Source organism: Bacteroides difficilis, assembly GCF_048319815.1.
GTDB lineage: Bacteria > Bacteroidota > Bacteroidia > Bacteroidales > Bacteroidaceae > Bacteroides > Bacteroides zhangwenhongii.
This window is the reverse complement of sequence record NZ_CP182814.1, coordinates 3,229,599-3,287,269: the sequence shown is the minus strand read 5'-3', so window position 1 is coordinate 3,287,269 and position 57,671 is coordinate 3,229,599. Positions and strand designations below refer to the sequence as shown.

Here is a 57,671-nt window from a genome sequence, read left to right as displayed (position 1 = left end):
AACTCTTTCCAAAACATATTAGATAAGAAAGAAGCGTTATGCGCATCAAGTATTTGGAAACGTAGGAAATTTTCAAATTGCATACTCAGATGGCATAGTGGTTCTCACGCTATAGCGTGGGCTGCTATTACTACATCTGTATGCAAGGTTTCCTACGACCTCCAAATAAAGACGTGGCTGTGCAGTTCACGCTTTATATATTTATAAGTAAGAATTATGGATTCAGAAAAAAAATGGGGTTGTATTGGATATGCCCTACTAGCACTTATAATTTGGGGACTTACTCAAGGTTTTAAAGTCGTATGCATAATTATAGGAATTTTAATAGCCATTCTTATAGCTTTTATATTTATATCAAATTTATCAACCAAGCGTTTAATAAAGAAATTTAAGCATCAAAAAGATATATATCCTAATGCATACTCTTTCTTTCGAAAAGAATTACGAATATTCCAGTCTGAAAACAATCTTACAAAACAAGATATAAACAAATTCCTCTCATTCCCTAAAGTTGAATGGGAAAAGAGAGAAAAGCTCGAATTGGAAAGAATACAACGAGAAAAGCAGGTATCAACTGAATATAATATGATTAAAGCCAACTATTCAGATGGACTTACTTGTTGGCAAAAAGAACATCCTTCTGCAAACAAATCAATAATAATAAGTAATATTACGGAAATAATAGATTTCGATAGGCGGCAAAAAGAGTTTTTAAGTACCGAAGAATGGGAAAAGGCACAAATAGCTTTTAGTAAGTTATGTCGTAGCAAAAAATCTACAACGCCACATTCTGGTTGCTATTTTTATAACATGAATTTTCAAAAAACCGACTATAAAGGAAATATCATACAAGGAGAATATCGCATATGGCAATTCTTTTTTTCAAGTTTTTGCACTGCAACCGATTTAGATTACACTCATTTTAAACAGACGCAAGAGAATAACATTAATATAGATAAATATAAGGAGGGAAAAATAAATACCCCTTCTTATATCAACATAGAGATTAGTAACTTTATAAAATCATTGGGTGTCCCTGTGCAAGTAATCGCATATGGGGCTGAATTCGATGAAAATCTTCAAGTTCAGTTTTTAACTCTTGATTTGGCTGTACTTGGATTTCAATCATGTGCTCTCCATCATATAGATGAATTATCTTCAAACTATGTTGTTATTATTGATGGAGTAACAACACAAGACTTGTTTGTAAAAAGATGCGAATCTGTAATACAGAAATTTAAGCATCAAAAGCCCTGTATTGTTTATATTTCTTTAATGAAAGAGTTTTCTCGGGAAGAGATGCAAAAACTCATTGATAAAAAGAACATAGAAGTGCAGCAACAAAAACAAATAAAAGATGAAATCAATTCTATTTCTAATGCATTAAAGTCTGCTGATATTGAGACGGCAAAAGAAAAAGTCAAGAAGGTTAAAGATTTTGCTTTGTCTAAAAGCGTAGATAAAGAATTGATAGATGTCATTTGCAAAACAGAGAAAAAAATAGAAAGTGATTATGCTGTTGGAGTGGTTGATGATTTTGATATTCAATATGTTGATTATTTGATGCCATCAGTTGTCCAAGATAAGAGTAACTGGAAATATCCAGTAACTAAATATCCTGAAAATGGCTGTATTGTTTTTCCATACAGAAGAAAAGCTATAGCAAGAAGAGGGTTCAGTGAAGCTAAATTCCAAAAGTATCTACAAGATACTTTCAGGGGATGTGATTTACTTATACTCGGTGATTGCAATATACTTCCTGTAGAAGATAACAGGCCTTTTGAACCAGATATAGCGATTATATGCAAAAAGCACCCATCTATAAGAATAGACATTGAAATAGACGAACCATATGCTGCATTTACACGAAAACCTATACATTATATAGGATGTGGAGATGATTTTCGTGATGCACTTCTGAATAATATCGGATGGATTGTTATTCGTTTTACTGAATATCAAGTTTTTTTCAATCCTAAGGGATGTGCGGCTTTTATAGCACAAGTTCTTCATTATATACAACCCTCTATGGTTTTACCAATCGATTTTCTCTCATGTTCTACTCCAAAGGAAATTGAACGATGGACAGAAATCGAAGCCAAAGTTATGGCAAGTGAAAATACTCGCGAGAAATACTTGAACCATGAATTTGGTATTGTTGACAATGAGAAACTTGAAATTGCAGACATAACACAAACGGAAAAAGAAAGGGTTTGTGCCAAGAGAATGAAACCATTGGTGTTTTCTTCAAATAGAAAAGTAAACTATAAAATAGGAGAACCTGTTTTTTGCGAAAAAGACGTTCATATTCAATTCTATCCACAAGAACATATTTATCTATATGATGGACAGGAACAATTTATTCCTGTCAGCAGTGTGATATCTTGTTTCTTTAAGCCATTTGATTCATACTATTGGTCAGAATATAAAGCTAATCAACGAAATATATCACAAGGACAGATTCTTGAAGAATGGGATTCAAAAGGTGCGTGTTCACGTGATGTCGGAACTTTTATGCACCAACAAATAGAAAACTATTATAAGGGACTTCCATATCAACAAGAATTCTCTTTCAAATATGACGGAAAATATGTTCACATAGAAGAACAAATTTCTCTTGAACTTGAATATATGCAATTCATAGAGTTTCTCGAAAACCACAAATTTAAACCGTTTAGAACAGAATGGGCTATATATGATGACGAACTAAAAATTGCTGGTACAATAGATATGATACATAAACGTGGAGATGTTTTTGACATATATGATTGGAAACGTAGTCATCGCATTGTCGATTTTTGGGGTAAACCGATTGCTGTAAACAACTATGGCGAGAAAGGGTTAGGTGAACTCAATCAAATTGAGGATACGCCATATTGGCATTATTGTATTCAACAGAACCTATATCGCTATATTCTCGAAAGAAATTATGACATAATTATCGAAAAGATGTATCTTGTGGTTTTCTGTGATGATACAAATGAATACAGAAAATTGGAAGTGCCACGTATGGATGAAGTCATAATTTCTATAGTAAAATCCTGTAAGAACGAGACTGTTAAGAAGCGGTTGATAACATTACAGGGAGAAAATCTATCATAACATTGATAATTAAGTTTTTTGTATGGAAGATAATTATTACATCAAAACTCTCCTTGAGAAAATTGAGTCTGCTGACCCAAAATCGTTCAGTCAATTTGCACATGAACATCCCATTTGTTTTCAAGAGAAAAAGGGCAATTGGCTCTTTCCTATGATGTTTGATTTTTATGTGAATAAAATACACAATGAGTATATCATATCTTTACTTAAAGAGTTGGGACTGTATCTACACAATAAATGTAAGAATTATGAAATGTCTGAAATTACTATGATTGATAGAAGTTTGTGCATAGATGATTCGTTTGTGGATAATTATGTCCTCAAAGTTCAAAATGCACAAAATGACAAGCCTAAATTCAGAGATTTAAATTCTCCTTGGCGTACAAGGGGAATTTCATTAGCATTATATGAAATTCCTACTTTTGTATTAAATTCTATCATATTTGAATTTAAAGATACAGAGCATCCATATATACTTGCTGATATAGCAGGTATGTATATGTATGGGCAAAAGTTCGAAGAAGGGCTAAATTATCTTTATCGAAGTATAAATCAACTTGCAATGTTCCCGAATCGATATTGGAATAGTGATTATGGATTAGCTGGGGCAGCAAATACTTTTAGATTATTACTATTGATGTGCCCTAAAAACCATATGGAACTATATAGAAAGATTTATTCATATGATTATCTATATTTGACGAAATTAGCCTGTACAACAAATGATGAAATCTTTCAACAGGAAGCTTATGTAAATAGGGCATCTATTGCTATGGATTCTATGGCAAGGTATATAATTCCAATAAATATCAATCCTGACTTGTTGTACATTTCTGATATGTACTATGCGCATTATTGTAATGAATTAGCAACCCAAATATCAATATCTTCGGGATGGAAGTATAATATGAAATCACTTACCTATTATCAACACGCATCTATTAGACCTAATGATACGGGAGGATATGTTGATATTGAAGAAAAAACATATAATGAAATTGTATCAGCAAAACACGAGCAGGCAAAATCAATAGCTTTGTTGTTTTATACAGTAATCTGTGCGGAGGATGGCAAATTAACAAGTCGTAATATTGAATCTTTATTTAAGATATTGCAATATGAATGTAGGTACAATTACAAAGAAACAAGAAAAAGAGTGTTAAACTTTAAATCATACAAATAATATGGATTTTTTTGATTTTTTATTCGGTAAAAAGGAAGATAAAAATGTGAGTTCACAATCATCTTCAAGTGTAAACAATTGTAAGTCTGAATCTACGATAAAGTCAGTTCTGCAATCAGAAGCTCCATCTATGGACCCTATAGAACAATATGTAAAGGAAAGTGTAACAGACCTGAAAAAACACATGCCTCTTAATACAAAAGACCTTGAAGCAGAAGCTATTTATCTTGCAGCATATCTTTATCTGAAAGGTTCTTATCAGATTGACTTTGAATTAGATTACTTCTCGGAAGGTCTTATTGATAAGATCCCATCAAGAAACTTCAATGTTGCTGATAAGGTGTTTTCATACATGGTAAAATATGGAGAAGGACACTATGGAGTAGAAGAACGGGATTATGGTATTAATGGTTATAAAATGAATATTCAAATGTGTTCTGATTATGGTAGTTATGTGAAGAGCTATTTTATAAGAGCACATAAAATCGGTTCAGGGCAAGATTATAATCACTTTAGTTCACCAAGAAACTGTTTATGGAGAAATGGAGAAAAAACTATAGATAGTCCAACCCAACGAGACATCTACTACAAATTTAGCAAGGGCACGTTTGAATTTATGATACCACCATACAATCCTCTTGTTGTAGGACGTGTAACAAAACAAGATGAATCAACTCTACGTTGTGAATCAAATGATGGAAGAAGAACATTTGTTTTCCACTTTAATGGCGCATTAAAGCCAAGTTGTTTGGATTATATAGAGATGTATCGAAATGATAAGGGAGATATGGTTTCTTATCACAAAGAATAGCCTTTAAAACATTTTTTCTATATCAAAAGAAATTAGACAAATATTCAAGTGCTGTACTATCTAAGGGACATAATAAATAGTACAGTGCTTTTTATATATAAGTAAAATTCGTATCTTTGCAACAAAATAAGAGTTCCTTGTAAGCAATTCAAGGTAGAACGCAGCAGATTGCACAGTTGCCAAGTCATTACCTCAAAATCGGGTAATTCTCCCAAAGTCTTTTGTATAAGGCAATAACAGAAGTTTTCCAGAATTACTGAAATATTCTATCCCCCTTTTATAAAATATCGTTTTTAATATCCAGCCATCTCTTTTATTTTGGTTTTTCCAATATAAGTAGATTTCTCTCATTGATATCAGAAAACGAAACATAAACAAAAAACCTCCTGTGAAACGAATCTCACAGGAGGTTTTTTTATTATTTATTCGAAAAGATTATTCCGCTTTTTCTTCTGCAGGAGTTTCAACAGGTGCAGGAGCAGCTTCAACCGGTTTTTCAACCTTTACATCTTCTCTAGATACGTTTACCGTAACGTTGACAGCAGAAGGTTGTCCCTGGTAAGGCATACGGTTCTTCGGGTCAGCACCATATTGGTTAGGACCTACAGTACCGTCAGCAAACAACATATAAAGTCCGAAAATAGCATTCACGATAGGAATGAACATCAACAGAATCAACCAGCCGGATTTATTCAAGTCGTGCAGACGCTTCACACCCTGTGCCAGAGAGAACCACACAGAAGCAACCAAAGCGGCAAGACCGATCAGCAAGCCGAATACGGAGCCACCGGCAGAACCGCTGGAAGCACCAAAAATAAAAGTACCTACACCCAACAGCATAGCGATCCAAGTTACTATACCACCAACAATACCAGACAGGAAATATTCGATTCTACGAATACGACCGTCAAAAGAAAAAGGAGCTTTGAACATAATTTATAAAATTTATATTAATAAATAAGTGAGTTGTTCATCGTGCATTTATTATATGGAAGCAAAGTTATAAAAAAAATAAAATAAAAAAAGTTCTTTAAGGAAAAGAATAAAAAAATAACCGAATCCCGTGCAGTATTTCCTATTTTCCTGCATTTAACCTATAAAACAAAGAAAAAGTAGCAAATCAAACCATGTATCATTAACCTACAACCTGAGCTTGAACAGAAGGGGAAAATTAAAAGAGAAAGAGAGAGTTTTTTAATTAACGTCCCCAAATGAAAGGGGAAGGTTTGAAACCTTCCCTTTTCCCCTTTCATCAAAATCGAGGGTTCACCTCAAATGAACTGCACCCCAAAAGTTAGACACAAAACTTTTGGGGTGCAGTTCATTTTGACACATTCCTTTTATTTGCAGTATTTTTGAATCAGCTCATCCACATTCGGATCTCCCAGTTCCTTAGCTTTCTTAAAGTTCCCGCAAGCCTCGTCCTTCTTCTGCAACTGTATCTGACAAAGCCCCAACAAGCGATAGGCTTCGGCATATTTCGGATCTGTTTTCAGCATATCATTCAGAATACGAACCGCCTCTTCATAACGGCCTACGCGCAAATTCACCACCGCGTGTTCCGCCTGATAAGTCAAGTCGGCAGGATTCAGCTCGATAGCCTTAGCGATATCATCCAACGCACGCTGATACTGGCGGGCTTTCAGTGCCGCCTGCTCACGATAATAATAAAATACATCATTCACTTGTCCTTTCACTGCGGTATGGTAGGCGTCATAATCAAGCATGGCATTCCGTGCCTGACCGGCCGCCATATTCATTTGCGCACGTTCCAGCAGATAAGGAGCCAACTCAGCGGTTATCGGCTGCGGACAACGGGCAATGCAACTATCCATCAAGGCCAAGACCTCTTTCGGGTCGCTTTTCATCAATTCCTTTGTCTTGGCGGCACTGAAGAAGGTAGCGGGAGAAGCAAGATTGCTGGCGTTTACTTTCTCATAAGCAGCCAAAGCACCTGCATAGTCTTGCTTGGCAAACAGGATATCGCCTTCCATCTGAATGTAAACAGGCAACGGATCAATAGCTATCGCCTGACGGACATTCTCCAAAGCGGTATCATACGTCCAATCCTTATACGTCTTTTCCGGCTTGGACAGCTGGTAAGAATACATCATCTTACCTATATTATAATATGCATCGTCTTTCTTCTGAGCCACCTTCAACGCGCGGTTAAAGTCGTCAACGGCTTTATCATACCAAGACTGGTCATCCTTGCCTTTGGCTATATAGTAATTCGCACGGCGGAGATACCCGTCCGCGTTGTTCGGGAACTGAGCGATAAAATCATCCAAGAGTTTGCCATAGTCGTCTCCCGACATCTGAGAGGAAGCCATAAACAAATAGACCAATGCCTGGTCTTCCGTTTCGGGCAATCCCTTCCGGATACCAATGCTTCTCAACGTCGCATCCCCCAGAGAAAGGGCATTGATCTTCTGCGCCATCGCAAAAGCCGCCCCTGCCGCATAACAAGTGGTTATCGTGTCCAGCCCCGACGACTTCTGCGCAATGCCGAACACCTGTCCTTCCGCGTTCATCACCGGACAGCTCACCATCTTGTCTTTCATCCGCATACTCAATGTATAATAATGGTACTCTCCCGCCACTTTGGACACCTCCTTCACCTTGCCGGAAACGCAGGCGATACTCTTCTGCGTGGAATAAGGAAGCATCCACGCATCACTTCCCACTGCCGGAGCAGCAGTCGCCACCACCAGCGCAGGCACTTTCTTTTCAGTAATTCCTACACGGAACTTTATGACATCATACATATCATTCGCTCCCAATATCCGGCTGACCGGCATTTGCTTACCGTCCGCCGTCACGACCACCGCACGCTCCGCTCCCTTGAAAAGAGAAAAATCGGATAATGCCAGTCCGTCTTCGGAGACAAAAAATCCGTTACCGGTATTCAGCATTTTATCATTCTTATCGTAGGTCACGACCGAGAAGACCGCACGTTTCGCCTTCTCTACCCATTTAGGGGTCTGCGCCATGCTTCCCTGCACCAGAAAGAAAAGCGCCAAAGGTAGAATTAAAATCTTCTTCATAATATTACTCATTATTTCTTTGTTTCACCGCCTCGTAAATCAAGATACCCGCAGCTACGGAGACATTCAATGACTCGATAGTGCCCAGCATCGGTATCTTCACCCATTCGTCGCAGAGCGCCAGGTTATCGTATGACACCCCTGTATCCTCCGCTCCCATAATGATGCACAACGGTCCCGTATAATCAGCTTTCGTATAATCGTAATCTCCCTTTTCGGTAGCCGCCACAATACGGAAGCCGCTGTCTTTCAGATACTGAAGCGTCGAACGCAAGCTCTGTTCGCGACATACGGGAAGCGTATGCAACGCTCCCGCCGATGTTTTCACCGCATCGGCATTTACCGACGCGCTGCCACGCGCGGGAATAATCACCGCATCTACGGCGGCACATTCGCAAGTACGGGCAATCGCGCCGAAATTGCGGACATCAGTCACTCCGTCCAACATTACAAAAAACGGATTCTTGCCTTGCTCAAACAGGAAAGGAACAAGATCCTCCGTCTTCTGATAAGTCACGGAAGAAATGAAAGCGATCACACCCTGATGATTCTTCCGGGTGATACGGTTGATACGCTCCACCGGAACACGCTGAACGGGTATCAGCGTACCTTTCAAAGCTGCAAAAAGCTCTTTGGAAAGATCACTCTGAATATCTTTCTTCACGAGGATTTTATCTATTTCTTTTCCAGCCTGAATGGCCTCTATCACGGCACGAACGCCGAAAATCATTTCACTTTTGTCAAGCATCTTATTTATTTACTATTGTACTATATTTACGAATTACTATTTATACATTACCGTAACGGCAATGACACACCGCTAATCACTGTTCAACAGCGCCTTGGCGTTGCTAAGCGCGGCTTCGGTCAAAGTGGCGCCACTCAACATATGGGCTATCTCCTCCACCCGCTCCTCATCAGTAAGACGGCGGATATGGCTGTTGGTTTCCGTATCGCTATCTTTCTTGTACACCTTATAATGCGCCCGTCCACGAGCGGCAATCTGCGGCAGGTGGGTAATGCTGATCACCTGACGGTTCTGCTCGCCCATCTCCTGCATCATATCCGCCATGCGGTCGGCTATCTCACCGGAAACTCCGGTATCTATCTCATCAAACACGATGGTCGGTAACTTCACGGCTCCCGCGATCATGGCTTTGATGGAAAGCATGACACGGGCTATCTCACCCCCCGAAGCCACAGAAGAAATATTCTGCAATGTACCGTTCTTGTTGGCGGAAAACAAGAAGCTGACCGTATCTTCTCCCTGCAATCCGGGTTCTTTCTTCAATCCCATCTCCACCTGGAAACGGACATTCGGCATTCCCAACGGAATCAGACGGGTGGCCAACTGCTTTTCCACCTCACGGGCAGCCTTGACGCGGGCTTTGGTCAGCAAGGCAGCCTGCTGCTTCACCTGTTTGAACTGTTCCTCCTTGCGGACGGTCCATTCGGCAATCCGTTCATCGTATGAAGTGATGTCGGACAGTTTGACACGGTATTCTTCCGCCAAAGCCAGCAACTCATCAAGCGTCTGTACCCGATGTTTCTGCTGCAAGGAATAAATCAAGTTCAGACGCTCGTTCACTTCCTCCAGCCGTGCCGGGTTGAACTCCACCGATTCACCCTGCGAAGAGATTTCATGCGCGATATCTTTCAGTTCGATATAAGCGCTCTCCATACGTTCCGCCAGTTCTTTGGCAGGCTGGTAGACTTTTTGCAGATTGTTCAGCGTGTTCAGATTGTCCTTCAGATAAGAAAGCAGTCCTCCTTCGTCTGAGGCGAACACCTGCTCCACCCGGTAAAGCCCTGCCTTGATTTCCTCCGCATGGCTCAGTATTTCGGCTTCCTGTTCCAACTCCTCCTGCTCTCCTTCCACAAGACGGGCTTCTTCGAGTTGCTCCAATTGGAAACGGATGTAATCTTCGTCCGAATGGCTTTTCTCGGCAAGCGAGACTAACTCCGCCAATTCGCGTTCCGTCTGTTTCCATCCGGCATAACAGGTGTGGTATTTCTCCAACGCAGTGTCGTTATGCGCCAGAATATCAAGTACATTCAACTGAAAGCCTTCCTTGTTGAGCAACAGATTCTGATGTTGTGAATGCACGTCAATCAACTGCTCTCCCAACTCCTTCACCTGCGCCAACGAAGCGGGCGTATCATTGATAAACGCCCGACTCTTACCGGACGCCTGCACTTCACGACGCAAAATGCACTCTTCATCATATTCCAGCTCATTGTCTTCAAAAAACGGGCGCATCCCATAAGCTGATATATCAAAACGAGCTTCTATGATACATTTAGAAGCTCCGCGACGAATTGACTTTACATCGGCACGCTGTCCGAGCAGCAGCCCGATGGCTCCCAGAATAATTGATTTCCCGGCTCCCGTCTCACCTGTAATAACGGAAAAGCCGGTGTCGAAACTAATATCCAGTTTCTCTATCAATGCGTAATTCTGAATGTATAGTGAACGTAACATTTGAATAAGTTGAGAGTTGAGAGTTAAGAGTTGAGAGTTAAGTGTTTTAATTCATTAGACAGGCGGTCTATAATATCGACGGCCACTTTTATCTTCGACTTGAGCGGATAGTCGGTACGGCCTTTCCGGTCGATGATACTGATTTTGTTGGTATCATGACGGAAACCGGCTCCCGCGTCGTTCAGAGAGTTGAGCACGATAAAATCGAAGTTCTTCCGTTCGAGTTTTCCTTCGGCATTCTGCTGCTCGTTGTTCGTTTCGAGGGCAAAGCCTACCAACAACTGGTCTTTTCTTTTGACAGCCCCCAGACTGGCGGCAATATCTTTGGTTGCCCGAAGATGCAGCGTCAGCTCTTCTTCTTTCTCGCGCTTGATCTTCTTGCCGGCCACCATTTCCGGACGGAAATCGGCTACCGCGGCACACAGTATGGCTGCGTCGGAATCGAAGAAACACGCTTGCGAAGCCGCATACATTTCCTCCGCCGATTCCACATCGATCCGGCGAATACGGGAGTGCCGTGTTTCCAGTTGCACGGGACCCGCAATCAACGTCACCTCCGCACCACGACGGGCGCATTCTTCCGCCAAAGCAAATCCCATCTTCCCGGAAGAATAGTTGCCGATGAAACGGACGGGATCAATCTTCTCGTACGTCGGTCCGGCTGTAATCATGATCTTCTTTCCTTTCAGCTCACCGTTTGCGGCAAAAAACTCGTCCAATACCCGGATGATATTTTCCGGTTCTTCCATCCGCCCCTTCCCCACCAAGTGGCTGGCAAGCTCTCCCGTACCCGGCTCGATGATATGATTGCCGAACGAACGGAGAATATCCAGATTCTTTTGGGTAGAAGGATGCGCATACATATCGAGATCCATTGCCGGAGCGACAAACACCGGAGCTTTGGCCGAAAGATAGGTTGTAATCAGCATATTGTCGGCTATCCCGTTTGCCATCTTGCCGATGGTAGAGGCGGTGGCGGGAGCAATCAACATGGCATCCGCCCACAGCCCCAAGTCCACGTGGCTGTTCCACGTTCCGTCGCGCTGTGCGAAAAACTCGCTAATGACCGGCTTGCTGGTCAACGCCGAAAGAGTGATGGGAGTAATAAATTCTTTTCCCGCCGGAGTAATCACGACCTGCACTTCCGCTCCCTGCCTGATAAGCCCACGAATGATGTAGCAAGCCTTATACGCGGCAATACTGCCGGTAATTCCAAGAATTATCTTTTTTCCTTTTAGCATTATTTCGTTATCAGATTGCTCATTTCACGCAGACGGATTTTTGTCAATACCGCTTTCGTATTCAGCGTGAAATCACTGTTCAAAATCCAACTGTAATATCCGGGATCTTTCTTCAAGACCTCAGCTACAGACATTCCTTTGTACTTTCCGAAGTTGAATACTTCCACTCCATTATCATCATAGACCATGCGACCGGCAAAGTCTACATTCTTGGAATAGCTGGAGTAGTCCGCCAGAAACGCGATATCGTTCTGCAACTCGTCATAGCGGTCGAGCTGCGCTTTCAGCACCTCGTAAGTGGCACGTGTGTCCGCCTCCGCCGTATGCGCGTCCTCCAGATTCTTTTCGCAGTAGAATTTGTAGGCGGCCGAAAGGGTGCGTTGCTCCATTTTGTGGAAAATCACCTGCACGTCCACAAATTTGCGCTTCGTCATGTCGATATCCACTCCCGCACGCAGAAATTCTTCCGCCAGCACAGGAATGTCGAAACGGTTGGAGTTGAATCCTGCCAAATCGCATCCTTCAATGTCGCGGGCAATGCTCTTTGCCACTTCCTTGAAAGTAGGGCAATCCGCTACGTCCGCATCGTAAATGCCATGCACGGCGGAAGAGGCTTCGGGAATATGCATCTCCGGATTGATACGCAAAGTCTTGGCTTCCTCATTCCCGTTCGGATAAACTTTCAAATAACAGATTTCAACAATACGGTCTGTGTTGATATTGGTTCCGGTCGTCTCAAGATCGAAAAAGACGATGGGATTTTTCAAATTTAATTTCATTTCTGGTTATTTTATTGAGTCACCACAGATTAACACAGATTCACACAGATATTTTTCTTTAGGAGAAGTAAAATCTGTGTGAATCTGTGTTAATCTGTGGTGAAACGTATTAATCATTCAGCATCATCGGCATCAGCAACATCAGCAAGTCTTCGTTCTCTTCCTGCTCTACGGGAATGATTACTCCGGCTCGTGAGGGATCGGCCAATTCGATAATAACTTCGTCTGCGGAAATGTTGTTCAGGATGTCGATCAGGAACGTAGATTTGAATCCGATACTCATGGCAGCTCCCGCATATTGGCATACTTGTGTTTCTTCGGCAGAGGTGGAGAAGTCGATGTCCTGCGCGGAAATGACAATCTGGTTTTCCTGCATACGGAGCTTGATCAAGCTGCTTGCCTGCGAGGAGAAGATAGACACACGGCGCAAAGCTCCCATCAGCTGCTGGCGGTCTACGGTCAACTTATGAGGGTTGTTTTGAGGAATTACCGAGTTGTAGTTCGGATAACGCCCTTCGATCAGACGGCAAACCATGCGATAGCTTTCGAGCATGAACACGGCGTTGCGTTCGTCGAATTCGATTGTCACCATGCCCTGTTCTTTCGGCAGAAGATTCTTGAGCAGCGTAGCCGGTTTCTTCGGCAGGATGAACGCCGCACGCTCGTTGCCTTTAGCCGCCAATGTCTTGCAACGCACCAGCTTATGACCGTCCGATGCGACCATCGTGATGTCTTCTGTCGTAATATCAAAATAAATACCGTTCATCACCGGACGGAGTTCGTCGTCGGCAGTCGCGAATACCGAGCGGTTGATACCTCCCAGAAGCACTTCCGCTTCCATCTCCACGCGAACTGCATTGTCTCCCAATGTAGCCGACTGAGGGAATTCGTCCGCATTCTGTCCCATCAGACTATATTTTCCGTTCTGATACTGCACCGTAATTTCATAATTGTCCGGGTTGACGTCAAACGTCAATGGCTGTTCCGGAATCTCTTTCAGTGCATCCAGCAACGTTTTCGCCACTACGGCAAAACGTCCGTTCGTATCGCTTTCATTCACTTCTACGGTAGTAACCATCGTTGTCTCGCTGTCGGATACGGTGACAGACAATGTTCCATCTTCCAGTTCGAAGAGAAAACAATCGAGGATAGGCAATGCGTTTTTCGAATTGATCACGCGGCTTATAGCCTGTAAATGGCTAGAAAGAGCAGTACTTGAAACGATAAATTTCATATATTTTCGTGTATTTAAGTTTTAAATATTCTAACGCACAAAGTTACGAAAAAAGATTCGGGCAACCCAATAAAACAAAAGAAAAAACAGTCTTTGTGTGAGGGATATTCCTAAAAAGTCGTAACTTCGCCGCAGAATTTAAATTAATCGCAATGGAATTTACAGGAAAAATCATCGCTATTCTCCCTCCGAGAGGTGGAGTATCAAGAACAAGCGGCAACGAGTGGAAATCACAAGAGTTCGTTATCGAAAATCACGACCAATATCCGCGTAAAATGTGTTTCGACGTATTCGGCGCAGACAAAATCGAGCAGTTCAATATTCAAATGGGCGAAGAACTGACCGTATCATTTGATGTTGACGCCCGTCAATGGCAGGATCGCTGGTTCAACAGTATCCGTGCATGGAAAGTCGAACGTGTAGGCGCAGGCGCTCCAATGGCTCCGGGTGCTCCCGTTCCTCCTCCGGCTCCGTCCGCTACTCCGGAATTTACTCCGGGCGACGCGAAAGACGATCTGCCTTTCTAAACAAAAAAATCAAGGCGTAACGATACGCACTGAAAAACTCCCGGTGAATTTGATTTTTGCCGGGAGTTTTTTTATGCCCGCACTTTGTAAAGATTCCGCCCACAGGTAAACACCTCTCAGCCCACAGATGAACAACACCCGGACACGGGCTCAGGGAAATAAGCCCACAGGTGAAAAAAGGTCAGCAATAACGTCGGCAACCAAAACCCAGAAATACTATCGCTGATAGTATTTCTATTCTCTTCTAATCTCTTCTTTTCTCTTCTCTTGGGTTATGGTTGGGTTATGGTTGGGTTTTTGCGCCCTGCCAGAAGGCGTTTCAGCGCTTTTAGTTTTTGCAAAAGCAGCGTTTTTTCGCAGGTAGTTTTTTCACCTGTTTTTCCTCTTTTCAAATCCGGTTTTTCTCAGTTCGGAAATCTTTTTCCAATCAACCCGAAATGATTTTTCCAGCTTGTCTTTAGTCAGCTTTATACTTCAAAACGATGGTGGGATATGCCACTTCATCAGCACAAGTGAACTGAGCAAAAAGTATGAAATTGCGAAAAAATTCCGCATTGCGCACAAAGAAATCGGGCACGAAACAGACCTGTTTTTCCACTTGCCGGAAGAGGTGTTCGAAATCCGCCATCAGCATAAAGTGATAGGAATCGGACAGGTTACTCATCCCCGCTTTATAGGTAACAGCACCGTCAAGCACTTCGCCTTTATCCAACCGGAGTATATAGTCCGACAGACTGTCTTCGTCCGGTGCTAATAATAAACGACCGGCATAAAAGGCAGCGTACAGTTCCGAAGTCGGCTCCACGAAACTGGAAAGTTGCGTAAACAACGTTGTCTGAGGCAGTCGGTAGACAGGATAGGCTTTATCCGCAGTATAACAAAAAGTTATACGGGGATTCTTATGCCTTTCTACAGCGGATGCCGTATTTGTCAGGGAGCGCATCATCCTCTCAGCCTCCGTCACATCGGGTACAGAAAGACTCAGCACAGCCGCCGCATCCCGCAATGTATCTTCCCGCTGGAAAAGACAGGTCACCAAATCATGCCCGGTGTTTTCCATCAGATAGCGCGAGATTTCACGGTTTCTTTCCTGCATTCCGCTATCATCGTCCACCCCTGCCGGTATATATTCACGACTGTCGCCATAGGCAAGCAGAGAGGTCCAGTCCGTAACGCTTTGCTTGCTAAAATAGAAAGTGGTGGAAGGCAACACTTCGCCCGGAAATCCTTTGACAGATTCTTGTTGCCGAAGCTGGTTGACAAAGGCGAAACAGGTATCCGGATCATGGCTGACACCTGTAAAATAGACATAATCGTCCTTCATCTTCATGTCAAACTCCGTCCACCCTATCATGCCGTTCACACGGGTATAAATGGTAGCGACCGCTCTGCTTTTTTTCGGTGCGTTTATCTGCATGAAAGCAGGATCATCCGCCAGAGAATCTCCCTTCTTGTAGGTGTCGACTACTTCTTCTATCAGTTTTTTCTGGAAGCTCAACGCCATGAAATCGGACGTGAGATAGCAAGCGAGGAAATCACCGTCCGCCATCGGGTAGATTGTTATCTTTTCTCCTTTGTAATCGAAGGTTTTCGGCGGATAGAGTGATGAAATATATTTTTGCACGAATCTGTCTATCAACTCCTTATCTCCTTCTCCCAATCTGCAATAGAGCACTTGGTCGCGTTCGCTGTCCGGAGCATGGAAACTTATCAGCATTTGATTCATTTGCCGACTCAATCCGTGGGGACTATCTTCGGAAAGTTCGTACAGGGAATGTTTTAAGTAGGAAAACAGCTTGGATACATACAGGTATTGCCGTTCTTTGCTGCAAGTCAGATTGTCGGTTTCAGTCACAAACTCAAGTACATCATCAGTAGCAAACACTGCCGAAGTAGTGGCGGGAACCAGCTCGTAAAGATTGAAATTTCTCTGTCCGTCAGCCGCCGACAGCCTGAAAAAAGAGTACATGACGAAACCTGCGCACAGAAGTACAACAGAAGAAGTGACCGCTATTTTCACTATCGTACGAAGTTTCATAATATTCGCTGTTTATCGGCTCGGTGCAAAAATAATAATTTCTACAAAGAAAACAAAACTTTTGCTAAAAAATTCACCGACAATTAAAGAAGGATTTCCAATCCGTCAAATGCCAGGTGAATATTCTCCGGAAGTCTCCGTTCAGCTTCGGCATGCAAGCCCATATCATGACTCATGTGTATAAAGTATGTCTTCTTTGCCTGAATGCGCCGCGCAACCGCCAAAGCCGCCTCCAGATTCTGATGTGTAGGATGCGGGGCTATGCGGAGTGCATTCACAATCAGAACATCCACGCCTGCCAATTGTTCATAGGATTCTTCGGGCATGGTCAGCATATCGGTGATATAACCGAGTTTTCCGATCCGGTATCCGAGAATCGGCAATCGCCCGTGCATCACACGCAAGGGAAGCACTTCGGTATGGTTTATGTAAAAGGGTTGTCCCGCCACAATCTCTTGCAAAGGGATATTAGGGACACCGGGATACGAATGTTCCACAAAACAATAGGGCATACGCGAACGCAATCCGCGTGCCACGTATTCTTCCGCATAGATAGGAACTGAACCAAACTGGCAGAACGGGCGAAGATCGTCCAGCCCGCCCACATGGTCGTAATGTTCATGCGTAATGAGCACTCCGTCTATCTTCTCGAAAGGGAGATGCAGTACTTGCTCCCGGAAGTCGGGACCGCAATCTATCAATATGCGCGCATCTTCCGTCTCTACAATGGCAGAGGCACGCAACCTGTTATCTTTCGGATCGGCAGAAGTACAAACTGCACACGTGCAACCAATCTGGGGCACTCCTGTCGATGTTCCACTTCCAATGATTCTTACCTTCATACTTCATTAAATTACGTTTACTTCCGGGTGGATATCGATACCGAATTTATCGCGTACCGAAGCCCGCACCGCATCTGAGAGTGCGATAACGTCACTGCCTTTCGCTCCACCCCGATTCACCAACACCAATGCTTGTTTATCGTGGACGGCGGCGGGTCCTAAGGATTTTCCTTTCCATCCGCATTGGTCGATCATCCATCCGGCAGGGATTTTCACACGCCCGTCAGGAAGCTCATAGTAAGGTATGCGGGGATAATCCCGCTGCAAGGCTTCCAGCTTTTCTTTCGCCACAATGGGGTTCATAAAGAAACTGCCTGCATTTCCCGTCACTTTCGGGTCGGGCAGTTTGCTTTCGCGAATCTCAATGATCACTTTACGGACAATGGGCAATGTCGGTGCAGGATACTTTGCAAGTTCCTGGCGGATCGTTCCATAGTCCAGCGTGTACCGTTCTTCTTTACTAAGGCGGAAACGGACATAGGTGACAAAAACGGATTTGTTCTCAGGACGCTTGAAAATGCTGTTGCGATAGGCATATTCGCATTCTTCGACAGAGTAAACACGCTCGTATCCTTGAATGTTCACTGTCTCTACCGCCGTTATCAGGTCTTTCACCTCCACTCCGTAGGCTCCGATATTTTGCACGGCACTCGCTCCCACCTCACCGGGAATCAACGAAAGATTCTCCGCTCCATACCATCCATGCTCCACGCAACAGGCTACAAAATCATCCCACACAACTCCCGCGCCGACACGCAGGGATACGGTCTGAGAGTCTTCGGCCGTCACTTCGATACCTCCGATGCGGGAATGCAGTATCAGCCCGTCGTAGTCTTTGGTAAACAGCAGATTGCTGCCGCCGCCAATATGCAAAAAAGGTGTCGTAACGGCACCTTGCGCAATACACTCCTTCAGTTCCGCTACTGAGGCGTATTCCAGAAAACGGGAGGCACTGACATCAATGCCGAAGGTATTGTAGGGCAAAAGAGAATACATAATCTATCTGTTTAAAAAGGTTATATACTGGTGTCTTCAAACTTATACAGCTCCCATCCTCCGGCTTTCCGACGGAAGTACAGGATGTTGGAGAAACCGTTGCCGATACCTTTCAACGCAAGAATCTTCGTTGTCGAGTTATCGTCGTTTCTCTGTCCGTAGTTGATATTGGAGAGGCGTTCAGAAGGAAGTTCCGGCTTGAAGGCAAACCATTGGTCCCGGTCGAGCGTTGTCTCCAAAATGGAGAAGTCGTCATCCGGATCGCTGGTAACAAAAATCAACGGTTCGCGTATGCGCCGGCTCTGAAAAAGGCTGTCGACGGCAAAACGGCCGAAGAACTCCACAAAGTCCTCATCGTCGTCCTGCTCGATAGGACGCAAATTGATGGCTTCCAGCATCCACGCTCCTTTGATGCGTTCAAAGTAATACTTTTTCATCATCCGTGTCTTCACGAATATCCACTCCACTTGCACAGAGGTAAGCGCAGTATCTCCTACTAAATCCATATCTTCTTCTTTATCAAACAGGAGCGTATAGTAATGCTGCTTGGTAAATAAGTCGTCATGCTTCCAATGGTGTTCGTCGATGTTCAGCTTCTTGTCTCCATTGTAGTAGGGCAACGGAAACTTCACACGCTGACGCTGCAACACGTCGTCGGAGGCAAAATTATAGATAAAATCGTCGAAAGACTCGTCGGCCTGTATAGGCTGCGGCTCTTCCGGCAATTCTTCCTGGTGGATTGAATCGGTTTTGTACCGGATGGAATCCACCTCTTTTGTAATAGATGCGAAGGGGTCAATCTTAGCTTTCTTGTTTCCACAGGAACTCAGTATACCGAGCAATATGACCCCTGCAATTAGTTTTTTCATTATTTTAATTTCTCTCGTAACTTTTCAAGCATATCCACCGTCATGCTTTCCAAATCGTAGGCGGGCTTCCACCCCCACTCTTCGCGGGCACAAGTGTCGTCCAGACTGTCGGGCCAGCTATCGGCTATGCGCTGCTTCAAGGGGTCTATTTCATAAACCATCTCAAACTGCGGCACGTGCTTCTTGATTGCCTGATATATCGTTTCCGGGTCGAAACTCATGGAAGCGATATTGAAAGCATTGCGGTGTATCAGTCTTGCCGGATCGGCTTCCATCAGTGTGATCGCCGCGTTCAGCGCATCCGGCATATACATCATATCCATCAAAGTGCCTTGCTTAATGGGGCACACAAACTTCTCTCCTTTCACTGCCGAATAGTAAATATCGACAGCATAGTCGGTCGTACCTCCTCCCGGAGGGGTCACATTCGAAATAATGCCCGGAAAACGGACAGCACGGGTATCGACACCGTATTTATTAAAATAGTAGTCGCTCAGCAACTCTGTCGTTACTTTCGTGACTCCATACATGGTACGCGGACGCTGGATCGTGTCTTGCGGCGTCTTGGTGTGAGGCGTACTTGCACCAAACGAGCCGATAGAACTGGGAGTGAACACCGCGCATCCTTGTTCACGTGCCACTTCCAGCACATTCCATAATCCATCAATACCTATCTTCCAAGCCAATTTGGGTTTCGACTCGGCAACTACGGACAACAGTGCAGCCAAATTATAAATCGTATCAATGTGATACTCTTTTACCACAGATGCCACCGCCTGCGCATCCGTCACATCGGCAATCGCCGAAGGACCGGACTCTTTCAATTCTCCTTTAGGCTCTGCACCCGGTATATAACCTGCTACAACATTTGTATTTCCATAGCGTTTGCGTAACTCCATTGTAAGTTCGGACCCGATCTGTCCGGTAGCTCCAATAATCAAAATGTGTTCCATTTTTTCTTCTGACTTAGAATAATAAGCTTAAATAGTGCGCAAAGTAAGCACTTTTTTTTCAGATTTTAATCAAAAAGACATTGTTATTCCAAGAAAAATTGTGTCCTTTGCAATATAACTTAATCACATAAACACCATGTACGGTAAAATGCAAGAATTCCTCAGCCAGACATTGGCTGAAATCAAGGAGGCCGGACTTTACAAAGAAGAACGCCTGATTGAGAGTGCGCAGCAAGCTGCCATTACAGTAAAAGGTAAAGAGGTACTGAACTTCTGTGCCAACAATTACTTGGGACTGTCCAATCACCCCCGATTGATCAAGGCTTCCCAAGAGATGATGAATCGCCGAGGATACGGTATGTCATCCGTCCGTTTTATCTGTGGGACACAGGATATTCATAAAGAACTGGAAGCGGCTATTTCCGACTATTTCCAGACAGAAGACACGATTCTATATGCTGCCTGCTTCGATGCGAACGGCGGGGTGTTCGAACCGCTCTTCACCGAAGAGGATGCGATTATCTCGGACTCGCTGAACCACGCTTCCATCATCGACGGTGTGCGTCTGTGTAAAGCGAAACGCTATCGTTATGCCAATGCCGATATGAAGGATTTGGAAAGATGTCTGCAAGAAGCGCAGGCGCAACGTTTCCGTATTGTCGTGACGGACGGTGTGTTCTCTATGGATGGCAATGTAGCTCCGATGGATCAGATTTGCGATCTGGCCGAGAAATATGATGCACTGGTGATGGTAGACGAGTCTCACTCGGCAGGAGTGGTAGGCGCCACCGGTCACGGGGTCAGCGAATTGTATAAGACACACGGCCGCGTGGATATTTACACCGGAACGCTGGGCAAAGCTTTTGGTGGTGCGCTGGGAGGATTTACGACAGGCCGCAAAGAGATTATCGACCTGTTGCGTCAACGCAGCCGTCCGTATCTGTTTTCTAATTCATTGGCTCCGGGCATTATCGGTGCCAGCCTTGAGGTGTTCAAAATGCTGAAAGAAAGCAATGCGCTGCACGACAAGCTCGTAGAGAACGTGAATTACTTCCGCGACAAGATGACCGCTGCCGGATTTGATATCAAACCGACGCAGAGTGCGATATGCGCTGTTATGCTGTATGATGCGAAGTTGTCTCAGGTTTATGCTGCACGTATGCAGGAAGAGGGTATTTACGTGACCGGATTCTATTATCCGGTGGTTCCGAAGGAACAGGCGCGTATCCGTGTGCAAATCTCTGCAGGACACGAGAAGGCTCATCTCGACAAATGTATCGCTGCCTTTATCAAAGTGGGTAAAGAACTCGGCGTATTGAAATAAAACTTTTTCATGTCTTCCATTGTTATTGTTGGGGTGCATTAGAAGTGCCGACAAGATAACAATGGAAGATTTTTTTATTTATATATGGAAGAACTGACTCTCACGACTCCTGCCCTTCTTTTCTCGGCAGTCTCACTGATTTTATTGGCTTACACCAATCGTTTCTTATCGTACGCACAGCTTGTGCGGCAGTTACGCGACCGCTATATGGAGAATCCTACGGATATCACGGTAGCACAAATAGAGAACTTACGAAAACGTTTGAATCTGACCCGCACCATGCAAGGACTGGGAATTGCGAGCCTGTTTCTCTGTGTGGTCAGTATGTTTTTCATTTATATCGGACTGCAACTGCTGTCCGCCTATGTATTCGGAGTGGCTCTGCTGTTGCTTATCGCTTCATTGGGCGTGTCTTTCCGCGAAATACAGATTTCCACCCGTTCGCTGGAGATTTATCTGGGAACGATGGAGAAGGGAAAGAGCAGAGCTAATCATTAAGCCACCACCCAACAGGGAAGGATCACAGCAAAACGACTTCCTTTACCGACCTCGGATTGAAGGGTAACCGTTCCACCCAATTTCTCTATAATCACTTTACAGATGGAAAGTCCTAATCCCGCACCCTGCGAAAACTCATTCTGCTTATAGAAACGACCGAATATCATCCGTTGTTCTTCCAATGGTATGCCACGACCAGTATCTTCAACATAGATTTCAACTTTACTTTCGTCGGAGAAATAATGATATCCTACTCTGATAGTACCGCTTTCCGTAAACTTTTCCGCATTATTCAAGAAATTGGTAAGTACTTGTATCAAGCGGTCTCTATCCACATTTATTTCTAAAGCTATTTCTTCCGTCTCTTTCAGAAATTCCAAACGTGGAGAAATAAGTACTTGATGTGTGGAATAGACATCATCAATCAAATCTTTTACCTGATACCGCCGATAGACAAAAGACATATAGTCGGATTCGATACGGGAAAGTTCCAAAATATCATTCACCAGTTTAAGCAATAGTTCGCTATTTTTATTTATGGTATCTACATATTCTTCCCGTTCTTCGGGAGTTAAATCCTCTTCTACCGCCAGAATATTGGAGAAGCCGACAATTGAGTTTAGTGGAGTGCGTATTTCATGGCTCATATTCGCCAGAAAAGATTGTTTGAGTTCGGCTTTCTCAGCTAGCAAACGTGCCGCTTCCAACTCCTCCTCCCTATCCTTTACTTTTTGCACGTTCTGTAATAATCCCGCAGTTTTGTACTGCCCTCCTCCAATCGGGTTGGTACTATAACGAAATTCCCACCATTGATAACCCTTTCCGTCAAAGTTACAAGGAAGTTGCGCTATTTTCTTCCGTGCATTTTGCAGGTTCTTCCAACTAATTTGCACACTCTCCCAATAGTCGGGATGAATTAAATGTTTGAGTTCTTCGAATGTCAGTTTCCGAGGGGATATTCCTTGCGAATGCCAAAATGCATCTTCAAAAACAAATGTTTTCGTCTCCAGTTGCCAAGCGTATGTTGCTCCCCCTGCAATGGCCAATGCTAATGTTTCTTTTTCATGGGCTAACGCACAAAGTGCCTGTTTTTTCCTTCTCTGCTCACGGAGATAAAGCCACCACAAACAAGCAAAAAGAAAGAGAAGTAGTATGATTGAAGTAATTAGTATACTCCCCCATAACAAAGGATATCTCTTATTAAAAGGTATATTTATAATTGTAAAGTCGGAAGGAATTCTTTCGCTCCTTAATCCCATCCGCAGCATAGCATTCCAGTCTGCCACATACTCTTTACGACTTTCGGCTATAGGAATATCCAAAGGAGACGTTCCATGCAAAATACAAACTGCGGCATTGACTTCTTCTTCCACTTGAACAGGCAATGTGGTCAGGTAACCTCCAATTAGCTTCTCTCCATATCCAAACCCCTCATTGATAGCGGTCAAACAGGGATTCATACATACATTACCAAAATTCTCTGTAGTGAAATCACGCTTTAGCTGAATGTAACACCGCTCACGATAACTTCTGTTCAGTATCCACATCAAACTAACATCATTCTTCCCGGAAACACGTGCGGAAACTGCAAGAAAGTGCGTATATCCTTCTTTCAATTTTATTTGCAATTCTTGTTTGGGAGTACGCACAGTCTTTATCGAGTCAATAAAACCAATCACCTTAGATCCTCTCAGCTGTTCACGAGCGTCTTGCTTAATCTGATTGTCTAGAAAAGTGGAGTCAAGGACTGTAAATAACGATACTGCATTACCGAAGATTTTTTTAGCTATGGCTATATTCCTCTTGAAATCTATTTTATCATGAAATCCCGTCACGTTAGGATATTGACTTATTAACTTCCAATTCGGATAGTTAACCCCTCCGAATATAACAGGAACTTCCTTTACTAACGGTGCACCGCATTTCAACAAAGAGTAAGTGGCTTGATCTTCATTTACTATAATCACCTCCGGCTTCCAGTCTACAGACACAGAATCCAACAGATGAAACATTCTTTCCAATTCTTGCTTTTCGAGATAATTCTCACAATCCAGATAGAGTGTGCGAATATCCGCTTTTATATTCTTTTTCTCAAACTGTCTGGAAATCATTTTGTTATAATCAGGATAACCGCTATAAGCTTCTTCGTAAGAATGTATGACCAATATGCGATGCTCTTCTTTCGGGGAACAGCTACTCAACCCTATTAGTAATAATAGAAGTGTAACAAAAATATTACTCCATTGTCCGTGTTTGTCCATATCCATATTATTGTTTGTTTGGATAAAAGCAGCCATTCGCCTTCTATACTCCATACGATAGGTACAAAGATAACTGATTTTTAAATAAGGGCAAACAAAGTCAAAAAAAGAAGTTGCCCGAATATGAAATTCAGACAACTTCTTGCATATAAATCTTTTAGGCTACTATAAATTAACGCTGTCCCAATTGTGAGTCTACAAAGAAAATTCCAGTATCACCGGCTTTCTTGACTTTGTCAACAATGCCTTGTGCTGTAGCTTCTTCTTCTACTTGTTCGCGAACGAATCCCCACAAGAAATCTTGTGTTGCTTTGTCCTTCTCAGCAGCAGCTACGTCAACCAGTTTGTCTACCAATTGAGAAACATGGCATTCATGTTTGTAAACGTGCTCGAATACTTCCAACGGACTACCCCAACCGTTAGGAACAACATCTATTTTATCAACTTTAGCGGTTCCTCCACGTTTGATAATATAATCTGCCATAGCATAAGCATGCTCCATCTCTTCCTGAGACTGCTTCTTCATCCAATGGGCAAAACCACTGAAACCTTCTTTCTCGAAATAGAAAGACATTGCCAAATACAGGTTAGCAGACCACATCTCAGCAGTAATCTGTTCGTTAATTGCATTCTGTAATTTTTCTGAAATCATAATCGTATCTTTTATTAAGTTGTTAATGTAGTTTCTTTTTGAACTCATTACAAAAATAACAAGATTTCAGTCCACATTGTTCCATGCACCCCGCATTTTTAAACTACATTCACACTTTGATTGTGGCGGTTCATTTTTTACTTACACCAGCTCGTCGGAAGTATATCCTTTCGGAAGCTCGCGACAGTTATAGCCGGAAGCCATTATTTCACCGTATGCACCGGCAGAACGAAGGGCTATCAGGTCTCCACGCTTGACTTTGTTCAGATCAATCGCTTTTCCGAAAACATCGGACGACTCACATATCGGACCTACTACATCGTACGCTTCCATCGGTTCTTCGGAAGTCAGGTTTTCCATCTTATGGTATGCCTGATATAAAGCCGGACGGATCAAGTCGGTCATACCTGCATCGAGGATGGCAAATTTCTTCTTGGCTCCTTGCTTCACATACAGCACTTTGGATATCAACGTACCGCACTGCCCCACGACGGCACGCCCCAATTCAAAATGAAGTGTTTGATAAGGACGCAGTTTCAGTTGTCCGGCATAGGTGGCAAAATAATCTTTGAAGTTCGGGATAGCCTGACGGTTGGGATGGCCGTAATCTATCCCCAGACCACCACCGACATTTATATGTTCTACCAGAATCCGACGTGCTTCCAACTTGTCCTGCAATTCATTGACACGATTGCACAAGGCGACGAAATCGCCCATATCGAGAATCTGCGAGCCGATGTGGAAATGAAGGCCGATAAACTTGATATTCTTCATTTCCAAAGCCACGTCTATCACTTTATCCATATCCTGCATACTGATACCGAATTTATTTTCGGCAAGACCGGTAGTGATATTGGCGTGAGTATGCGCGCCTACATCCGGATTGATGCGGAAAGCGACATTGGCTATTTTGTTTTGAGCGGCTGCCAGCTCGTTGATTACTTCAAGCTCGGGAATAGATTCTACGTTAAAACAGAAGATTCCATATTCTAATCCGAGATTGATTTCCCAGTCTGCTTTACCCACTCCCGCAAAAACGACTTTATTGGCCGGGAATCCTGCACGGATAGCGGCACGGATCTCTCCACCGCTCACACAGTCGGCTCCCATTCCGCTTTCACGGATGATGGCAAGTACCTTCGGATTGGCATTCGCTTTGACAGCATAGTGTACTGAATAATTAGGATATTTGGCAACCTCATGGTTAATAGCCGACAATGTATCACGCAGCACTTTGGTATCGTAATAATAGAAAGGTGTCTGCAAAGTGCGGAATTTATCGATTGGAAATATTCCCTTCATAACTCAAAAACTTGTTTAGTTGGTTAAAAAAAGCGCTTTTATCAGTTCGGTAAAAGCGCTCATATTATTGATGGAATTATTTGCCGTTGAAAAGCATATCGCTCAACGACTGTAAAGCCGCCTTCTTGTCACACTCCCGAATGAGGAAGGAGATGTTGTAGTTGCTCCCTCCGAATGAGATCATTCGCACCGGTATGTCGCGCATCGCATCAAGCGCTTTGGCTTCAAAACCGACATTTTCCCATTCCAGGTCACCTACAACGCAGATGATACACATTTCTTTATCAACGGTTACCGTTCCGTATTTCTTCAGGTCATCCAGAATCTCATTAAGATGTTTCGTGTTATCTATCGTTACAGAAACACCGACTTCTGACGTACAGATCATATCGATGGATGTCTGATAGCTTTCGAAGATTTCGAACACCTTACGCAAGAAACCGTGAGCCAATAACATACGGCTAGATTTGATCTTGATAGCAGTGATGTTATCTTTGGCGGCTACTGCTTTGATTTTTCCTTTCTCTGTATCATTGGAAATCAATGTGCCGGGAGCGGTCGGATCCATCGTATTCAGCAAACGTACAGGAATATTGGCATATTTAGCCGGCTGGATGCAGGTAGGATGCAGAATCTTCGCACCGAAATAAGCCAATTCGGCTGCTTCTTCGAAATGTAGCTGACGTACCGGAGCTGTCTTGTCAACGATACGCGGATCGTTATTGTGCATACCGTCAATGTCTGTCCAGATCTGAATTTCGGAAGCATTCACCGCTGCTCCGATCAGAGAAGCCGTATAATCGCTACCGCCACGTTGCAGATTGTCTATCTCACCATAAGCATTGCGGCAGATGAAACCTTGCGTGATGTAGATATCCATATCCGGATAAAGTTCGAGCTGTGCCTGCAACTTCTCCTTAATATATACGGGGTCCGGCTCCGCGTTCTTATCAGTACGCATGAATTCCAAAGCCGGAAGCAGTACGGACTTCGCACCGCATTCCTGCAGGTAGAAGTTCACCATTGCCGTAGAGATCAGTTCTCCTTGCGCCAAAACCACTTTCTCTTCAAACAAAGTGAAAAGGTCTTTCGTATAGGAGCGGATGTAGTCGAAATGAGACTTGATGACTTCGAGACCTTTCTGTTTATATTCCTGAGTTGCGAATAGCTCATCAACGTGCTGTTTATATTTAGCTTCCAGCTTATTGATAATCTCGTTGGCACCCTCCGGATTCTTCTTATACAGATAGTCCGAAATTTCCACCAATGTGTTCGTTGTTCCCGACATAGCAGAAAGAACAACAATCTTCTGTTCACCATCGGTAATCAATTTGGCTACTTCCTTCATGCGCTGAGCAGAACCTACGGAAGTTCCTCCAAACTTTAAAACTTTCATTTTCGTTACTGTTTTAGTTATCTATATTTAAATCTATTTCTATTGTTCTCTGCCGGGGCATATATTCATCGGTCACATCGACAATCTGATGGTCGGCACAACGATACACCCGACCCGGATATTCTTTCAACAATTGCAGATTGTGCGTGGTCATCACAACGGATGAACCGGAACTGCAAATATTATGTAACAATTCAACAATCGATTTCCCCGTTTCCGTATCCAGGTTGCCGGTCGGTTCATCCGCCAGGATGATGGCCGGAGAATTGAGTACGGCACGTGCAATCACAATGCGCTGCTGTTCGCCACCGGAAAGTTCGTTCGGCAGTTTGTATCCTTTATTGGACATTCCTACCAAATTGAGCACTTCTTCAATACGTTCCCTGATTTCCTGTTTGTTCTTCCAGCCTGTGGCACGAAGTACAAATTCCAGGTTATTGTAAACGGTACGGTCTGTCAGCAACTGAAAATCCTGGAATACAATGCCTAACTTGCGGCGCAGTTGCGGGATATGCTTACGTTTGATAGACCGCATATTATAATCCAGTACTTTAGCTTCACCGTCAATTACATCCAGTTCGCCATAAAGGGTTTTGAGCAGACTCGTCTTTCCCGAGCCTACTTTTCCGATCAGATAGACAAACTCTCCTTTGTGCAATTCCAGATTTACATCACTCAGCACACAGAGTTCCTGTTGATGGATTTCTACGTTCTTATATCGTATCAACGCCTCGTCATCCATGCCGACTCCCGCTTTAATTTTTAATTTTTAATCTTTACTTATTAATGCTTCTTCCATGTACTGCTATGTCTTTCCTGCAGTTCACGCGCAAGATCTTCAATGCGATAGCCTTTTGAAGTCAGCAATACAATCATGTGATAAATAAGGTCGGCTCCTTCGTAGATCAGGCGTTCGTCAGTGCCGTTGGTTGCTTCGATCACTGTCTCGACTGCTTCTTCACCTACTTTCTGCGCCATCTTATTGACACCGGACTCAAACAGGCTGGTTGTATAAGAGCCTGCGGGCATTTCTTCGTGACGTTTGTCGATAAAGTCTTGCAATGCTTTCAGGAACATCACAGGTTCTTCATTCTTCTCACCCCAACAGGTATCTGTACCTGTATGGCACACAGGACCTGCCGGATTAACCTGAATGAGCAACGTATCATTGTCGCAATCGGCCTTGATAGAAACAACATGAAGGAAATTACCGCTTTCTTCGCCTTTTGTCCACAGACGATTCTTTGTACGGCTAAAGAATGTCACTTTTCCGGTTTCTACCGTTTTATCATAGGCTTCCTTATTCATGAAGCCCAACATCAAGACTTTGCGCGTCTCATTATCTTGTATGATAGCCGGAACAAGTCCGTTCATTTTCTCGAAATCCAATTCCATTTTATTCAATATCTTAATTTACTATTTACGCATTATAATATCTTCGCCGCAAAGATACGATTTTAAATCGGGAATTTTAATTTCTCCGAAATGAAAAACGCTGGCTGCCAATGCCGCATCTGCTTTTCCTTGCAAAAAGACGTCACGGAAGTGTTCTTTACTGCCTGCTCCACCCGATGCAATGATAGGAATAGAAAGCTGTCCAGCCAAAGCGGCAAGTGCTTCGTTCGCATAGCCGGTCTTCACTCCATCATGATTCATACTCGTGAAGAGTATCTCTCCCGCTCCGCGTTCCTGCGCTTCCTTAGTCCACTCGAACAGGTCTTTATCCGTTTCGATGCGTCCTCCGTTCAAGTAACATCTCCAACCGTTCTCGGTCTGTTTCGCATCTACCGCCAATACACAGACCTGTGAGCCGAAATTCTTTGCAATCTCATCAACCAATCGGGGATTACGGATAGCGGAAGAATTGATGGAAATCTTATCCGCTCCCGCATTCAGCAGACGGTCTACATCACTCAATTCATTGATTCCTCCCCCTACGGTAAACGGGATATTGATATTAGCAGCAATCCGTTTTACCAATTCCGTAAAAGTCTTACGTCCCTCGTGGCTTGCAGTAATGTCCAGGAAAACAAGTTCATCTGCTCCCTGTTCACTGTAAGCACGGCCCAGCTCCACCGGATCACCGGCTTGGCGCAAGTTGACAAAATTCGTTCCTTTCACGGTTTGTCCGTCTTTTATATCCAGACAAGGTACTATTCTTTTTGCTAACACAATCTTATTTTATTTACTGTTCAACAATTTACAATCTATATGCCTAAGCTTGCTTCTTAAATTTTTCTTATTATATCAAATCCTCTTATATAACTTCTCCTTATTATATAAGGTATATTCTGATATGCGAATTATAAAAAGATTCTCAAATCTTGTAAGGTGATATGGGCTTCATACAATGCCTTGCCGAAAATAACTCCGGGAACACCGGCCTCATCCAAAGCGACAATATCATCCACCTTGCTTACCCCGCCACTGGCCATCAGATAGAGATCGGGGAATTTTGTCAACATCTCTTTATACAAATCGATAGAAGGGCCACTCAGCATTCCATCACAGCTAATATCCGTACAGATTACTTTTCGTATGCCTTTATCCATATAATTTTCCAGAAACGGAAAAAGCTCACAGGTGCTTTCGTCTTTCCAACCATTGACGGCTATCTTATGATCTTTTACATCTGCTCCCAAAATGATCTTCTCACTACCGTATATTTCCAGCCAATGACAGAATAGTTCCGGATCTTTCACCGCAATGCTTCCCCCAGTTACCATCTGCGCACCGCTCTCAAAAGCAATTTTCAAATCCTCATCGCTCTTTACTCCACCGCCAAAATCTATAACGAGAGAAGTACGTGTCGCAATCTGTTCCAACACCCGATAGTTAACGACATGATGAGAAGCAGCACCGTCCAAGTCTACCACATGAAGCCTGCGAACACCGTTCGCTTCAAACTCTTTAGCTACTTCCACCGGGTTCTCATTATATACCTTTTTACTATCGTAATCTCCCTGGGAAAGACGTACGCACTTTCCATCAATAATATCAATGGCTGGAATAATTTCTATCATCTATTTATTTACTATTTGACGATTCACTAAATATTTATTTCAAACATCGAAATGTTTTTATGACACATCATCCATACTGTTACCGGCAGAGGTTCAAGAAATTCGTCAGAATCTTCTCTCCTGTCTTGCCGCTTTTCTCCGGATGGAACTGGGTAGCATAAAAGTTATCTTTATGCAACGCAGCACTGAACGGATGAATATAGTCAGTGGTAGCAGCAGTAAAGTCGCAGGTCGGCACATAGAAGCTATGCACAAAATAGACAAACTCTTCTTCGGTGAACCCTTCAAACAATTTGCTATTCGTTTGCCCAATGGTGTTCCATCCCATGTGAGGCACTTTATCTTCATGTTTCTGCGGGACAAAACGTTTTACATCCACATCAAAGATATTCAAACAATCGACTCCTCCTTCTTCGGAATACCGGCACATCAACTGCATACCGAGACAAATTCCCAATACAGGCTGACGGAGATTCTTTATCAGTTCGTCCAGTCCCGTAGCTTTCAAGTGATTCATGGTAGTTTCCGCCTCTCCTACTCCGGGAAAAATGACTTTATCAGCCGATTGGAGTTCTTCTTTATCAGCAGTAATCACCGCTTCTACACCTAACCGCTTTAAGGCATAATCTACAGAACGAATATTGCCGGCATTGTATTTTACAACTGCTACTTTCATCAGCTAAATATTACAGTTTTATTTTTGTAGGTCAAGACTTTGCGCTCGATGTGCTTCTGCACTGCACGCGAAAGAACGATTTTCTCCAAATCCTTTCCTTTATTTACGAGGTCTTCAATGGCGTCTTTATGAGTGATGCGCACTACATCCTGTTCAATAATCGGTCCGGCATCCAGCTCGGTCGTTACATAATGACTGGTTGCACCAATAATTTTCACTCCTCTCTGGAAAGCTGCATGGTAAGGCTTCGCCCCTACAAACGCGGGAAGGAAAGAGTGATGAATATTGATAATCTTATTCGGATAAGCGTTAATCATCTGTTCGGAGATCACCTGCATATAGCGTGCCAATACAATAAATGTAATCTTATGTTTGGCAAGCAGTTCCATCTCTTTGCGTTCCTGTTCTTCTTTTGTCTCCTTGGTGATAGGGAACAGATAGAAAGGAATTCCGAAACGTTCTGCCACGTGCTGCAAATCCGGATGGTTACTTATAATAAGAGGTATCTCTACATTCCACTCTCCTGCCGTATACCGGGCCAGCATATCGAAAAGGCAGTGCGACAGCTTGGATACGAAAATAGCCATGCGTGGTTTTACATCAGAGAAATAAAGGCGAAAATCCATTTCATATTTTTGCCCGTAGAGTGTTCTGAAATAATCTTCAATTTTTTCCTGTGGAACCAGAAAATCTTTCAGTTCCCATTCAATACGCATAAAGAAGATGTTCTCTACATGGTCTACATACTGATCCAGATAGATAATATTTCCTTTGTTTACCGTAATAAAGTCTGTCACTTCCGCAAGGATTCCCGGTTTGTCGGGACAGTGCAATAACAGTTTGGCTGTTGTCATCATTCTTTTTACTAATTAACGATTCCAGGCAGAATCTTTTCTACCTTTTTAATTTTAGTCCGCAAAAATAACGATTTATTGCAAAATTACGAATTAATCAAGCAGAAAGTTGATATAAAAACGGTGATTTCTTACAGATAGAAAGATATCGGGAGCCATTTTCTATGAAAAGAATGACAAACTTTAGGATAGCGACATCATTGCCTTCGGATAGTGACGCCATTTCGTCGCAATAGTATCACTATAAAGATCGGTTCTCCTTACTATTCGATCTGAAGGAAAACGAATATTTTTTTTCATTACAAAAGCACTCAAAATGAGACACTAAGCATTTTTCTCGTTTTTTATTGAAAAAATCTTTTCTCAAAACGCTTGCAGGTTTACAAAAAACAACTACCTTTGCACCCGCAATCGAGAGAGATGCAGATTAATAAATTGAAATTCTGGTGCGTTAGTTCAGTTGGTTAGAATACATGCCTGTCACGCATGGGGTCACGGGTTCGAGTCCCGTACGCACCGCTTCTTTCATTAAGAAGCAAAGAGAATAGAAATGAGTTAATCCAATTAAGATTTGGTGCGTTAGTTCAGTTGGTTAGAATACATGCCTGTCACGCATGGGGTCACGGGTTCGAGTCCCGTACGCACCGCGAAAGCAAACAGCAAATTAAAGCAAAGCTCTGAAATTCAAGAACTTCAGAGCTTTTTCTTTTTTGTGATTATCCCCTTGGTTCTCCCAATACCTAATGGCAAGAGGCGTACAAAGTTATTAAGCCAACTATTTTATTCGGAATACTTTGGCGTTTACAGCCCGGTTCGTTATCTTTGCCATATTCTTAACGCAAACTTACAAATATCAATATTTTGAGATGAAAATAACTTTATTTATCTTAGTCTTCACATTTTCTTCCTGTGTCGGACAGGGACAGAAAAAGCATACCACAGTTGAAAACGATCATACCCTAGGTGTTACCGCCAATACAGTTATTACATCTACAGATAGTAGCAAGACTGATACCCTACAATTTGAATTAACAAAAACTGACTCCATAGAAATGATAAATAAGACTATCTCTTACGAACAAAAGTATTTGATTAAGGAAGGTGGAGTAGATATATTTTCAATCGGACAGATCATACCAACTCAGGCAAACGGCTATTCGATAACCCAAAGTACCGAAACGAGAATGGAAGAGGGAGTAGAGTTTGCCGTACCCATATATACGATATCTGAAGAGGAAAGGAGCATACTGAAGATAGAACCTTTCGATGAGTATTATACCGGACAAGGTTCTGATAAAATCGGCAATATTTATATACTGTCCGACAAGTTCAGAACTGCTGAAAACATAGGGTTAAAATCAACTATCGAAGAGTTTATGGCAGCGTATCCTGATCTCAAGATCTGGTACTCTTATGTTAGTGACATATATGTAATCGAGACTCCACGCCTAGATAAAATCCAGTTTCTTCTTGACGGCAATGACTTCATTAAAGAAGGTGGACCGGATTTCGATAACGACATGACAATATTACAACCGTCTGAATTCAAAAAAGGATCGAAAATCAAAGCAATCAGAATTTTCGGTTATGCCGAAGACTATTTCTAAAATCTAATGATTGCCCAGTCCTCATTCCTGTCATTCCTATTCTTCAAATACCCTGCCAAACTTCGATTACAAAACCGATTGCAATGAACTGATGAGAATTTAAATAGTATGCCCATATATCAGTAAATTCCAACTTTCCATACCACTACCTAATTATCTCCCTTGCCCATTCTCCGGCTTGCTTAACGCTTCCGTTCAACAACTGCCCTTCTCCCCATGTAATTTTTGGATAAAGTTTCTTGAGCTGTTTTACACTATTAGTTATCGAGCTTCCTCCGGAAGTAGCGAATGGAATAACGGTTTTACCGGAGAAATCATATTTCTCAAGGAATGTGTTGACCGGACGTGGACATAAATTCCACCATATCGGGTAACCAAGGAATATCACGTCATAATCTTTCAGATTAAGTGTTTCTCCATCCAATTCCGGACGTGAATTTTCAATCGTCATTTCAACTGAGCTACGGCTATTTTTGTTGTTCCAATTGAGGTCAGCTGAAGTGTAAGCCGTAGCGGGAGTTATCCGGTAAAGTTTGCCGCCAACCGTTTTTGCAATGGCATCGGCAACTTTTTCTGTAGTTCCAGTACAAGAGAAATAGGCAATCAGGATTTTCTTATCGGACTGTACATTAGTATCCATTGTTTGATTCTGCGCTTTTGATGAGCAGCTAAAGCAAAGGAGACTCATAAATATGAATATAATCTGTTTCATTTTATTTTAATTTTAAATATTTCTTATCACTAATTAGTTTAGACATCGTTTAGTCTATTCGAGTTTATCATACTCGTCATCTGTAACCGGTTCAAGCCACTCATTGGAAGTATTTTCGCCGGAAACTTCGAAAGCCAGATGAGCAAACCAACTGTCGGCAGCAGCTCCGTGCCAGTGTTTCACATTGGCAGGAATATGGATAACCGTACCAGGCAGAATCTCTACCGCCGGTTTACCTTCTTCCTGATACCAGCCTCGACCGGCTACACCGATAAGCATCTGTCCGCCACCTTTCGTTGCACGGTGAATATGCCAGTTATTGCGGCAACGCGGTTCAAAAGTAACGTTAGAGATATTCACCTGCTCGCACGAAACCGGAGCAAGATAACTGTTACCAATAAAATATTGCGCATAGGCTGTATTGGGTTCGCCAATAGGGAAAATCATCTCACGCTGGAAAGCTGTTTTGGCATCCTCACCAACAATATCTTCAGACCATACTCCTTTTGCCAAATTGAACGCTGCCCACGCCTTCGGCCAACCTGCATAAAAACCTATATGAGTGATAATCTCTGCGATCTCCGTGCGGGTGATGCCGTTCTTCTTCGCCGACTGAAGATGATAAACGAGCGAATTGTCCGTGATTCCCATACTGATAAGGGAGGTAATGGTTACTAAACTGCGGTCACGCAGACCGAGTTTGTCAGTGCGGCTCCAAACTTCTCCAAAGAGAACATCGTCATTGAGTTCCGCAAACTTGGGTGCAAACGTTCCTAACTGGTCGCGTCCTGCCGTCTGTACTATCTTTTCTTGTGCCATAACATTGAGTGTTAAAATACTAAATACTGAAAATAAAAAGAGTTTATTCATAATCATTTCGTTTTTTCATTGTTAAACTTCTGACTGCAAATTTACTACGATAAAACGAGTGGGCTTGTATATGATTTACTGATATTTGTACCCAAATCCTCGATTCTGCAATAAAGCCATCTATAATTCAAATAAAATGAATTATATTTGCGATAAAGAATATTAAAGAAAGGATTATGGAAGAGGTTATTAAACTTGATGAGATAGATAAATACAACAAACTTTTCGGACTTGAAACACGACACCCGTTGGTTGGTGTTGTTGATCTGTCAAAAGCAACGCAATGGCCGGAACATTGCAAAATCAACTACGGCGTATATGCTCTTTACCTGAAAGATACCTACTGCGGGAATATCATGTATGGACGTCAGAGTTACGACTATCAGGATGGTACGATTGTCAGCTTTGCTCCAGGCCAAATAGTAGAGACAAAGATGATTAAAGATGTCCAACCAAACGCTCATGGCATCCTGTTTCACCCCGATCTGATTCGTGGCACGGCACTCGGTCAGGAGATCAAGAACTATTCTTTCTTTTCCTACGAAACCCGTGAGGCATTACACCTTTCAGAGGAGGAACGGGAGACCGTGATGGATTGCCTGCATAAGATTGAAATAGAACTGAAACACAACATAGACAAGCACAGCCGCCGGTTAATTTGTGCCAATATCGGACTACTGCTCGATTATTGCATGCGTTTCTACGAACGACAGTTCACAACACGCGAAGAAGTGAACAAAGACATCATCGTCCGTTTCGAGCGGTTGCTGGATGAGTATTTCGATAACGAGACTCCGCTACGAGAGGGGTTACCTACCGTTAAATACTTTGCTGACAAAGTATTTCTATCAGCCAACTATTTCGGAGATATGATTAGAAAACAGACGGGACAGACCGCCTCGGAATATATCCAAAATAAACTGATCGAACGCACTAAAGAGGCTTTGCTGTCAACAGACAAGACTACAAGTGAAATTGCTTACAGATTGGGATTCCAATATCCGCAGCATCTAAGCCGGATGTTCAAACGGGTTACGGGTTGTACTCCCAATGAATTCCGCTCACAGAATTAGTCTTTATACGAAAATAACATCTATGAGTAACTCGCTCCCATATTATTATAGAGGGCATCAGGCAGAAGAAAAATATAAGAAATAGAATTATACCAACTAATTATTATATCTTTGCGCAAAGCACTTTTATCGATTAGAGCATGGAAAGAACTCAGCCCCATAAAAGTCATAAACAATAGATAAAGTAAACTCTGATAAGTAACAAACTTATACTAAACAATTATACAATAAATATGGAAAATGAAAAGAAACTGAACCGATCTTCCAATCGAATGATTGCAGGTGTATGTGCCGGAATAGCCGAATATTTTGGATGGGACCCAACTTTATTAAGAATCGTATACGTATTAGCCACATTCTTCACAGCTTTCGCTGGTGTAATCATCTATATAATCTTGTGGATTGTCATGCCTTACAAAATGCCTTCAGACGGATATGAAAACCGCATGAATAACAGATTACATTAAGACCAAGAGCCCATCCGATTTCTTATCAAACAATAATCAATCGAATGTGGCTCATTTTTATACCCCTCCATTAAGCACTAGTACAATTCCAATCCGAACTCGTCTTTCAACTGCATTAATGCCTGATTCTTTTGAGCCATCATCTGAAACTTTTCTACACGGCCGACGGGACGTACCGTTTCTGTTGGTTCACTAACCCGCACTGTCATCACCACTTTACTATTCTTTAACTGGACACGAAGATAATTCTGCAATTCAGGAATCAGATTTCTGAAATCCTTTGCAGCAATCTCATTGTCCACTACTACCTCAAAAGTCGTCGAGTTATTGAGCAGTACCGGATGAAGCATCTGCATACGTTTCGTAAGAGAATCTTCCTCTTTCGGCAACTGACCGGCATACTGCTGCCAATAGAAATTCAAATCACGGTCGTTAAAGATAAAATCCTCTTCTACAGCCTGTTGTACTTTACCGGACTGTGGCATCGTTTCTTTCTGAGCAACCTGATCACGCTGCGGATTCTTGATAGATACCCCCAGGCTGGACATCTTCATGACAGGAATCTTCCGTTCTCCCTGCCCTCCCTGAACAATTCCCGCACTTTGAGACGGAACGGAAGTAGTGGAATTCGAAGAAGAAGATGATGATGTAGATGATGATACCGCTTGCGTTGCCACAGATGTCTGCGGCTGACGAACAGGCGTTTGTTGATGAACAGCAGTCTGAGACGCTGAAGTAGCAGGAGTCACCTGCGGTTGCTGTGCTGCGGCAGGTTGGGTGAATACAGGTTTTATAGTCTTTTTAGGGCTACGCCCACCACTCACATCATCCCCCTCAATGGTAAGCTGCGCAACCTGTATTAAGGTCAGTTCTACCAGCAAACGCTTATTTTTGCTGACACGATAATTCAAATCACACTCATTACAGAGCTTCATCGCCCGATACAAAAAAGGCAACGGACATTTCTGTGCCTGCTCCTGATAGCGCTGACGTATGCTCGCTCCGACCTCCAACAAAGGCAATGTCACTGCATCTTTAGCTACCAGCAAATCACGGAAATGAGAAGACAAACCGGTTATAAAATGACTCCCGTCAAAACCTTTGTTCAACACATCATTGAAAAGCAACAATGCATCACTTACCTTATTTTCAAGAAAAGAATCGGTCAGACGGAAATAATATTCGTAATCAAGTACATTCAGATTATCAATTACACTCTTGTACGTGATGTTGCCTCCGGTAAAACTCACCACCTGGTCGAAAATAGACAAAGCATCGCGCATACCACCGTCCGCCTTCATGGCAATCACATTCAATGCTTCCGGCTCTGCCGTAATTCCTTCTTTTGAAGCGACATAAGAAAGGTGATTTACAGTATCTTCCACGCTAATCCGGTTGAAATCATAAATCTGGCAACGGGAAAGAATGGTCGGAAGAATCTTATGTTTCTCCGTTGTAGCCAAAATAAAGATGGCATGACGGGGAGGCTCTTCCAGCGTTTTCAGAAAAGCATTGAAAGCAGACGCGGAGAGCATATGTACCTCATCGATAATGTATACCTTATATTTACCGATCTGTGGCGGGATACGCACCTGCTCCACCAATTGGCGGATATCGTCCACCGAATTATTGGAAGCAGCATCCAGTTCATGGATATTGTACGACCGTTGTTCATTAAAAGCCACACAAGACTCACACTGATTGCAAGCCTCGCCATCAGCAGTAGGTGTCATGCAGTTAATGGTTTTGGCAAAGATACGTGCGCACGTAGTCTTTCCGACTCCACGTGGCCCGCAGAACAAATAAGCATGAGCAAGTTTCTGAGTAGCAATCGCGTTTTTCAGCGTAGTGGTCAGCGCCCGTTGTCCCACCACCGATTCAAAGGTGGACGGACGATATTTACGGGCTGATACAATATAGTTTTCCATATCCGGGATTCCTCTATTTTTCTTTATTTTTTGCTTTCAGTGCAAAAGTACATAAAAAAGTGATAAGTAATAAGGGATAGAGAAAGAAGTTTTAAAGCGGAAGAGATAAGTTTTTAAGTTATTAGTTTTATCTTTGCGGATATTTATAAAGGTAGGTTATGGGTAAACTAATCAGTATTTGGAATTTCATATGCAGACGGAAGTATCTTATTACCATTGTCGCATTCGCTGTCATCATAGGTTTTCTGGATGAGAACAGTTTGGTGCGCCGTCTCGGATATGAACGCGAAATCAGTCAGCTAAAAGAAGAAATAGAAAAGTATCGCACGGATTATGAAGAGAATACGAAACGCCTCAACGAAATAAGTACCAATCCGGATGCAATCGAACAGATAGCCCGCGAAAAGTACTTGATGAAGAAACCCAACGAAGATATTTACGTTTTTGAAGAAGAATAGAGAATGAAACAATTAATACCCGCACTGTTCGTTGTCGGTGCTATAATGGCTCTTGCCGGAGCTGCCGTATTTATCACCGGATGGACGTATGCTCCCTACATATACACCGTCGGTGCCGGTTTTATCGCACTGGCACAAGTAAACACACCCGTCAAAGGTAAAAGCAAAATTTTGAAACGTTTACGCATTCAACAAATATTCGGAGCATTAGCCCTGATTCTCACCGGAGCATTCATGTTCACAACACGTGGTAACGAATGGATTGCTTGTCTTACAATTGCCGCCATACTCGAACTTTACACAGCTTTCCGCATCCCGCAGGAAGAAGAGAAAGAAAAAGCCAACTAAAAAAAGTTTTGCGCATTTTACCCTCATACTCTCATAAACCACCTGCATTCCTTTATTCATCGGTTTTTCAGTTATGATAGCAAGCCTGAGGGTTACTTATGCTCTCAGGTGTCTCATCATTTAATATATAGTCATTCCACAGATACTTTCTTAATATTCTCTGCAAAAGCTCTCGATATTTACAAGAGCTCACTAATGTGAACAAATAAGCTAACATCAATGAACATATATATCCACTAGTGTTAGCCTTTCAGCTCACAATAGTGAGCTCATAGAAATAACTAATAGCCAACCAAAGAACAATGCTGTATTATCACAAGAATGCAGGAAGAATAAGGTAACAAATACCCTTATTGCAAGTGAAATGACCGCTCATTCAACTATAAAGCAAAGGTCATAAAAGAAATATAGACAAAACTTTTTCTCATTTCATAAATACGAAATACACCGCCGCAATCAGACACATAAATGCAGCTAAATGATTCCAATGCAACGCTTCTCCTTTAAAAAACACAGTAGTAAATAATGTGAAGATGATTAAAGTGATAACTTCCTGAATCACTTTCAATTGCATCAATGAGAAAGGACCACCATTACCTATAAATCCAATGCGATTCGCCGGAATCTGACATGAATATTCAAAAAAAGCGATTGCCCAACTGAATGTAATTACTCCTATCAAGGGTAAAGCGGCAAACCAATTATATTCCTGTCTCATTTTCAGATGTCCGTACCAAGCAAAGGTCATAAATATATTGGACACAATCAGTAACAAAATAGTATAGAATCCTTTCATAACTCAATCAATTTTATTCGGTAATAAATCTTCCTGTATATTCGCCATACTTCCCCAAAGGCTATAACGCGCTTCCGGGTTCATCGCTTCCAATTGCCGTAAAATGCCTTTCATATCACTACGGCTGGATTGCGATTCATAAGGGCAGTTCTTCACCTGCTTCCGATAATGATGCAAAGCTGCCAATTCTATTAAATCCGATTCGTGAACCAGACACATCGGACGGATAATCGTCATATCGAATTTGTCCATCACCAATCGGGGCGGCATTGTACTGAATGCCCCTTGATAAGTAATATTCATCAATAAAGTTTCCAAAATGTCATCCATGTGGTGTCCTAAAGCAATCTTATTGCAATCATGTTCTTTGGCCACCGTAAACAATGCTTTACGGCGATTCCAAGAACAAAGAAAGCAAGGAGATTTACGGGTGTCTGTGGAAGGATCAAAAAAAGTTTCATATTGCACAAAAGTCACTCCATTCGCTTCACAATGCGCTTTCAGGTATTCCGTATCACTCTGATAAGGAATATTCGTCATCACCACATGAACTGCAATGACAGAAAAGCGAGGTTTGTAGATACGTGCGCGTTTTCCCAGCAACTCTACAAGCGCCAACGAATCTTTCCCGCCCGACAGTCCGATGAGTATTCTATCCCCCTCTTCTATCAGCCCATATTGCACCACTCCTTTGTTAAACCGCCGTTCAATGCGGCGAATAGCTTTCTCTTCTTCGGTAAATTGTGTCATATCTTCAAAAATCGGCTGCAAAAGTAAGCGAAAAGAATGATTTAAAGAAGAATTAACATAATAGAATCTCTGAAAAAGGGTTTATTTCTAATAAATTTGTACTTTTGAACAATTGATTAGTTGGCAGATTTCCAAAAGCAACAATACTTTTAAATAATCCGCCACCCATAAATGCTAAAAACGATGAAAGGAAAATATATTCTATTTCTATTTTGCAGTCTCTTCTTATGCGAAGTTTCTGCGCAAACATTGGAACAGGCGCGCGCTTTGTTCACGAAAGGCGAATATGAGAAAGCCAAACCTGTCTTTAAAAGGTACGTAAAATCTCAACCGTCCAACGGAAACTACAACTATTGGTATGGCGTGTGCTGCCTGAAAACCGGAGAAGCCGAAGAAGCGGTGAAACCTCTCGAAATGGCAGTCAAGAAGCGTGTAGCTAGCGGACAGCTTTATTTAGGACAGGCTTATAACGAAACATATCGTTTCGAAGAGGCAGTAGAATGTTTTGAAGAGTATATCGCTGATTTGAAGAAGCGTAAAAGAGCAACCGAAGAAGCAGAGAAACTACTGGAAAAGAGCAAAGCTGATCTCCGTATGTTGAAAGGTGTTGAAGATGTTTGTATTATCGACAGTTTCGTTGTAGATAAAGCTACGTTTCTGAATGCTTATAAAATTAGTGAGGAATCGGGAAAACTGTTTACTTTCAACGACTTCTTCCAAACAGGAGGAGATCATGAGGGTACTGTCTACGAAACTGAAATCGGGAATAAAATCTATTACAGCGAGAAGGGTGAAAGAGGTAGTCTGGATATACTTTCCAAAAACAAGTTGCAGAATGAATGGAGCAACGGACGACCACTGCCGGGTAGTATCAATGATGCAGGAAACGCAAACTATCCTTATGTAATGGCAGATGGTGTGACTATTTATTATGCCAGTGACGGTGAAGGATTGGGAGGTTATGATATTTTTGTCACCCGTTACAATACCAATAGCGATACTTATTTAGTACCGGAAAACGTAGGTATGCCGTTCAATTCTCCATACAATGATTATATGTACGTCATTGACGAATATAACAATCTAGGCTGGTTCGCTTCCGACCGTTTCCAACCGGAAGGAAAGGTATGTATCTATGTATTCATTCCCAATAATTCAAAACAGACTTACAACTACGAAGCGATGGATCGGAAGCAGATGATTCGGCTGGCACAAATCCATTCTTTGAAAGAAACCTGGAAAGATAAACAAACGGTTGCAGAAGCCCTGCAACGTCTGGAAGCCGCTATCAGCCATAAGCCCAAAGAACGTCGAAAGATCGATTTTGAATTTGTCATTGACGATAATACAACTTATTACCTGATGACTGACTTTAAGTCCTCCAAAGCCAAACAGCTTTTCCTGCGTTACCGACAAATGGAAAAAGATTATCTGCAACAGGAAGAAAAATTGAACAACTTGCGACAACAGTATTCCACCGGCAATAAACAGGGAAAAGAGAGAATGACGCCCGCTATCCTCGACCTGGAAAAGCGGATATTACAGATGTCAGAGGAATTGGCTGCTCTCGAAATAAATGTGCGTAATGCAGAAAAAACAAAATAATTAATAACACTGAACTATGGATATACTCATTATCGCCGTTCTCATTATTACCGCAGTTATACTGTTCTTAGTAGAACTGTTCGTTATTCCCGGCATTAGTCTGGCGGGAATCTCAGCACTGGGATGCATTATCTATGCCAACTATTATGCGTTTGCAAATATTGGAATGGCAGGAGGATTTATCACTTTGGGCATATCGGCCATTGCCTGTATCGGTTCACTGATCTGGTTTATGCGCTCAAAGATGCTGGATAAGCTGGCTTTGAAAAAAGACATCGATTCGAAAGTAGACCGCAGCGCAGAACAAAGTATAAAAGTAGGTGATACAGGTATAAGTACTACCCGCCTCGCACAAATCGGTTATGCGGAAATCAATGGTAACATTGTGGAAGTAAAGTCGATGGACGGTTTTCTGGACGAAAAGACTCCGATTATCGTCAACCGTATCAGTGACGGAACAATTATGGTTGAGAAACACAGAAAATAATTATTCTTTTACAGAAATAATATTCACTTAATACAAACTATCAATGGAAACATCTTTCTATTTGCCTATCTTTCTGATAGCCGGAGGTATTATCTTCCTGATAATATTTTTCCATTATGTGCCGTTCTTCCTGTGGTTGTCGGCCAAAGTATCGGGAGTACACATCTCGCTGATACAATTATTTTTAATGCGTATCCGTAATGTTCCGCCGTATATCATCGTACCGGGCATGATCGAAGCTCACAAGGCCGGTTTAAAAAACATCACCCGTGATGAACTGGAAGCCCACTATCTAGCCGGTGGACATGTCGAAAAAGTGGTCCATGCGCTTGTATCCGCATCAAAAGCGAATATTGAGTTGCCTTTTCAGATGGCTACCGCTATTGACTTGGCAGGACGTGACGTATTTGAAGCCGTACAGATGTCCGTTAACCCGAAAGTGATTGATACTCCTCCGGTAACGGCTGTCGCAAAAGACGGTATCCAGTTGATTGCCAAAGCTCGTGTTACGGTACGTGCCAACATTCGTCAATTGGTGGGCGGTGCCGGAGAAGATACAATCCTCGCCCGTGTAGGTGAAGGTATCGTTTCATCTATCGGTTCTTCCGAGAATCATAAATCGGTACTCGAAAATCCGGATTCTATCTCCAAGCTTGTACTCCGTAAGGGACTGGACGCCGGAACTGCTTTCGAAATTCTATCTATTGATATCGCGGATATCGATATAGGCAAGAATATCGGTGCCGCTTTGCAGATTGACCAGGCTAATGCAGACAAGAATATCGCTCAGGCAAAAGCAGAAGAACGCCGTGCTATGGCTGTAGCTTCCGAACAGGAAATGAAAGCGAAAGCACAAGAGGCACGCGCGAAGGTAATCGAAGCGGAAGCGGAAGTTCCGAAAGCAATGGCAGAAGCTTTCCGTAGCGGAAATTTGGGTATCATGGATTATTACCGGATGAAGAATATCGAAGCTGACACCTCCATGCGTGAAACGATTGCCAAACCGGCAGCAGGCAATGCAGGGAATCAGCCTTTGAGCAAATAAGTTACAACAAACACCGGAATCTGATTTCATTTCAGTCTCAAGATGTACTCCCCTTTCCTAACGGGAAAGAAAGAGTCTTCTTCTGAACTTAAATCCGGTTCCGGTGTTTTTATTTTTATAGCAACAACATATTGTAAAACTAAAGCCTTTTAATAGCATGAAAAAGTACTTTCCATCCTCTGAATTAATTATCAATGAAGACGGTTCGGTATTCCACCTTCACGTAAAACCTGAATGGTTGGCAGATAAAGTAATCTTGGTAGGCGATCCGGGACGTGTAGCACTCGTAGCTTCTCACTTTGAAAACAAAGAATGCGAAGTGGAAAGCCGTGAGTTTAAGACGGTTACAGGTACGTATAAAGGAAAACGAATCACCGTAGTTTCCACCGGAATAGGTTGTGACAACATCGATATTGTCATGAACGAGTTGGATGCACTGGCTAATATTGATTTCAATACACGAGAAGAAAAGGATGAGTTCCGTCAATTGGAATTAGTACGCATCGGTACATGCGGCGGTTTGCAACCCAATACCCCGGTAGGTACATTCGTTTGTTCACAGAAGTCTATCGGCTTCGACGGTTTATTGAACTTCTACGCCGGACGCAATGAGGTATGTGATCTGCCTTTCGAGCGTGCTTTTCTTAATCATATGGGATGGACGGGAAATATGTGCGCCCCTGCTCCTTATGTAATTGATGCAAGCGAGGAACTGATTGAACGGATTGCCCAAGACGATATGGTACGTGGCGTTACAATTGCCGCCGGAGGGTTCTTCGGTCCACAAGGACGTGAGCTACGTGTTCCTTTGGCAGATCCGAAACAAAACGACAAAATCGAAGCATTTGAGTATAAAGGATTCAAGATTACCAATTTCGAAATGGAGAGTTCGGCTTTGGCAGGTCTCAGTCGGCTGATGGGACATAAAGCTATGACTGTCTGTATGGTGATTGCCAATCGACTGATTAAGGAAGCCAACACCGGATATAAAAATACCATTGATACGTTGATTAAGACTGTTCTTGACAGAATATAAATATATAAAAAGTCAGCGCCACCATTCTGCTATGATGGTGACACTGACTTTTTATCGTTTATCCGATATAAGATTCGATTGTCTCTTTCAGTTTTTCCAAAGAATAAGGCTTGGAGATCACAGCATTGCATCCGGCTTGAATGGCTTGTTGCTGTTCCGTATAAAAAGCGTATGCCGTAACCGCAATAATAGGTACGGAAAGGGAAATGGTACGTATCTTTTCAGTAGCTTGAATACCGTCCATCACCGGCATACGGATATCCATCAGAATCAAATCCGGCTTTTCACGAACAAAACTATTGATTGCTTCTTCTCCGTTACGTACCCATGAAATAATGTATTCTTTGTTCAAAAGAATATTAAGTTGAACGAAATTCGACTCTACATCTTCAACGACTAATATCTTTTTACGTCTATCCGCAGCAATACTTTTTCCTGACACAAGCCTTCTTTCAACAACTTCCTTCGGCATTTCCTGATAAGGCAAATAAAGCGCAAACGTACTCCCCTTACCAAGCTCAGAAACAACTTCTATACGTCCTCCCAAACGTTCTACGATACTCTTACAAATTGAAAGTCCCAATCCCGTGCCTTGCACAAAATCGTTCAACTTCTCAAAACGGGTAAAGATTTGCGGAAGTTTCTCTTTAGCTATTCCGTACCCGGTATCACTGACATACAATTTCAACCAGTTTCCTTCATGTTTCAGCCCCAACGTAATGGTTCCCTTTTCAGTATTCTTTATGGCATTCGACAAAAAATTGAAAAGCACCTGCATCACCCGGTTACGATCGGTAGATGTCCAATATTCTCCTTCCGGGCGGATAACTTTCAATTCTACATCTGTTTTCATCTTCAACTGATGTACTTTTTCCACTTCCTCTACCAGCCCGGAGATTTCAATCTGCTGGAAGTGCATTTCCGATTTTCCGGATTCTATACGTGACAAGTCCAGAATATCATTAATCAACTGTAACAATAAATTGCTATTCTTTTGAATGATCTCCAAATATTGCAGCTTTTCTTCTTCGTTCTCTGTCACTGCAATTATCTCCGAAAAACCGACAATAGCATTCAACGGAGTACGAATCTCATGACTCATATTTGCCAAAAAGACAGACTTCATCTTGTCAGCTTCTTCCGCCCGCCGCTTAGCTTCGATCAACTCTTGCGAACGACGAATCCGGTCACCGATATCGTGTATCAGAGCAAGTACCTTATTCCCTTCAAAAGGGGCGATACGTGCCTGAAAATAATGCCGGATTCCATCTACTTCAAGTGGATATTCTATTTCTTTTAATTTTCCATCTTGCAAGCACTCCCGAATATTACACAGAAACAGATCACTGACTTCGGGAGAATAAATATCTCGCCCATCTGCACCACGTAACACTTCCACCGGATGAAGCAAAATGGTACCCGGTGCCATCAGCACATCGGTAATAAAAAAATTATCATCAAAAATAAAAATGAATTCTGGCAACGCCTCTATTATCTTACGATTGTGCTCTTCCAGATGATTGATATGCTGTTCTTTCTCACATTGCGAAGTGACGTTTACCGTATATGCCAATAATTTATCAGCAGGACGTCCGTCCTGAGTACCCTTATAAGACAGAAAATGATCTTCCAGCCAGATCACTTCACCATGCTTGCCTACACAACGTACTTTAATCTGTGATATTTTTGAATCCGATGCAAGCATCTTGGAAAAAGCAGTTTGATAGGCCTTCACATCCTCCGGATAGGCAAAGCGATAAAAGTCATCGATATCTTTAAAAACAATTCCAGCTTCTTTCAAGCCTAATGTACGAAAATAGTCATCCGTGAAGGAACACTTTCCTGTAGGTATATCATATTCCCACAAAGCAATTTGATGTGCAGCAAGTACAGAGAGTATTTTCTGTGAATTTTCCCGTATGATTTCACTATTCTCACTTTGGGAATATAAATTTGTGTCTGGCTCCATAAGCATTATATTATTTCATTTGGCATATCACTGCACACAGCAAATATAAACAAATAAAGTACAAGTTGTACCGAATCTTATCTTTTTTACTCAGAAACAATTATCTTTGCAGTCTCCAAAAAGAAATATGATGAACCAAGATACTATCTGTGCTATTGCTACCGCTCAAGGCGGTGCTATCGGAAGCATCCGTGTTTCCGGTCCGGAAGCTATTTCCATCACCAGCCTTATATTCAAACCGGCAAAACCGGACAAATTGTTCAGTGAACAAAAGCCATATTCTTTGACTTTCGGACGTATATACGACGGAGACGAGATTATCGACGAAGTACTTGTCAGCCTTTTTCGTACGCCTCATTCCTACACGGGAGAAGATAGCACGGAAATTACTTGTCATGGTTCTTCTTACATTCTTCAACAGGTGCTGCAACTGCTGATCAAAAAGGGTTGCCGCATGGCTCAACCGGGAGAATATACGCAGCGGGCATTTCTCAATGGAAAAATGGATTTAAGTCAGGCGGAAGCTGTTGCCGATTTAATCGCATCCTCATCTGCCGCTACCCATCGGCTAGCCATGAGTCAGATGAGGGGTGGCTTCAGCAAAGAATTAACTGATTTACGCAACAAGCTATTGAACTTCACTTCTATGATTGAGCTGGAATTGGATTTCAGCGAGGAGGATGTTGAATTTGCAGATCGGTCGGCATTAAGAAAGTTAGCAGATGAGATAGAACAAGTCATTTCTCGTCTAGTACAATCTTTTAATGTGGGTAATGCTATCAAAAATGGTGTTCCCGTAGCAATTATCGGTGAAACAAACGCGGGAAAGTCTACTTTATTGAATGTTTTATTGAATGAAGATAAGGCCATCGTCAGTGATATTCATGGGACAACACGCGATGTTATTGAAGATACTATTAATATCGGAGGAGTTACTTTCCGGTTTATTGATACTGCCGGAATCCGGGAAACTAATGACAAAATTGAAAGTTTAGGTATTGAACGTACTTTCCAAAAGTTAGATCAAGCAGAAATTGTGCTCTGGATGGTGGATTCTGTAAACGCCGCATCTCAAATTGAACAGTTATCCAAAAAGATTATCCCACGTTGTGAAGGAAAGCACTTAATCGTAGTATTCAATAAGGCTGATTTAATTGAAGATGTACAAAAAAGTAATTTATCAGCTTTATTGGAGAATTTCCCACAAGAATCTACAGAGCATATTTACATCTCAGCTAAACGAAGAGAGAACACTAATGAATTACAGAAAATGCTTATCAATGCTGCGCATTTGCCAACGGTAACACAAAATGATGTCATCGTAACAAATGTAAGACATTATGAGGCCTTAAGCAAAGCTTTAGATGCTATTCATAGAGTACAAAATGGACTTGACTCACATCTTTCAGGAGATTTCCTTTCACAAGACATACGCGAATGTATTTTCTTTATTTCCGATATTGCAGGAGAAGTGACAAATGATATGGTACTGCAAAATATCTTTCAGCACTTTTGCGTCGGCAAGTAAAACAGCCAAAACAACTCTGAACATTTCGGAACTACTATAACAAGAGGGCACTTACACACTATCCGACCACAAAATCTTCCGATTTAAAATTACTATAGAAACGTCCTGAAACAGCAGTAAACTTCAATACACAGTAATCAGGATCCGTCACTTCATCCGGATAATACATGGTATCTCCCTCCTGCCAGATCATCTCTTTACTGGCGCTATCCGTCAAGACCTCCATCATACCGCGTAGCATGACCCCTCTAAAGAATCTCGTATCACAGAAGTAGACACATGCATGGTTGTTCTCCCGGTATTGTGCCACACGCATGGACGAAGTATTTGTTGTCAGATAAATCGTTTTTATCCCCTCTCTTTTTCTGGGTTGCAGCATCGCTTTGATGGTAGGAAATCCTTCACCGTCTATCGAACCGATAAAAGCTGTTTTCAGCTTATCAATCATGTTGCCTACTGTTTTTTCCGCGTCTCTCATCATTTTACTTTTTTTATTATTGGTTTATTATCTGATGCGAAAGTAGAGAAATACCAGGAAAGCAATGCAATAAAAAGAAAGGTAGAAATAGCACTTTTTACGGTTTGTGCGCTTTACGATACAATAACGGAGTTTCTCCCGTATGCTGTCGGAAGCTACGGATAAAATAAGAAACCGTTGAAAAACAGAGTTCAAATGCAATATCAGCTATAGGAAAGTCAGTATAAACAAGCAGCCTCTTAGCCTCTTCCATCACCTTGTTCTGAATATATTGTTTTGCGCTGAACCCCATGGTCGAGGTTATCATCTCATTCAGATAATTAGGAGTAATGCAGAGCTTATCTGCATAATATTGAACCGAATGTTGTTCTTTTGCATGTGTCGCAACCAAATTCATGAATTTACTTACATGATTATTGGAAACTTCCCTACTTCTGCCCTCCTCCATCGAAATCATTTTAAGATAAGCACGATCCAGCAACATCAGGACTTCATAAAGCAATGCCCTCAAAACGTGTACATCGCCCTGTTGATACGAATCAATCTCCATCTTTATATCATGCAAGGTTTCAAGTATGCGTGTACAAAGCTCATCAGACAAATGTAGTCGCGATGAAAAACTTTCTATCTGAAAAAACGAAAGATGCCGTACAAACAAAGAATCTTTAAAGAGGGAAGACAAAAATTCTTCTTCGAAAATCAGCGCATACCCATTGATGATATGATGAGTATCCCAGTTCCGGATTTCCCCCGGTTTAGAGAAAAGGACGTCACATGGAATTGCTTCATAGGTTTGGTTATCAACTGCAAAAGCTCCCTTACCTTCTGTTATGAAAGTAATATCATAATAGTTGAGAGTGTGGACAGTACTTTTAGCCAGGAACTTCTTCACATACTTCAGTTCTACTACATCGACCAAAAGTTCACTCCCATACTTATGCTTATAAAAAGTATATCGAGGTATTGAGTTTTTCATTTTAGTCACTTAAAAACACCTAATTCGACATAGCAGGCATCATTGTGCCTCTCAAATATAACTTCCTTTGGGTATATCGTAAATACCAGATACAAATCAATAATGAAACGACCGTTGAAATGGGTGGAGCAAATCCCATGATAAACAGCGACGAGCTATCTATCTGGCTGAACCAGTATGACAACGGTATACGGAACAGGAAAGTGGCTATCAGACTGTGAATCATCGGGAATAACGAGTTTCCTTGTCCGCTGAAATAAGAATTAATGCAGAACACGAAACTAACCACGATACAGTCGATGCTATACCCTCGCAAATAATCTGCCGCCATTGCCACCACAGCAGCATCTTTCGTAAAGAAAGCAGTAAGAGTCTCCGGCAGGAATTGCGAATACACGCAAACCGACACACCGAAAACAAGAGCAATCCCAATCCCCGAAGCCAGACATTTATTCATTCTCTTGATAAGTCCCGCTCCATAGTTCTGTGCAGTCATGGTTGCCACAGCCGATGATATAGCCATCGGAGGCAGCATAGCAAACACGATGATTTTCTCAACAACACCCAAGGAAGCAGATGCAATGACTCCCATCTGATTGACAATGACAGTGATAATCAGAAAAGAAACATTGATTAAAGCATCCTGCAAAGCAATAGGTGCTCCCAACACCAAGATCTTTTTAGACAGATTTCGGTTCAATCGAATATCTTTCCGTGAAAAGTCAAAATGGAATCCGTGCCGATATAAGAACCAGAGCGCTATTCCAAAGCTGACTCCTTGTGCAGTTACAGTAGCGATAGCCGCTCCCGTAGCCCCCCAATGGAAATAACCGACCAATATAAAATCGAGCACTATATTTATCACACATGCCAGCCCAACAAAATAAAGTGGTGTTTTAGAATCACCCAGTCCACGCAAAATACCACATACAACATTATATCCCACTATAAACAGAATACCCAGAGAGCATACCAAAATATAGCTTTTCGTATCTGCCATAGCTTCTACGGGAGTATGCATCAGTTCTGCTATCCGATCATGAAAAAGTACCATGACCAAAGTTAGCACTACACCGGTTATTGAAAACAACCATACGGAAGACCCGATAGTAAAAGCTACTTTCCGATTGTCTTTGGCTCCGGTAGCAATAGCAATCAGCACTGTTGTCCCGGTAGTAATACCCAGAATAATACCTGTAATTGTCTGCATCACCTGACTACCAATAGCTACGGCTGCCACACTTGCCGAATCATCATATTGTCCGACAACGAAAAGGTCAGCCCCGCCATAAAGTGCCTGAAGTACATTAGCAATTAAAAAAGGTACTGCAAACTGCAACAATACCTTCGGTACGCTTCCTTGTGTCAAATCTAACTCTTTCATAGTTTCTTCGATACTTTTCCTCTTTATCTTATTTTGTTACAACATAAAAAAAGTGCCGGACAAGCGAATGATTTGCACCATTCATCTTATCCAGCACTATAATTATTATTATAGCACCCTCCGATGAGGATTTTTATGCCTGTCCCTATTTCAGGGCTGCAAATATGGGCTTTGTTTTCATAATTACCAAATTTTAACCGGTTTTTATTTTCTTATGGAGATGTAACTAGCTATATATCAACTATTATCAGACGAGGTTTGATCTATAGGATCTCCGTTAGAAAAACGAAAGAAAGCTGCCAACCGATCCGGATTCAGCGTATAACGTGCGCGTTCTTTTAATAAGGGTTCCGCATTCATTACGGCACAAGAATGAGAAACCACGGACATCATCGGCCAATCCTTTAACGAATTTCCTACAACTAAGGTGTGTTCAAAAGATAAAGTCAAAGCCTTACATAACTGAATCACCCCCTCTTTTTTACTTGCTTCAGGATGAATGACTGTTATCAGCGGAGCTTTATGAAAGACCTGGCAGGGATTCTCTTTCAACCGGGTAAGAATAGCTTCTCTCTGTTCTTTATCACGTACCAATATACTATACTTGTAAACCACTCCTTCATAACTATGAATAGTGACTTTTGCAGATTCTCCATATACCTCCGGATATACTTTCACCGGCAAACACCTGATCTGGCCCGAATAAGATAATAAACCTCCATCTGCAAACACTCCTCCCCTGAATAAATCGAAAAGAGCCTTTCCCAGCTTTTTCTTCGCCTGCTCCATCGACAGAGAAGTGGCAAGATATAAGGAAACGGACTGTGCCATATATCGCAAAGCGTTAGCATAACTTTCAGGAACTTTTCCCTGTGAATCAGTCAGTGTTCCATCCACATCGAAGAAAACAGTCGTAATAAGTGGCTTGTCAGGTATTCGCCAGAACGCCCCTTCTCCCATGATTCGATGTAAAGGGTGATTGTTCAGGTTACTGAACGCAATATAACAATCACAAACCTTCCTCTCGCAAGATAGCGGCACAACAGCTCCATCACCTTGATAAAAATTACCAATCTTCACCCGGCTTCGGGGACAAGCATACATATCCCCTTTCCAATCGATAAAACAATTATTCCTTCCTCCTGCGCAAACTTCCCATTGTGCCGGAGCATTCTTCAAGTCATACTCAAAAAGATTATCCAGTTGACTGAAAAACTGAATATCTTCCTGACTTAATGGTGCCCTTAACCCTTGCATAGCATTAATGAATAAATAAATATCCGGCAAAAGAGTATTCCGTAAATCATTGAGTACGGCCTTTGCAGAGGGATTTCCTACCGCTCCGGCACATACCTGTATTCCCGCATGATGGAGTATATGAATCTGATGCGCAAATTTCTCTACCGAAGTCATCTCTGGATGAAAACTGGCCCAGAGCCTTATCTTACTTATCACAGTGGGAGTCACACGAATCTCATCAAGCCAGTGTTTAGCCGGAAAAGAAAGGTTAGTCTGACAGGAAATTCCAGCCACCTGTGGCAATGCAGCCAAATGCATCATTCCTTTCCGATAATAACGATGGATCAATGCTTCACCGTAAGGAATAATAAATAACTGCAACGGCTCCCCTTTCCATTGTTCAATAGCTGCTATAAAACGATTCCATGCCTGTTCATCCTGGGTCGTATCTGCCAGATGCGACTTCTTGCCGAAAGGGCAATAAGAACAGGTATAGTTGCAGCTATTCAATTTGCCGCGATAATATATACGCCTGAAGGAAAGTAAAGAGCCTTCGTTTTCCATTTCTATTTCGTTCAATAAGAATAAGTTTCCATCAGTTCTCTTATTTCAGGAGTAATAAACAACTGACCAATATAATCGGAGTATGCCATTCCTTCGGAAGTCAGACAAACACGACCGTTATCCGTATCTTCTATCCATTGCCGTTCAGCTAACTGTCGGAACAACGGCACATTATCCGGTGATTCTCCAAAGCGACGCTTATATTCGGCCTTATCAAGCCCCATATAATACATCAGATTTTTAATGATGAAACGTTGTCGCTGTTCTTCCTGCGAAAGAATAAATCCATTACGAGCCACTGTAAAATCAGTAGTGCCCATATAATCATCTATCTCTCCGGCAATACAACGCTGGCAAACAGTATACCGGGTGGCATAATGCAAATTACCCAGGTAACTGCGTCCCCCGGAGCCACACGACAGCATCACTTCATCCCCACATGAGATTTCCGCATCAGTAGACGGATGATGAATAAAACGTCGCATCGAAGTTTGTAGAAAACCTCTGTCTTTCAACAAATCACAAGCGGCACAATACATCTGAAAACAGACATCGTCGGATTCCCGCTCCGTGATAGCCGTTCCCGGTCGTACATATAGCGGATAGATAAAGAGTTCGTTAGGCTGAAACAGAAGAGCCTGTTCCAATGAATAAAGAAAACTGGCTACAGTTTGTCCTTTGATTCCGTAAATCAAATCAATATTAAAAAATGGGAATTGCCTCTTCCGGATAGCCTCCAGCGCCTGATTAATCATGTCTTGCCGGGGACGTCTTTTCAAAGCTGTTAATTCTTCGTCAAGGAAACTCTGTACGCCAATACTCACACGAGCTACTCCTGCTTGCTTCAACAAGTCCAAACGGGCAGGATCGGCATATTCCGGCGATGTTTCTACGGAAGTAAAGGTATGTGAAGGATGCACTCTGAATAAGGCAGCCGTATCCAATAGGTATTCCAGTTGAGGAACAGTGAGGAGCAACGGTGTGCCTCCTCCAATGGCGAAACTATCAAATGCCAGTCCGGTAGTGAGTGGAGACAACTGTTGCACCTGCTTGTGAAGAGTTTCCAAATAAGTTGCGATATAATCCGCACGATTTGTTTGCAGAGAAAACAGGTTGCAATATCCACATTTATGACTACAAAAAGGAATATGGAAATAAAGCGATGCTTTCTGTCCTTCCACCTGTTTCAGGTAAGGAACCAGCGAAACCGGGGACGGAAAAGAACGATAAGCAGTTTTATGTGGATAACTATACATATAGTCTACATATCGTGGTAGCGGTTGATTCATTTTTTCGTTAAAATAAAGTGTTTGTAAGGGACTGTGTAAACCGTTTCGTGAGATATGCAATGATACTCATATCCATCCTCTCCATAGCAAGTGCCATGATCGGAAAGAGCAATCACCAGTGTATTTCCCCGTTTCTGAAAGGCCTGAAATAAACGGGGTAGCTGACTGTCGACATATTGCAGCGCGGCAGCGTGTGATTCCTTATCATCCTTCATTTTGCCTTCCACATAATGGCAGTTCGGATAATGAATAGCAGAAAAATTGATATACATAAAAATCCGTTTGTCCTCCAGATAGTTTTCGAGTTTCTTCAATGCAAAATCAATTTGTTTTTCAGTACTATCGGGTGCCGTGCATCCAAAGGTCGGCAGCCAATAACTTTTAGTAAAGTAACCGGGAAACACACGCCCCAGTTCATTACGCTTGCTGAAGAAGTTCACCCCTCCTATACAAATCGTTTCATAACCTACATTGGCAAGGCTTTGCACAAAAGTTGCTTCCGTAAACGGATAACTTCCCGCAGGCGGAATACGTCCCGTACCAGCTTGCACAGGGAAAAACAACCACTTACGGCTGCGTAGCGAATGAGGTTCCGCCGGAGAAGGCAGAAATCCTGCAAAGATGGCAAAATGAGACGGGTAAGTAAAATTTCCCGGCGCATGTCTTTTTTCCCATTCTCCTCCGTGACTGTTCAGTACCGGTGTTCTTCCTGCCGCTTCTTCCTCCTTGCTGACATCATAACGCAAGGTATCAAAGCAAAGCATCAATATATCATGAGTACCCACCACCTGATTCATATCCAGATCCGGATTTTGGGTCTGTTCGCCAGCCGGCAGTTCATCTATTTGCATGGTTATATCTCTTTTTTATGTTTTTTATCTGTTGAATATAAATAGAATTATGAGCAAACATATCCTGATACACATGATCTCCCTGTCCGTTGACTTCTATTATATAAGGTATATCTGTTCCTCTCTCCATCAGGACATCCACTCCGGCATACTGCAAATCCAAGGATTGGACCGCTTCCTGACACTGAAAATAGATTTGTTGCCGCACTACTTCCGGCAAAGACAACTCGTTCCACCAATGTGCCTTATTGTTCAGATGCAGATTGGTTATGCTTCCTTTACTACATCTCACAACGATATAATCAATTTCAGATTCCCGGCACACTACCCGGAGATCATAATTCTCTCCCTGCAACTGCTCTTTAGGAATCCATTCTTCTAAAATAGCTTCTGTTTGCATCACCGCTTCCGCCAACGGGATCATCTCTTTTTCCGTACTCAAACGGTGGATACGTTTGGTGTTATGAATGACTCCATCCACTTGTTGCAAGGTAGTATAGACTACCCATTTATTCCGGTTGGGTTGATAGCGAACAGCCATAATGCCTCCCGCCCCCGAACCGTAACGGGGTTTCAAAAAGCATCCTCTACCGCAACCGGCAAGAAGCTCTCTCAACTCATCAAAAGAATGGGGAGAAGGTAACATCGGAGTCACTTTCAAACCTCTGTCCATCAGCACTTGTTTAGTCTCCTTTTTATCAAGAGCACGTAACAAAGCATGGGGAGTATTCAAAAAGGACACGTCATCAGATAGCCTCATCTCGCCCAAACGTTGCAGTGTTTCCTTATATGCCTGATTCAACAGCGCATATTTCTGGAAATCCGTTTCATCGCTTACACAAGGTTCCAGTTTGATAACTGCCTGCCGTAATTGCGGCAAGCAGTTAAAAAGTTCCCCGTAAGTCATAAAACGAACTTCCGTCTGCAAGTGTTTGCCTGCTTCAATAAAGTATTCTATACGTTTGGACAGAGAGTTGCTGACAACGATTATCTGCATCTCCTATTCTGTAATCATCGGGTAATACCACAATTCACCATCATATTCATCCACCTCTTCAGTTTCAGCAATATCTATTTTCATAGGAAGATTCTGCAGCTGTTTCTTCATATCCTTGCTCAAATAATTGTAGCGCATATTGATAAACTTCAAATGAGCGATCTTATCCATATTATCCAGCAATAATTGGGCACCTTCATCTTTGAGAGTACCGGCCGAAACATCCATTGTTTCAAGTTGGGGAAGAATATCCGACTCCAGGAACATTTCTACAATCTTGTCCTGTTCTTCAGAATTGACGATCCCCAGATAAGTCAGCTTCGGGAAACGTTCTTTGGAGAACAACGGACGGAATATCTCAATATCAGCTTCAAATCCATAATCTTCCACACCAACATATAGAATCAGTTTTTCCAGATTGGGGAAATCAGAACCAAGAATATCTTCTACCACTTCAGTAGGCAGGCCACCACTGATAATTTCCAGTGACCGCAACTCCGGCCGTGAAGTCTTTCCCAAACGCAGATTATTGGTTCCTTTGATTTTCAGATCCTTCAATTTAGGCATGGCATCGAGCAGCGGACTAATATCAGCTTGTTCAATCCATGAAATCTCCTGTTCTTCCTGCTCAATATCTCCCCAGAACAAGCCTTCTATTTGTGCGAACTTCTCCTTATTTTCAATCATTCCCTGTAATAAGGCAGAACAGTCGCCACCCTCATAATCCCAACAACCGATTGTTATTTGTTTATATTCAGAGAGATGTTTATCTTTCAATATCTTATCCAGAAGATTCACATTGTTTTCATACTCATCGTAACTCAAAGTATATTTCTTGGCTTCCACTTTCATTTCACGTGCGGTTTCTTCAGTAGTTTCCACATACCCTTTTTTGGTCTTTTCCGCAATCAGTTTGCCGGCTGCTTTTTCAGCCTCTTCAGTCGTTGCGTAGTTTTTCACTTGTGTTTGTCCGTCGGTTCCCAACTTACCATAATTTACAGTAACATCTGTTCCGACTACATCTATACTCCAGAATTTCTGCGATTTAAAATCTTGAAAAACGAATACTCTCTTCATAATACAGTTTTTAATGGTTGATATTTGCACACTCAACACAGAATGCG

The 57,671-nt window shown here is 42.4% G+C and carries 52 protein-coding genes and 2 tRNA genes; 18 read left to right on the top strand and 36 right to left on the bottom strand.

Features of this window, described 5'->3' with window-relative positions:
- The first annotated feature begins 216 nt into the window (after positions 1-216).
- From ACNOGP_RS12455 to ACNOGP_RS12445, 3 genes are read left to right on the top strand one after another with little or no spacing between them, the layout of a single operon-like run.
- Positions 217-3,102: a hypothetical protein gene (locus ACNOGP_RS12455; protein ID WP_418212930.1), complete on the top strand. Its 2,886-nt coding sequence runs from the start codon at positions 217-219 to the stop codon at positions 3,100-3,102.
- Between the two features lie 22 nt (positions 3,103-3,124).
- The gene (locus tag ACNOGP_RS12450) at positions 3,125-4,285 is read left to right on the top strand and encodes a hypothetical protein (protein ID WP_195211015.1); all 1,161 of its coding nucleotides are present in this window, start codon (positions 3,125-3,127) and stop codon (positions 4,283-4,285) included.
- A 1-nt stretch (position 4,286) separates the two neighbouring features.
- The gene (locus ACNOGP_RS12445; protein WP_195211016.1) at positions 4,287-5,096 is read left to right on the top strand and encodes a hypothetical protein; all 810 of its coding nucleotides are present in this window, start codon (positions 4,287-4,289) and stop codon (positions 5,094-5,096) included.
- 435 nt (positions 5,097-5,531) lie between these two features.
- Here the strand turns inward: ACNOGP_RS12445 and ACNOGP_RS12440 are convergent, their stop codons facing one another.
- From ACNOGP_RS12440 to dnaN, 7 genes are all read right to left on the bottom strand, one after another.
- Complete coding sequence (locus ACNOGP_RS12440) at positions 5,532-6,029, bottom strand: DUF805 domain-containing protein (protein WP_186968471.1); 498 nt, start codon at positions 6,027-6,029, stop codon at positions 5,532-5,534.
- Positions 6,030-6,436: 407 nt separating this feature from the next.
- Positions 6,437-8,143, bottom strand: a complete 1,707-nt coding sequence (locus tag ACNOGP_RS12435; protein WP_418212929.1) for a trypsin-like peptidase domain-containing protein — start codon at positions 8,141-8,143, stop codon at positions 6,437-6,439.
- Between the two features lie 4 nt (positions 8,144-8,147).
- Entirely contained in the window at positions 8,148-8,891 is a 744-nt protein-coding gene (gene rlmB / locus ACNOGP_RS12430; RefSeq protein ID WP_007748020.1) for a 23S rRNA (guanosine(2251)-2'-O)-methyltransferase RlmB, read from the bottom strand.
- 72 nt (positions 8,892-8,963) lie between these two features.
- Positions 8,964-10,625 carry a DNA repair protein RecN gene (gene recN / locus ACNOGP_RS12425; protein ID WP_418212928.1) on the bottom strand — a complete coding sequence of 554 codons (1,662 nt, stop codon included), beginning with the start codon at positions 10,623-10,625 and terminating at the stop codon, positions 8,964-8,966.
- 23 nt (positions 10,626-10,648) lie between these two features.
- Complete coding sequence (gene coaBC / locus ACNOGP_RS12420; protein WP_418212927.1) at positions 10,649-11,866, bottom strand: bifunctional phosphopantothenoylcysteine decarboxylase/phosphopantothenate--cysteine ligase CoaBC; 1,218 nt, start codon at positions 11,864-11,866, stop codon at positions 10,649-10,651.
- The gene (locus ACNOGP_RS12415) at positions 11,866-12,645 is read right to left on the bottom strand and encodes a 3'-5' exonuclease (RefSeq protein ID WP_007766366.1); all 780 of its coding nucleotides are present in this window, start codon (positions 12,643-12,645) and stop codon (positions 11,866-11,868) included. Before ACNOGP_RS12415 ends, coaBC begins: the two co-directional genes overlap by 1 nt.
- A gap of 109 nt (positions 12,646-12,754) precedes the next feature.
- Entirely contained in the window at positions 12,755-13,879 is a 1,125-nt protein-coding gene (dnaN, locus tag ACNOGP_RS12410) for a DNA polymerase III subunit beta (RefSeq protein WP_007748031.1), read from the bottom strand.
- 152 nt (positions 13,880-14,031) lie between these two features.
- Here dnaN and ACNOGP_RS12405 point away from each other — a divergent pair, with 152 nt between their 5' ends.
- Entirely contained in the window at positions 14,032-14,406 is a 375-nt protein-coding gene (locus ACNOGP_RS12405) for a DUF3127 domain-containing protein (protein ID WP_007766361.1), read from the top strand.
- A 457-nt stretch (positions 14,407-14,863) separates the two neighbouring features.
- On the opposite strand, the gene ACNOGP_RS12400 is transcribed toward ACNOGP_RS12405, so the two are convergent.
- From ACNOGP_RS12400 to ACNOGP_RS12380, 5 genes are all read right to left on the bottom strand, one after another.
- The gene (locus ACNOGP_RS12400; RefSeq protein WP_195630675.1) at positions 14,864-16,444 is read right to left on the bottom strand and encodes a DUF3352 domain-containing protein; all 1,581 of its coding nucleotides are present in this window, start codon (positions 16,442-16,444) and stop codon (positions 14,864-14,866) included.
- 83 nt (positions 16,445-16,527) lie between these two features.
- Positions 16,528-17,286: an MBL fold metallo-hydrolase gene (locus ACNOGP_RS12395; protein ID WP_007748038.1), complete on the bottom strand. Its 759-nt coding sequence runs from the start codon at positions 17,284-17,286 to the stop codon at positions 16,528-16,530.
- Positions 17,287-17,292: 6 nt separating this feature from the next.
- Entirely contained in the window at positions 17,293-18,282 is a 990-nt protein-coding gene (murB, locus tag ACNOGP_RS12390; RefSeq protein ID WP_373138685.1) for a UDP-N-acetylmuramate dehydrogenase, read from the bottom strand.
- Between the two features lie 20 nt (positions 18,283-18,302).
- On the bottom strand, positions 18,303-19,151 hold the full coding sequence (locus ACNOGP_RS12385) for a DUF4348 domain-containing protein (protein ID WP_186968478.1): 849 nt from the start codon (positions 19,149-19,151) through the stop codon (positions 18,303-18,305).
- Positions 19,151-20,104 (bottom strand): NAD-dependent epimerase/dehydratase family protein, encoded by a 954-nt coding sequence (locus ACNOGP_RS12380; RefSeq protein WP_186968479.1) that lies wholly within the window; start codon positions 20,102-20,104, stop codon positions 19,151-19,153. Before ACNOGP_RS12380 ends, ACNOGP_RS12385 begins: the two co-directional genes overlap by 1 nt.
- 136 nt (positions 20,105-20,240) lie before the next feature.
- Between ACNOGP_RS12380 and kbl the strand changes: the two genes are divergently transcribed.
- Both kbl and ACNOGP_RS12370 read left to right on the top strand, forming a co-directional pair.
- Positions 20,241-21,428, top strand: a complete 1,188-nt coding sequence (kbl, locus tag ACNOGP_RS12375) for a glycine C-acetyltransferase (RefSeq protein WP_007766349.1) — start codon at positions 20,241-20,243, stop codon at positions 21,426-21,428.
- Between the two features lie 84 nt (positions 21,429-21,512).
- On the top strand, positions 21,513-21,926 hold the full coding sequence (locus ACNOGP_RS12370; RefSeq protein WP_186926783.1) for a DUF2721 domain-containing protein: 414 nt from the start codon (positions 21,513-21,515) through the stop codon (positions 21,924-21,926).
- Here ACNOGP_RS12370 and ACNOGP_RS12365 read toward each other — a convergent pair.
- From ACNOGP_RS12365 to purU, 10 genes are all read right to left on the bottom strand, one after another.
- Entirely contained in the window at positions 21,923-24,187 is a 2,265-nt protein-coding gene (locus tag ACNOGP_RS12365; protein WP_418214760.1) for an ATP-binding protein, read from the bottom strand. The two genes, ACNOGP_RS12370 and ACNOGP_RS12365, sit on opposite strands and share 4 nt — an antisense overlap.
- Positions 24,188-24,359: 172 nt before the next feature.
- Positions 24,360-24,839 (bottom strand): ferritin, encoded by a 480-nt coding sequence (locus ACNOGP_RS12360; protein WP_186968480.1) that lies wholly within the window; start codon positions 24,837-24,839, stop codon positions 24,360-24,362.
- Between the two features lie 141 nt (positions 24,840-24,980).
- Positions 24,981-26,141, bottom strand: a complete 1,161-nt coding sequence (lysA, locus tag ACNOGP_RS12355; RefSeq protein WP_055278838.1) for a diaminopimelate decarboxylase — start codon at positions 26,139-26,141, stop codon at positions 24,981-24,983.
- A gap of 76 nt (positions 26,142-26,217) precedes the next feature.
- Positions 26,218-27,537: an aspartate kinase gene (locus ACNOGP_RS12350; protein WP_007766339.1), complete on the bottom strand. Its 1,320-nt coding sequence runs from the start codon at positions 27,535-27,537 to the stop codon at positions 26,218-26,220.
- Positions 27,538-27,550: 13 nt separating this feature from the next.
- A complete protein-coding gene (locus ACNOGP_RS12345) occupies positions 27,551-28,279 on the bottom strand; it encodes a cell division ATP-binding protein FtsE (protein WP_418212926.1) in 729 nt (242 codons plus the stop codon).
- Between the two features lie 41 nt (positions 28,280-28,320).
- Complete coding sequence (gene hisIE, locus ACNOGP_RS12340; protein WP_143868497.1) at positions 28,321-28,932, bottom strand: bifunctional phosphoribosyl-AMP cyclohydrolase/phosphoribosyl-ATP diphosphatase HisIE; 612 nt, start codon at positions 28,930-28,932, stop codon at positions 28,321-28,323.
- Positions 28,933-28,953: 21 nt separating this feature from the next.
- Complete coding sequence (gene hisF / locus ACNOGP_RS12335) at positions 28,954-29,709, bottom strand: imidazole glycerol phosphate synthase subunit HisF (protein WP_418212925.1); 756 nt, start codon at positions 29,707-29,709, stop codon at positions 28,954-28,956.
- 131 nt (positions 29,710-29,840) lie between these two features.
- Entirely contained in the window at positions 29,841-30,560 is a 720-nt protein-coding gene (gene hisA / locus ACNOGP_RS12330; RefSeq protein ID WP_418212924.1) for a 1-(5-phosphoribosyl)-5-[(5-phosphoribosylamino)methylideneamino]imidazole-4-carboxamide isomerase, read from the bottom strand.
- Between the two features lie 79 nt (positions 30,561-30,639).
- Complete coding sequence (gene hisH / locus ACNOGP_RS12325) at positions 30,640-31,236, bottom strand: imidazole glycerol phosphate synthase subunit HisH (protein WP_007766333.1); 597 nt, start codon at positions 31,234-31,236, stop codon at positions 30,640-30,642.
- The gene (gene purU / locus ACNOGP_RS12320) at positions 31,236-32,093 is read right to left on the bottom strand and encodes a formyltetrahydrofolate deformylase (protein ID WP_007748072.1); all 858 of its coding nucleotides are present in this window, start codon (positions 32,091-32,093) and stop codon (positions 31,236-31,238) included. The genes hisH and purU overlap by 1 nt, the downstream gene beginning before the upstream one ends.
- A gap of 442 nt (positions 32,094-32,535) precedes the next feature.
- Here purU and ACNOGP_RS12315 point away from each other — a divergent pair.
- From ACNOGP_RS12315 to ACNOGP_RS12305, 3 genes are all read left to right on the top strand, one after another.
- Positions 32,536-32,609: transfer RNA gene (locus ACNOGP_RS12315), tRNA-Asp, on the top strand.
- Positions 32,610-32,663: 54 nt separating this feature from the next.
- Positions 32,664-32,737 (top strand) — tRNA-Asp (locus tag ACNOGP_RS12310).
- Positions 32,738-33,142: 405 nt separating this feature from the next.
- Complete coding sequence (locus tag ACNOGP_RS12305) at positions 33,143-33,697, top strand: hypothetical protein (protein WP_418212923.1); 555 nt, start codon at positions 33,143-33,145, stop codon at positions 33,695-33,697.
- A gap of 145 nt (positions 33,698-33,842) precedes the next feature.
- Here the strand turns inward: ACNOGP_RS12305 and ACNOGP_RS12300 are convergent, their stop codons facing one another.
- Positions 33,843-34,409: a flavodoxin gene (locus ACNOGP_RS12300; protein WP_418212922.1), complete on the bottom strand. Its 567-nt coding sequence runs from the start codon at positions 34,407-34,409 to the stop codon at positions 33,843-33,845.
- A 54-nt stretch (positions 34,410-34,463) separates the two neighbouring features.
- Positions 34,464-35,279, bottom strand: coding sequence for a carboxymuconolactone decarboxylase family protein (locus ACNOGP_RS12295; RefSeq protein WP_418212921.1), 816 nt, complete (start codon positions 35,277-35,279; stop codon positions 34,464-34,466).
- A 176-nt stretch (positions 35,280-35,455) separates the two neighbouring features.
- On the opposite strand from ACNOGP_RS12295, the gene ACNOGP_RS12290 reads away from it, so the two are divergent.
- Together ACNOGP_RS12290 and ACNOGP_RS12285 are read left to right on the top strand one after the other, a co-directional pair.
- Positions 35,456-36,352 carry a helix-turn-helix domain-containing protein gene (locus ACNOGP_RS12290; RefSeq protein WP_418212920.1) on the top strand — a complete coding sequence of 299 codons (897 nt, stop codon included), beginning with the start codon at positions 35,456-35,458 and terminating at the stop codon, positions 36,350-36,352.
- A 233-nt stretch (positions 36,353-36,585) separates the two neighbouring features.
- Positions 36,586-36,819: a PspC domain-containing protein gene (locus ACNOGP_RS12285; protein ID WP_418212919.1), complete on the top strand. Its 234-nt coding sequence runs from the start codon at positions 36,586-36,588 to the stop codon at positions 36,817-36,819.
- A 77-nt stretch (positions 36,820-36,896) separates the two neighbouring features.
- Here the strand turns inward: ACNOGP_RS12285 and ACNOGP_RS12280 are convergent, their stop codons facing one another.
- Positions 36,897-38,747 (bottom strand): DNA polymerase III subunit gamma/tau, encoded by a 1,851-nt coding sequence (locus ACNOGP_RS12280; RefSeq protein ID WP_418212918.1) that lies wholly within the window; start codon positions 38,745-38,747, stop codon positions 36,897-36,899.
- Between the two features lie 158 nt (positions 38,748-38,905).
- Between ACNOGP_RS12280 and ACNOGP_RS12275 the strand changes: the two genes are divergently transcribed.
- Both ACNOGP_RS12275 and ACNOGP_RS12270 read left to right on the top strand, forming a co-directional pair.
- The gene (locus ACNOGP_RS12275; RefSeq protein WP_007766313.1) at positions 38,906-39,205 is read left to right on the top strand and encodes an FtsB family cell division protein; all 300 of its coding nucleotides are present in this window, start codon (positions 38,906-38,908) and stop codon (positions 39,203-39,205) included.
- Positions 39,206-39,208: 3 nt separating this feature from the next.
- A complete protein-coding gene (locus ACNOGP_RS12270; RefSeq protein ID WP_186968493.1) occupies positions 39,209-39,553 on the top strand; it encodes a hypothetical protein in 345 nt (114 codons plus the stop codon).
- A 424-nt stretch (positions 39,554-39,977) separates the two neighbouring features.
- On the opposite strand, the gene ACNOGP_RS12265 is transcribed toward ACNOGP_RS12270, so the two are convergent.
- Positions 39,978-40,349, bottom strand: coding sequence for a DMT family protein (locus tag ACNOGP_RS12265; protein ID WP_143868517.1), 372 nt, complete (start codon positions 40,347-40,349; stop codon positions 39,978-39,980).
- A 3-nt stretch (positions 40,350-40,352) separates the two neighbouring features.
- Complete coding sequence (locus ACNOGP_RS12260) at positions 40,353-41,099, bottom strand: ATP-binding protein (RefSeq protein ID WP_418212917.1); 747 nt, start codon at positions 41,097-41,099, stop codon at positions 40,353-40,355.
- Positions 41,100-41,282: 183 nt separating this feature from the next.
- Here ACNOGP_RS12260 and ACNOGP_RS12255 point away from each other — a divergent pair, with 183 nt between their 5' ends.
- The 4 genes from ACNOGP_RS12255 (at position 41,283) to ACNOGP_RS12240 (ending at position 45,272) form a co-directional block, all read left to right on the top strand.
- A complete protein-coding gene (locus ACNOGP_RS12255) occupies positions 41,283-42,704 on the top strand; it encodes a tetratricopeptide repeat protein (RefSeq protein ID WP_418212916.1) in 1,422 nt (473 codons plus the stop codon).
- Positions 42,705-42,720: 16 nt separating this feature from the next.
- Positions 42,721-43,191 carry an NfeD family protein gene (locus ACNOGP_RS12250; RefSeq protein ID WP_418212915.1) on the top strand — a complete coding sequence of 157 codons (471 nt, stop codon included), beginning with the start codon at positions 42,721-42,723 and terminating at the stop codon, positions 43,189-43,191.
- A gap of 43 nt (positions 43,192-43,234) precedes the next feature.
- Positions 43,235-44,236: a flotillin-like protein FloA gene (gene floA, locus ACNOGP_RS12245; protein WP_007748127.1), complete on the top strand. Its 1,002-nt coding sequence runs from the start codon at positions 43,235-43,237 to the stop codon at positions 44,234-44,236.
- Between the two features lie 157 nt (positions 44,237-44,393).
- Positions 44,394-45,272: a nucleoside phosphorylase gene (locus tag ACNOGP_RS12240; RefSeq protein ID WP_007766265.1), complete on the top strand. Its 879-nt coding sequence runs from the start codon at positions 44,394-44,396 to the stop codon at positions 45,270-45,272.
- Positions 45,273-45,330: 58 nt separating this feature from the next.
- Here the strand turns inward: ACNOGP_RS12240 and ACNOGP_RS12235 are convergent, their stop codons facing one another.
- Positions 45,331-47,241: an ATP-binding protein gene (locus tag ACNOGP_RS12235; protein ID WP_143868525.1), complete on the bottom strand. Its 1,911-nt coding sequence runs from the start codon at positions 47,239-47,241 to the stop codon at positions 45,331-45,333.
- Positions 47,242-47,371: 130 nt separating this feature from the next.
- Here ACNOGP_RS12235 and mnmE point away from each other — a divergent pair, with 130 nt between their 5' ends.
- Positions 47,372-48,769 carry a tRNA uridine-5-carboxymethylaminomethyl(34) synthesis GTPase MnmE gene (gene mnmE, locus ACNOGP_RS12230; protein ID WP_418214759.1) on the top strand — a complete coding sequence of 466 codons (1,398 nt, stop codon included), beginning with the start codon at positions 47,372-47,374 and terminating at the stop codon, positions 48,767-48,769.
- A 58-nt stretch (positions 48,770-48,827) separates the two neighbouring features.
- Here the strand turns inward: mnmE and ACNOGP_RS12225 are convergent, their stop codons facing one another.
- From ACNOGP_RS12225 to ACNOGP_RS12190, 8 genes are all read right to left on the bottom strand, one after another.
- Positions 48,828-49,250, bottom strand: coding sequence for a pyridoxamine 5'-phosphate oxidase family protein (locus tag ACNOGP_RS12225; protein ID WP_418212914.1), 423 nt, complete (start codon positions 49,248-49,250; stop codon positions 48,828-48,830).
- Positions 49,251-49,344: 94 nt separating this feature from the next.
- Entirely contained in the window at positions 49,345-50,223 is an 879-nt protein-coding gene (locus ACNOGP_RS12220) for a helix-turn-helix domain-containing protein (protein WP_418212913.1), read from the bottom strand.
- A gap of 19 nt (positions 50,224-50,242) precedes the next feature.
- On the bottom strand, positions 50,243-51,607 hold the full coding sequence (locus ACNOGP_RS12215; protein ID WP_418212912.1) for an MATE family efflux transporter: 1,365 nt from the start codon (positions 51,605-51,607) through the stop codon (positions 50,243-50,245).
- Positions 51,608-51,844: 237 nt separating this feature from the next.
- Positions 51,845-53,410, bottom strand: a complete 1,566-nt coding sequence (locus ACNOGP_RS12210) for an STM4011 family radical SAM protein (RefSeq protein ID WP_418212911.1) — start codon at positions 53,408-53,410, stop codon at positions 51,845-51,847.
- 11 nt (positions 53,411-53,421) lie between these two features.
- Positions 53,422-54,699: an STM4012 family radical SAM protein gene (locus ACNOGP_RS12205; RefSeq protein WP_418212910.1), complete on the bottom strand. Its 1,278-nt coding sequence runs from the start codon at positions 54,697-54,699 to the stop codon at positions 53,422-53,424.
- Positions 54,696-55,550, bottom strand: a complete 855-nt coding sequence (locus ACNOGP_RS12200; RefSeq protein WP_418212909.1) for an STM4013/SEN3800 family hydrolase — start codon at positions 55,548-55,550, stop codon at positions 54,696-54,698. The genes ACNOGP_RS12205 and ACNOGP_RS12200 overlap by 4 nt, the downstream gene beginning before the upstream one ends.
- Entirely contained in the window at positions 55,537-56,547 is a 1,011-nt protein-coding gene (locus ACNOGP_RS12195; RefSeq protein ID WP_418212908.1) for an STM4014 family protein, read from the bottom strand. Before ACNOGP_RS12195 ends, ACNOGP_RS12200 begins: the two co-directional genes overlap by 14 nt.
- Positions 56,548-56,550: 3 nt before the next feature.
- Positions 56,551-57,624, bottom strand: a complete 1,074-nt coding sequence (locus ACNOGP_RS12190; RefSeq protein ID WP_009000011.1) for an STM4015 family protein — start codon at positions 57,622-57,624, stop codon at positions 56,551-56,553.
- Positions 57,625-57,671 lie beyond the last annotated feature (47 nt).

Excerpts from the sequence above, each read along its gene's own strand:
- ACNOGP_RS12455 (WP_418212930.1), top strand. The coding sequence starts at position 217 with ATGGATTCAGAAAAAAAATGGGGTTGTATTGGATATGCCCTACTAGCA.
- ACNOGP_RS12450 (WP_195211015.1), top strand. The coding sequence starts at position 3,125 with ATGGAAGATAATTATTACATCAAAACTCTCCTTGAGAAAATTGAGTCT.
- ACNOGP_RS12445 (WP_195211016.1), top strand. The coding sequence starts at position 4,287 with ATGGATTTTTTTGATTTTTTATTCGGTAAAAAGGAAGATAAAAATGTG.
- ACNOGP_RS12440 (WP_186968471.1), bottom strand. The coding sequence starts at position 6,029 with ATGTTCAAAGCTCCTTTTTCTTTTGACGGTCGTATTCGTAGAATCGAA.
- ACNOGP_RS12435 (WP_418212929.1), bottom strand. The coding sequence starts at position 8,143 with ATGAAGAAGATTTTAATTCTACCTTTGGCGCTTTTCTTTCTGGTGCAG.
- rlmB (WP_007748020.1), bottom strand. The coding sequence starts at position 8,891 with ATGCTTGACAAAAGTGAAATGATTTTCGGCGTTCGTGCCGTGATAGAG.
- recN (WP_418212928.1), bottom strand. The coding sequence starts at position 10,625 with ATGTTACGTTCACTATACATTCAGAATTACGCATTGATAGAGAAACTG.
- coaBC (WP_418212927.1), bottom strand. The coding sequence starts at position 11,866 with ATGCTAAAAGGAAAAAAGATAATTCTTGGAATTACCGGCAGTATTGCC.
- ACNOGP_RS12415 (WP_007766366.1), bottom strand. The coding sequence starts at position 12,645 with ATGAAATTAAATTTGAAAAATCCCATCGTCTTTTTCGATCTTGAGACG.
- dnaN (WP_007748031.1), bottom strand. The coding sequence starts at position 13,879 with ATGAAATTTATCGTTTCAAGTACTGCTCTTTCTAGCCATTTACAGGCT.
- ACNOGP_RS12405 (WP_007766361.1), top strand. The coding sequence starts at position 14,032 with ATGGAATTTACAGGAAAAATCATCGCTATTCTCCCTCCGAGAGGTGGA.
- ACNOGP_RS12400 (WP_195630675.1), bottom strand. The coding sequence starts at position 16,444 with ATGAAACTTCGTACGATAGTGAAAATAGCGGTCACTTCTTCTGTTGTA.
- ACNOGP_RS12395 (WP_007748038.1), bottom strand. The coding sequence starts at position 17,286 with ATGAAGGTAAGAATCATTGGAAGTGGAACATCGACAGGAGTGCCCCAG.
- murB (WP_373138685.1), bottom strand. The coding sequence starts at position 18,282 with ATGTATTCTCTTTTGCCCTACAATACCTTCGGCATTGATGTCAGTGCC.
- ACNOGP_RS12385 (WP_186968478.1), bottom strand. The coding sequence starts at position 19,151 with ATGAAAAAACTAATTGCAGGGGTCATATTGCTCGGTATACTGAGTTCC.
- ACNOGP_RS12380 (WP_186968479.1), bottom strand. The coding sequence starts at position 20,104 with ATGGAACACATTTTGATTATTGGAGCTACCGGACAGATCGGGTCCGAA.
- kbl (WP_007766349.1), top strand. The coding sequence starts at position 20,241 with ATGTACGGTAAAATGCAAGAATTCCTCAGCCAGACATTGGCTGAAATC.
- ACNOGP_RS12370 (WP_186926783.1), top strand. The coding sequence starts at position 21,513 with ATGGAAGAACTGACTCTCACGACTCCTGCCCTTCTTTTCTCGGCAGTC.
- ACNOGP_RS12365 (WP_418214760.1), bottom strand. The coding sequence starts at position 24,187 with ATGGACAAACACGGACAATGGAGTAATATTTTTGTTACACTTCTATTA.
- ACNOGP_RS12360 (WP_186968480.1), bottom strand. The coding sequence starts at position 24,839 with ATGATTTCAGAAAAATTACAGAATGCAATTAACGAACAGATTACTGCT.
- lysA (WP_055278838.1), bottom strand. The coding sequence starts at position 26,141 with ATGAAGGGAATATTTCCAATCGATAAATTCCGCACTTTGCAGACACCT.
- ACNOGP_RS12350 (WP_007766339.1), bottom strand. The coding sequence starts at position 27,537 with ATGAAAGTTTTAAAGTTTGGAGGAACTTCCGTAGGTTCTGCTCAGCGC.
- ACNOGP_RS12345 (WP_418212926.1), bottom strand. The coding sequence starts at position 28,279 with ATGGATGACGAGGCGTTGATACGATATAAGAACGTAGAAATCCATCAA.
- hisIE (WP_143868497.1), bottom strand. The coding sequence starts at position 28,932 with ATGGAATTGGATTTCGAGAAAATGAACGGACTTGTTCCGGCTATCATA.
- hisA (WP_418212924.1), bottom strand. The coding sequence starts at position 30,560 with ATGATAGAAATTATTCCAGCCATTGATATTATTGATGGAAAGTGCGTA.
- hisH (WP_007766333.1), bottom strand. The coding sequence starts at position 31,236 with ATGAAAGTAGCAGTTGTAAAATACAATGCCGGCAATATTCGTTCTGTA.
- purU (WP_007748072.1), bottom strand. The coding sequence starts at position 32,093 with ATGATGACAACAGCCAAACTGTTATTGCACTGTCCCGACAAACCGGGA.
- ACNOGP_RS12305 (WP_418212923.1), top strand. The coding sequence starts at position 33,143 with ATGATAAATAAGACTATCTCTTACGAACAAAAGTATTTGATTAAGGAA.
- ACNOGP_RS12300 (WP_418212922.1), bottom strand. The coding sequence starts at position 34,409 with ATGAAACAGATTATATTCATATTTATGAGTCTCCTTTGCTTTAGCTGC.
- ACNOGP_RS12295 (WP_418212921.1), bottom strand. The coding sequence starts at position 35,279 with ATGAATAAACTCTTTTTATTTTCAGTATTTAGTATTTTAACACTCAAT.
- ACNOGP_RS12290 (WP_418212920.1), top strand. The coding sequence starts at position 35,456 with ATGGAAGAGGTTATTAAACTTGATGAGATAGATAAATACAACAAACTT.
- ACNOGP_RS12285 (WP_418212919.1), top strand. The coding sequence starts at position 36,586 with ATGGAAAATGAAAAGAAACTGAACCGATCTTCCAATCGAATGATTGCA.
- ACNOGP_RS12280 (WP_418212918.1), bottom strand. The coding sequence starts at position 38,747 with ATGGAAAACTATATTGTATCAGCCCGTAAATATCGTCCGTCCACCTTT.
- ACNOGP_RS12275 (WP_007766313.1), top strand. The coding sequence starts at position 38,906 with ATGGGTAAACTAATCAGTATTTGGAATTTCATATGCAGACGGAAGTAT.
- ACNOGP_RS12270 (WP_186968493.1), top strand. The coding sequence starts at position 39,209 with ATGAAACAATTAATACCCGCACTGTTCGTTGTCGGTGCTATAATGGCT.
- ACNOGP_RS12265 (WP_143868517.1), bottom strand. The coding sequence starts at position 40,349 with ATGAAAGGATTCTATACTATTTTGTTACTGATTGTGTCCAATATATTT.
- ACNOGP_RS12260 (WP_418212917.1), bottom strand. The coding sequence starts at position 41,099 with ATGACACAATTTACCGAAGAAGAGAAAGCTATTCGCCGCATTGAACGG.
- ACNOGP_RS12255 (WP_418212916.1), top strand. The coding sequence starts at position 41,283 with ATGAAAGGAAAATATATTCTATTTCTATTTTGCAGTCTCTTCTTATGC.
- ACNOGP_RS12250 (WP_418212915.1), top strand. The coding sequence starts at position 42,721 with ATGGATATACTCATTATCGCCGTTCTCATTATTACCGCAGTTATACTG.
- floA (WP_007748127.1), top strand. The coding sequence starts at position 43,235 with ATGGAAACATCTTTCTATTTGCCTATCTTTCTGATAGCCGGAGGTATT.
- ACNOGP_RS12240 (WP_007766265.1), top strand. The coding sequence starts at position 44,394 with ATGAAAAAGTACTTTCCATCCTCTGAATTAATTATCAATGAAGACGGT.
- ACNOGP_RS12235 (WP_143868525.1), bottom strand. The coding sequence starts at position 47,241 with ATGGAGCCAGACACAAATTTATATTCCCAAAGTGAGAATAGTGAAATC.
- mnmE (WP_418214759.1), top strand. The coding sequence starts at position 47,372 with ATGAACCAAGATACTATCTGTGCTATTGCTACCGCTCAAGGCGGTGCT.
- ACNOGP_RS12225 (WP_418212914.1), bottom strand. The coding sequence starts at position 49,250 with ATGATGAGAGACGCGGAAAAAACAGTAGGCAACATGATTGATAAGCTG.
- ACNOGP_RS12220 (WP_418212913.1), bottom strand. The coding sequence starts at position 50,223 with ATGAAAAACTCAATACCTCGATATACTTTTTATAAGCATAAGTATGGG.
- ACNOGP_RS12215 (WP_418212912.1), bottom strand. The coding sequence starts at position 51,607 with ATGAAAGAGTTAGATTTGACACAAGGAAGCGTACCGAAGGTATTGTTG.
- ACNOGP_RS12210 (WP_418212911.1), bottom strand. The coding sequence starts at position 53,410 with ATGGAAAACGAAGGCTCTTTACTTTCCTTCAGGCGTATATATTATCGC.
- ACNOGP_RS12205 (WP_418212910.1), bottom strand. The coding sequence starts at position 54,699 with ATGAATCAACCGCTACCACGATATGTAGACTATATGTATAGTTATCCA.
- ACNOGP_RS12200 (WP_418212909.1), bottom strand. The coding sequence starts at position 55,550 with ATGCAAATAGATGAACTGCCGGCTGGCGAACAGACCCAAAATCCGGAT.
- ACNOGP_RS12195 (WP_418212908.1), bottom strand. The coding sequence starts at position 56,547 with ATGCAGATAATCGTTGTCAGCAACTCTCTGTCCAAACGTATAGAATAC.
- ACNOGP_RS12190 (WP_009000011.1), bottom strand. The coding sequence starts at position 57,624 with ATGAAGAGAGTATTCGTTTTTCAAGATTTTAAATCGCAGAAATTCTGG.